This is a genomic window from Mesorhizobium sp. WSM4850 (assembly GCF_055811735.1).
Window position 1 is genome coordinate 3,470 of the sequence record NZ_JBVVPV010000017.1, and the last position, 55,405, is coordinate 58,874.

The window sequence follows — 55,405 nt, forward strand, 5'->3', positions numbered from 1 at the left end:
AACCGGCGCGCAAGCCCGAGCCGGAAATATTGGAACGCAAGACGCCGAACGCGCCGAAGGACGCGCCCGGCAAGCAGGACCAGCCGAGCGCGCGAGTAGAGCCGGCCACGCAGGAGATCCGGCCACCGGGCCCTCGGATCTCCGAGCCGGCCCAGCGCGCCTTACCACCAAAGGATGAACCGGCGCGCAAGCCCGAGCCGGAAATATTGGAACGCAAGACGCCGAACGCGCCGAAGGACGCGCCCGGCAAGCAGCACCAGCCGAGCGCGCGAGTGGAGCCGCCCACGCAGGAGATGAAGAACAAGCCGGTTCTGCCCGGCGTGACAATCGAGGGCGACCGCGGTCCCTTGCTTGCCCGGGAAGTGCCTGGCGGCGGCGGCCCGACCGGAACCGGCAAGGGGGGCGGCGGTGGCGGCGGCGGCGCATTCCACAAGCGTCTCGGCCCAGTCGATCTCTCGGCAAGCCTCACAGCCGGCCTTCGCGCGGTCAAGAAGAACCTCATTGCGGTGATGATCTTCACGATCGCGACCAACGTGCTGGTGCTTGCGATACCTGTCTACCTCTTCCAGATTTCGGATCGCGTGCTGACGAGCCGCTCGGTCGACACCCTGGTGATGCTGACGATCGTGATCGTCGGCGCAGTCATCCTGCAGTCGGTTTTTGACGCCATCCGGCGCTTCATCCTCATGCGCACAGCGGTCGAGGTCGCCGCCCAACTGGGCGGACCAATCCTCAGCGCAGCCGCCAGGGCTTCACTGCACAGCAACGGGCGCGAATATCAGACGCTGGGGGATCTTCAGCAGCTGCGTACGTTTCTGGTGTCCGGCACGTTGCTGTCTCTTCTCGATGCGCCGATGGCCCCGTTGTTCATGCTGGCGATATTCCTGATCCACCCCGACCTCGGCTTCATTGTCGTGGCGACGGCGCTGCTGCTGCTGGCCATCACGCTCGCCAACCAGCGCGCAACCGCCAAGCCGTTCGGCGAGGCCAACACAAGCCAAACCAAAGCCAACCTCCACGTCGATTCGATGTCGCGCAACTCGCAGATCATCAACGCGCTGGCGATGATCCCCGAAGCCGTGTGGATCTGGGGCAAGGATACCGGCAACTCGCTCAAATGGCAGGTCATAGCCCAGGACCGAAACATAGCCTTTGCTTCCCTTTCCAAGGGCGTCCGGCTGCTGACCCAGGTCATAATGCTCGGCTGGGGCGCCTATCTGGCCATCGAAGGCTCGGTCACGGGCGGCATGGTCATCGCCGCGTCGATCGTTGCCGGTCGCGCACTTGGCCCGATCGAGGGTGCGATTGAAGGGTGGAACCAGGTTGTGCAGTCACGCGCGGCCTTTGGCCGCATCAGTGCGCTGCTGAAGGAATCCCCGCTGAACTTCGAACGCCTGAAGCTGCCGCGTCCGGAAGGGCGCCTCGATGTCGAGCGGCTGCTGTTCGTGCCGCAAGGAACCAAACGTGTCGTGCTCAATGGCATCGGCTTTGGCCTGGAGGCCGGAGACTCGCTGGCGATCATCGGCAATTCGGGCGCCGGAAAAACGACCCTGGGCAAAATGCTCGTCGGCTCGATCCTTCCAACTTCGGGAAGCGTGCGGCTCGACCTGATGGACCTGCGGAACTGGGATCAGCGGCAATTTGGTGAAAGCATCGGCTACCTTCCCCAGGACGTGCAGCTTTTCCCGGGGTCGATCAAGGCGAACATCGCCAGAATGCGCGAAGACGTCGACGATGGCGCAATTTACGAAGCCGCCAAGCTGGCCGACGTTCACGAACTGATCGCCTCGCTCCCGCATGGCTACGAGACCTTTGTCGCCGCCGATGGCGCGCCGCTTTCTGGCGGGCAGAAGCAGCGTATCGCTCTGGCGCGCGCCTTTTTCGGCAGCCCGAAATTGGTGGTCCTCGACGAGCCGAATTCGAACCTCGACACCGCTGGCGAGTTGGCTTTGTCGCGCGCTCTACAGCAAGCCAAAGAGCAAAAGATCACGATGGTGACGATCACGCAGCGGCCTGCTTTGCTGCAGACCGTGGATAAGATCCTGGTGCTCGTCAACGGCACCGTGGCTCTTTTCGGGATGCGTCAGGACGTGCTCCAGGCTTTGGCGGCGCGCGGCATGAGCCTCGATGGCGGCCATTTTGCCAATATTCAGGTCAAATGAGAGAGAGCGGCCGTGAAGGAAATAGCCAAGATCGAAGACGTTCAATGGTATGGCGCCGTTCCGCGTTCCATTTGGAAGCAGACGACCGCTGGATTGCTGCTGATGGCCGTCACCTTCGGCGGATTTGGCACCTGGGCATTCACGGCACCGCTCGCAGCCGCGATCGTCGCGCAAGGAAGCTTCGTGGCCACTGGGCAGAACAAGATCATCCAGCACCTCGAAGGGGGTATCATCAAGCAGCTTCTGGTTAGCGAAGGCGACCATGTCGTAACCAATCAGCCTTTGGTGCTGCTCGACGAAACGGCCGCGCGGGCAAAGGAACGGCAGTTGTTCTTCCGCCAGGCGCGCCTTGAAGCGATCGTGGCGCGCTTGACCGCCGAGGTGCACGGGGCGGAGACTATACAGTTCCCGGCCACAATAACCGAAAATCGCGACGACCCGGAAATTGCTTCGATCGTGCATAGCCAGCGTCTCAACTTCGAGGGCTCGCGCACCAAAATGAGCAGCGAGATCCGATTGCTCGACCAGAACATCGGCGCCCTGAAGTTCCGGGCGGGCGGTTATGAGCAGTTGCTGAAAGCGGTCACGATACAGCTCGGTCTACTACGCGAGGAGTATACCGGCAAGAAGACCCTGCTCGACCAAGGATTGATCCGCGCGACCGAGATCAAGGCGATTCAGCGCGCCATAGCAGATGCCGAAGGGCAGATGGGGCGGCTCTCAGCCGAGATATCCGAGACCGGCGCCCAGGTCATCAAGCACGAACAGGAGATGCGGCAGACAGAAAACGCCTACCGCCAGGCGGCGCTCGACGAACTCGAGGGCGTTGAAACCGAACTGGACAGCATCCGCGAACAGTCCCGCGAGGCGCAAAACGTGCTGCGCCGAGCGACGATCAATGCGCCGGTTTCGGGCACTGTCGTGCGGTTATTCTACCACACCTCCGGCGGAGTGATCGAGAGCGGCAAGAGCATCATGGAGATCTTGCCGGCGAATGTGCCGCTTATCATAGAAGCGCAGGTGCCTCGCACCGAGATCGACAATGTGAAGGTCGGACAAAAGGCGACGGTACGGCTGGTCGCGCTCAACGCGCGCACGACGCCGGTTCTGAACGGTGAAGTCTACTACGTCTCGGCCGACTCGCTCCCCGACGCCTCCGGCCCGACCGAAAAGGAGGTTTATCTGGCGCGCGTCAACCTGCCAGTCAGTGAACTGGCTCGCGTGCCTGGATTTGTTCCGACGCCAGGCATGCCCGCCGAAATTCTCATCCAGACGGCGGAGCGGACCTTTTTCAGCTACCTGTCCAAGCCGATCAAGGACAGCATGGCCAGGGCATTTAATGAGCGCTGATCGTAGAGGCGGGGGGTAATATGCAGATCGACGTCTTGACACGCCCGGAAGAACTGAACGGGCTTCGCAACAACTGGGACGACCTCTACGCCAGGGATCCCGACGCGCATTTCTTCGTCTCGTGGGACTTTCTTTCCCACTATCTTCGACGCTTCGACGGTGAATGGTTCATTTTGGCGGCGCGCAAGGGGCCGCCGGGCACTCCCTATGTCGCGCTTCTGCCACTCCGGCTGCGCACCAGCATGAGGAAAAAAACCGGCGAAATCTACCATGAAGTGTATATGGGGGGAAACCTTGCAGCCGATTATACCGGCATCCTCTGCGCGCCGGAATACGCCTACCGGGCAATCGCGGTTTTCGCGAAGCATCTGAAGACGATGCATTGGGCCAGCCTGCATCTGGAAAACCTGCGGATGTCGGAGCGCAGGACAGGCTGGCTGATGGAGCAGCTTTCCGACAATCGGCTGACGATGCGTCGGATGCGGCGCGTCAACCAGGTTGACAATGTTGACAACTGCATATGCCCGGCGATCGACCTCCCGTCCTCATGGGAAGATTATCTTCTGCACAATCTCAGCGCCAACACCCGCCAGAAGATGCGGAGATTTCTCCGGAAGCTGGAGAACTCTGACGAGTTTCGCATAACGCATGCCGACGCCTCTACCATCGAGCGCGATATCGACATCCTGCTCGAGTTCTGGCGCATCAAGTGGACGCCGCGGAAGGGGAATCTGGTTTCCGGGCTGGTCAAGAGCAACCGACTGCTGTTCAGGCAAGCTTTCGAACGGGGCACGCTGTTCCTGCCTGTGCTTTGGCACGGCGACCGGCCCTTGAGCGCTTTCGCGATCTTCCTCGATCCGGTCAAGAAGAGCATGCTGTTCCACATGGTCGGCCGCGACGAGACGGCCGACATGCTGCCGTCGGGACTGGTCCTGCACGGTTATTGCATCCGCCGCGCGATCGAGAACGGTTTCCGGACATACGATTTCCTGCGCGGCAACGAACCTTACAAATATTCCTTCGGCACCCACGACACCGTCATCAACTGCACTCTTGTGCGAACCAAAACCGGCCGGAATCTTGGCGACCGGCTGGACAGGCGATCCTTGGTCGGCGCGTTGCAGGAGGCGGCCGGCCTCCACAAGAAGGGTTGGATCATCCAGGCTGAGAACGTCTATCGCCAGATCCTGAACACCGAGCCGAACCATGATCAGGCTCTGTACGGACTCGGTCACGTTCTGGGTGCGAAGGGCGATCACCGTCAGGCTGCGGAATGCTTCGGCGCGCTTGCAGCGATGTCGCCGCAAGCTGTAAACGCCTGGCTTTGTCTGGGCATTGCGCAGCAGTCGCTAAACGACCACTCCGCAGCCATCGAGTCGTTTGGGCGAGCCACGGACCTCAATCCAGGCCTCATCCTGGCGCGTTATGCCCTGGGCCGCAGCCATCTCGCCCTGCAGCGAACGGATGAGGCGGCCCAGGCTTTCACGCTGGTCCTAGAGAATGAATCGCCCGCGCCCGCGGAAACCGCCCTGCGCGCCAAAGCCCGGCGGCAATTGCAGCAGTTGAGGACAGCCAAGGCGCCCTACATTCTAAAGAAACCTGAGCGCGAGAAGCCCGTCATCCAGCCGTCATTGCCGCTGGGGCTGACCACTCTGCTCACGGTTGCGCGGCCGGCAGCCGCGAGCCGCTCCCCCTCTTCCGTTGCTTGACGAGGGCGTCGTTGCCTGCCTGCCGCTGCAAGTCGCTCAAACGACTCGTGCTGCCTCGTCATGAAACCGATTGAGGCCAGCGCTGTAGCGCAGCGCGGCCAACGTCGGTAAGCGCATAGACGCCGCGCTCGGCCCTGGCGAACCAGCCATAGACATTGTGAAGCAGGATATTGGCGGCGCGTGGCGAAATGGTTTTCAGATCGCGCGGGCGTTTTGGGCCGTCGACCATGGCAGCGGCGCAGGCCAGCGCGTCCTGCCGGTAAGCGGTCATGACCGGCGTACGCGAGCCGCCGCCGACTACAGGGTCGCCGCACCGGCGCCGATGCTCGTCCACCAGGCGCGACCGTCGCCTCGGGTCTCGCCGGGGCGGCAAGGCGGCCGGACTGAGCAGCAATTCGACGTTGCCGGCGGAGCCAACCCCGAGAAGGCCGAAGCCGAGCCGCCGGCACAGCGCACGGAACCGGCGATCGTGCTCGCGGCCCTTGCCTCGACTTGACATCCTCGCCGCGAGCCAGACCTCATCGCATGACGCAGCACGGTCAACACCTTGAAGAATGAGTTCGAGGTTGAACTGCAGCTTCAATTCGCAGATGACGAGCACGGGCGGCTCGCCGTCACGCAGTCCAACGACGTCGCAGCCGCCAACCTCGCCTTTGACAGTGAAGTCCAGACTCTCAAGAAACCGCTTCACCGGCATGTAAAGAGACGTTTCCTGCATGCCGCAGGCATAGCCGATTCGTGGCTGGTTGGCACAGCATCACCGACAGGCGTTGCCACCGAGGGCAAGCTATGCATCAAGCAATTTGCTGGGACTTGCCCGCTCGGCGTCAAGCCCTCAGCCCCCTCGCCTCGCCTCCGCGCTTGCGCGGAACCATCATATCCCTGGTCAGCAGGCGGCTCACCCGGCAGAATGCCATGAACGCCCGGCAAGCCTCCTCGGTCTCGATCAGGTCGACGGTGGCGCCGAAGCAGGCGTTGAACGCAGCCTGATAGACTGGGCCCTGGCGGCGAACCGGCCAGCCTTGCAGGAAATCCAGCGCCTGTTCGACGCTGTATATTTCCTCGACTGGCAGGCCAGCCGCGGTCGTGATGCGCACCGGCACCTCGAATTGCAATCTGTCCATTCCTGTCTCGCCAGAACGCGGTCCCGCGGCAACGCCGCTCGTCGCAAAAAGTTGCTTTGACCGGCTTTCCGCTCAGGCCCACATCTTGTTCAGAAATATGTCGTCAGTGCGGACGAACGGCCCGGCATGGGGCCGGACACGCACAAGATGAAGCCGCAAAGCGTGAATATCGCCGGCTTGAGCCCAATCGCCGGCAGTTCGTCCTTGAACCTGGCGCCGTCCGGTGCCAAATCTGAGGGACTTTTCTCGCGGGCTCAACAGAGGCCCTTTCACCCGGCAAGACGGACACAATGGTCACCTATCTCGAAGCCGCCACGGCACCGCTCAGAAACACCGGCCAGATCCGCCTCTATGGCGAAGAAGGCTTTGCCGGCATGCGCAAGGCCTGCGATCTCACCGCGCGCTGCCTCGACGAACTGGTGTCGATCGTCGCGCCGGGCGTCACCACCGAAACCATCGACCGCTTCGTCTTCGAGTTTGGCATGGATCACGGCGCATTGCCGGCGACGCTCAACTATCGCGGCTACACCAAGTCGTCCTGCACCTCGATCAACCACGTCGTCTGCCATGGCATCCCCGACAGCAAGCCGTTGAAGGACGGCGACATCGTCAACATCGATGTCACTTACATCCTCGATGGCTGGCATGGCGATTCCTCGCGCATGTATCCGGTGGGCACGATCAAGCGCGCCGCCGAGCGCCTGCTCGAGGTCACGCATGAATGCCTGATGCGCGGCATCGCCGCGATCAGGCCCGGCGCCCGCACCGGCGCCATCGGCGCCGCCATCCAGACCTATGCCGAAGCCGAGCGCTGCTCGGTGGTGCGCGATTTCTGCGGCCACGGCGTCGGCCAGCTCTTTCACGATGCGCCGAACATCCTGCACTATGGCAGCGCCAGCGAGGGCGTCGAGATGCGGCCGGGCATGATCTTCACCGTCGAACCGATGATCAATCTCGGGCGGCCGCACGTAAAAGTGCTGTCGGATGGCTGGACGGCGGTGACACGCGACCGCTCGCTGTCGGCGCAGTACGAGCACACGATCGGCGTCACCGAGACCGGATGCGAGATTTTCACGCTGTCGCCAAAAAACCTCGACCGCCCCGGCCTGCCAGCATAGTGTTTGCGCGAGGGCCGGATCTTTCCGGTCAAGAAAATGCGGGCGGCCTATGGGAAAGACCAGCGACGATGACGAACGGATCTTCTTTCCCGAAACACCGATAAAACCGCTCGCGAAAGCCAATTCGGTCGATAAGTCGCCCGAAAAGCCGCACTATCTCGGCCATCGCGACCGCTTGCGCCAACGGTTTGCGGCCGGTTCCGACGCCCTCCCCGACTACGAATTGCTGGAGCTCTTGCTGTTTCGCCTGATCCCCCGCGCCGACACCAAGCCCGTCGCCAAGGCATTGCTGGCACGCTTCGGCACGCTGGCCGAGGTGCTTGGCGCGCCGGTCGCGCGGCTTGAGGAGGTCAGCGGTATCGGTCCGGCAGTGGCACTCGATCTGAAGATCGTTGCCGCGGCCGCCCAACGCGCGGCACGCAGCGAGATAAAAGGCCGCGAGGTCCTGTCGTCCTGGACGCAGGTTCTCGGATACTGCCGGTCGGTCATGGCTTTCGAGGAGCGCGAGCAGTTCCGCATTCTGTTTCTCGACAAGAAGAACGCGCTGATCGCCGACGAGGTGCAGCAGGTCGGCACCGTCGACCACACGCCGGTCTATCCGCGCGAAGTGGTCAAGCGCGCGCTCGAACTCTCCGCCACCGCGATCATTCTGGCGCACAACCATCCGTCAGGCGACCCGACGCCGTCGCGCGCCGACATCGAGATGACCAAGCTGGTCATCGAGACGGCCAAACCGCTCGGCATCGCCGTCCACGATCACATCATCATCGGCAAGAAGGGTCATGCCAGCATGAAGGGCCTGCTGCTGATCTGACGCCCTGTTTGGACAAGCATCGGCCCCAAAAGCGCCCTGTCTCGTGTCATGACACGCCAGGCAGCGACGGGCGTGCCGCGACAGCGCGACCTCCGACCGCGACGGCGAGCGCGACGACAATCAGTATTGCCGCGACCGCAAACGTGATCCGCATACCGGTGGCGACGGCGTCGGGCCGCGCCGTTGCGATGTCGATAGCCTCTGACGCGAATGCGAACACGGCGCCCATGACGGATGCGCCGGTGATGAGCCCGAGATTGCGCGACAAATTGAGCAAGCCGGAAATGACGCCCCGCTGGTCCGGGCGGATATCCGACATGACAGCGGTGTTGTTTGCCGTTTGAAACAGCGCATAGCCAGATGTGATGACGGCGATCGGGGCGATGTAGCCAGGGATGCCCGATATTGCCGGCATCACGGATAGAATGAAGCAACCGGCGGCTATCGCGATAAGCCCAATGACGGTCATGCGCCCAGCGCCAAAACAGTCGGCTATGCGACCAGCCGGCACACCTGTCAGCGCGGCGACAAGCGGACCGACCGACATGACGATGCCAACAACAGCGGCGTCGAGCCCGAGCGCACGAGACAGATAGAACGGTCCGACCACCAGTGTCGCCATCATCACCGTCGCCACGAGCGCGCTCGTGGCGAGGCTCGCGCTCAACGTCGTATTGCCGAAAGCGGCCAATCGGATCAAAGGCGACGCCACTCTCGCCTCGACAAGCACAAACAAACCGGCCGCGAAGACTGCAGCCACGAATAGAGCCAGGTTGAGCTGACCAAAACTGCCACGCCCGATCGTCATCGCGAGCGCATAGGCGCCAAGCGTCAGGGCAAGCAGCAGCGTGCCGACAACGTCGAAGCCGGCCCGATCTGTCTTCGGCTCCCGGCGATCAGCCGGCAGATAGCGGTAGGCGAGACAAAATGCCAGCAAGCCCAGTGGCACGTTGACGAGGAAGATCGCCCGCCAACCGGCTCCGGCAATCAGCAGACCGCCGAGCGAGGGACCGAGAGCGGTGCCGATCGCCGACATCGTTCCGAGCAGCCCCATCGCGCTGCCGGTCCTTGCCTTCGGCACCGTCTCACCGACAAAAGCCATGGTCAGGGTCATCATGATGGCCGCCGCCAAGCCCTGGGCCGCCCGGGCTGCAATCAGCAGCCAGAGCGTCGGCGCGACGCCACACAGGACCGAGGCCACCGTAAACAGGAACAGCCCGGCCAGCAACAGCCGCCGGCGACCGGTGATGTCACCTAGTCGCCCGACGCTGACGATCAGGGTGGTGATGGCGAGGAGGTAAGCCAGCACGATCCACTGGACCTCCTGGAACGAGGCGTCGAACGCCTGCGTCAACGTCGGCAAGGCGACATTGGCGATGCTGATGCCGAGCGAGGACAGCAACATCGATAGCGAAAGGCCGGCGAGCGCCCACCGAACCGCAGGTGCCCGTTCTGGATTTTCGGCGACTGCCCGTCCTGCATCGATTGGCTTCAACATGAACTCCGTTTTCTGGCGCGACTCCCGAAACGGAGCTGGCAGACAGGTAGTCCTTTGCTTGAGATGGCGGAAGGCGCATCATTTGCACGTAATCATTGCGTTTGACGCCATGTCAGATCGTGCCGGCCATGCTAAGATCATCATATGTCGCATCCCGACCTCAATCTGCTTGTCACGCTTGACGTGTTGTTGACGGAAGGCAGCGTGGCGCGCGCCGCCAGAAGGCTGCGGCTGAGCCCGTCGGCGATGAGCCGGGCGCTGGCGCGATTACGAGAGACGACGGGCGATCCGCTGCTGGTCAGGGCCGGACGCGGCCTCGTTCCGACGCCTCGGGCCCTCGAGCTCCGCGAGCGCGTCGGTTGGCTTGTGCAGGACGCCGAAGCCGTTTTGCGCCCTGTTGAGATGCTCGACCTGAAACGGCTTGTGCGGACCTTCACGCTCAGAAACCAGGACGGCTTTGTCGAGAATTTCGGGCCGGATCTCATTGCGCGCGTCGGCGAACAGGCACCGGGCGTGCGGCTGCGTTTTGTGCTGAAGCCGGACAAGGACAGCACGCCTCTGCGCGACGGCAGCGTAGACCTGGAGACCGGCGTTGTCGGAAAGGCCACGGGACCGGAGATTCGCGCGCAAGCGCTGTTCCGTGATCGTTTCGTTGGCGTCGTGCGAATGGGACATCCATTGTGCGAGGTGATGATGACCCCTGCCCGCTACGCAGCCGGACGGCACATCCTCATCTCCCGTCGCGGGCTCGACAGGGGACCGATCGACGATGCCCTTGCGCCGTTAGGGTTGAAACGGGAGGTCGTGACGGTCGTCGGCGGCTTTTCGGAAGCTCTGGCTCTGGCGCGTGCCTCAGACCTGATCGCCAGCGTTCCCGAACGCTATACGGGAAACCTGCGCGATGGAATGTTCTGTTTCCCTCTGCCGGTTCCCCTGCCGGAAATCTCGGTCTCACTTTTGTGGCACCCGCGGCTGGATGCCGATCAGGCGCACCGCTGGCTGCGCGGCTGCGTTCGAGACGTTTGCGCCGGAATAACCCGCTGGATCTCTTAAAGCGCAGCGGTCAAGGCGAGCGTTGCTGATCCGATCGCGGCAACTCGGCGTTGCAGCTGCGGCGATTCCGGCCGACCGCCTCGCTGAACCCGGTTAGGTCGAAATCGGCCTTGCCTCGCCCCGACAGCAGCCCGAACCGTCAGGACAGCAGGAGCCGGTCTGCTCAAAAACCAATCGCCTGATCCCGTCGGCACCATCCCGAACCAGCCTCAGCCCACGCGAGGGGGCGGCCTTTCACGATCCGGCAGAACGCCGTGTTGTTCGGTGGGCCAGCAGGTTTTTTCTTCGCCGCAGCCGTCTTCTTCTTGGGTTCTTCCACATCATCGCCATTGCGTTTTCGGCTGACGGGAAGACCGCACTAGAATTTCGACCGGAAATCGAGCTATGATGCATTTGGCATTTCCTGGGACGGCTTCGCGCCCTTGGAATGCCGGGAGGAACGGGATATGGCCATAGCGCTTGTACTCGTTTTGGTAGTTGTGGGCTCAGTGTTGTTCCACTTCCTGAGCCCATGGTGGTGGACGCCGATTGCCTCTAACTGGGACTATATCGACAACACCATCATCATCACCTTCTGGATCACCGGCGTCGTCTTCGCCGCCGTCGTCCTATTCATGGCTTATTGCGTCTTCCGCTTCCGTCATCGGGAAGGCAATCAGGCGGCATACGAACCCGAGAACAAGCGGCTCGAATGGTGGCTGACGATCGTCACCGCAATCGGCGTCACCGCCATGCTGGTTCCCGGCCTGTTCGTCTGGAACCAGTTCGTCAGCGTCCCAAGCGACGCAACAGTGGTCGAAGTCGTCGGCCAGCAATGGCAATGGAGTTTTCGCTTGCCCGGCAAGGACGGCAAGCTCGGCACGTCCGACACCCGCAACGTCAGCCCTGAAAATCCCCTCGGCGTGAACGCCAGTGACGCCAACGGCCAGGACGATGTCGTCGTCGAAGCCGCCGATCTGCATCTGCCGGTCGGCAAGCCGGTCAAGATGCTGCTCCGCTCGATCGACGTGCTGCACGATTTCTACGTGCCGGAATTCCGCGCCAAGATGGACATGATCCCCGGCTCGGTCACCTATTTCTGGTTCACCCCGACCAAGACCGGAACTTTCCAGGTCCTGTGTGCCGAACTTTGTGGCCAGGGGCACCCGTTGATGAATGGCGTGGTCATGGTCGACACGCCGGAAGACTATCTGGCGTGGCTCGGCGAACAGCAGACTTTTGCGCAATTGTCGGCCCCCCAGCAGGTGGGCTCGGCAGATTAGACGCCGGCAAAGACGGCGATTTGGATTGAAATTGCGGCAGGGCTCGAAACTGTCGAACCTGGCCGAAAAGGACACGGAGGTGTTCCTATATGGTCGATGTCACACCTGCAGATGCGGTACCGCCAGCCGAAGTCGCGGAGATGGAACTCTATCATCCGCACAGTTGGTGGACGAAATACGTCTTTTCGCAGGACGCCAAGGTCATCGCCATCCAGTATTCGGCGACGGCGACGGCAATCGGCATGGTGGCGCTGGTGCTGTCTTGGATGATGCGGCTGCAGCTCGGCTTCCCCGGCACGTTCGACTTCATCACCCCGGAAGCCTACTATCAGTTCATCACCATGCACGGCATGATCATGGTGATCTACCTGCTCACGGCGCTCTTCCTGGGCGGCTTCGGCAACTACCTGATCCCGCTGATGGTCGGCGCGCGCGACATGGTCTTTCCCTATGTCAACATGCTGAGCTACTGGATCTACCTGCTCGCCGTGCTGGTTTTGGTCTCGAGCTTCTTTGCGCCCGGCGGACCGACCGGCGCCGGCTGGACGCTCTACCCGCCGCAGGCGATCATGACCGGCACACCAGGCGGCCAGGACTGGGGCATCATCCTGATGCTCGTCTCGCTGATCCTGTTCATCATCGGCTTCACCATGGGCGGCTTGAACTACGTCGTGACGGTGCTGCAGGCCCGCACGCGCGGCATGACGCTGATGCGCCTGCCGCTGACCGTCTGGGGTATCTTCACCGCGACAGTCATGGCGCTGCTCGCCTTCCCGGCGCTGTTTGTCGCCTGCGTGATGATGCTGTTCGACCGTGCGCTCGGCACCAGCTTCTTCATGCCGGCCATCGTCGAGATGGGCGAACAACTGCAGCACGGCGGCGGCAGCCCGATCCTGTTCCAGCATCTGTTCTGGTTCTTCGGCCACCCCGAGGTCTACATCGTGGCGCTGCCGGCCTTCGGCATCGTGTCCGACCTGATCAGCACCCATGCGCGCAAGAACATCTTCGGCTACCGGATGATGGTCTGGGCCATCGTCGGCATCGGCGCGCTGAGCTTCGTGGTCTGGGCGCACCACATGTATGTCAGCGGCATGCATCCCTATTTCGGCTTCTTCTTCGCCACCACGACACTGATCATTGCCGTCCCGACCGCGATCAAGGTCTACAATTGGGTGCTGACACTGTGGCGCGGCGACATCCACCTCACCGTGCCGATGCTTTTTGCGCTGGCCTTCATCGTCACCTTCGTCAATGGCGGGCTGACCGGACTGTTTCTCGGCAACGTCGTCGTCGACGTTCCGCTGTCGGACACGATGTTCGTCGTTGCCCATTTCCATATGGTCATGGGCGTCGCCCCGATCCTGGTGATCTTCGGGGCGATCTATCACTGGTACCCGAAGGTCACTGGCCGGATGCTGAACGAGGCCATGGGCCAGTTCCATTTCTGGGTCACCTTCCTCGGTGCCTATCTGATTTTCTTTCCCATGCACTACATCGGCCTGATGGGCGTGCCGCGCCGCTACCACGAACTGACCAACACGGCGGTGATGACCGAGTCGGCCCACGATCTGAACGCGTTCATCAGCATCATGGCGTTCCTCGTCGGCTTTGCCCAAATCGTGTTCCTGTTCAATCTGATCTGGAGCATCCGCCACGGCCGCGAGGCCGGCGGCAATCCGTGGCGCGCCACGACGCTCGAATGGCAGACGTCGGAAACACCGCCCCCCCATGGCAATTTCGGCAAGGAACTGCCGATCGTCTATCGCTGGGCCTATGACTACAGCGTTCCGGGCGCCAAGGAGGATTTTATCCCGCAAAACGTGCCGGGCTCCTTCGGATCCTCCAGGGAGCCGGCATGAGCGTCATTCTGGTCTTCCTCCTCGTCATCGTCGGCTTTGCCGGATGGTGGCTTTCCCATCAGCGGCTGATGGCCAAGCCATGGCTCGAGCAAGGTGTGATCGGGGATATTATCGGCCCGGAAGGATCAGCGCTGCCGACCGCCAAGATCGGCCTCGGCGTCTTCCTTGCCGTCGTCGGCTGCCTGTTTGCGCTTTTCACCAGCGCCTACTTCATGCGCATGGCGCTGTCGGACTGGCAGGCGCTGCCGCTGCCGCGCGTGCTCTGGTTCAACACCGGCGTGCTGGTCCTGAGCAGCATCGCGCTTCAATGCGCCTCGGTCGCTGCGCGCCGGGGCGAGATCGACGCGGTCAGACTCGGCCTCGTCACGGCTGGGCTCACCGCGCTTGCCTTCCTGGTTGGACAGCTTGTGGCTTGGCGGGAACTGACCGCCGACGGCTACTTGCTAACCGCCAATCCGGCCAACAGTTTTTTCTACCTGATAACCGGGATGCATGGGCTGCACATACTGGGCGGGCTGGTGGGCCTGGGCAGAACAACTGCCGGCGCCTGGAACGGAGCACGGCCGGAGCGGCTTCGCCTCAGTGTCGAACTGTGCGCCATGTACTGGCATTTCCTGCTTTTCGTCTGGCTCGCCATTTTTGCACTTCTGGCCGGCTGGGCCGCGACTTTTATCGAGATTTGCCGACAGCTGCTGACCTAGGAGGGCCGGACGGATGGCAGACACGACAGTGACGCATACCGGCCAAGCACAGGCGCGGCCAGCTGGTTTGCAAGGCGTCGCCGCCGATTGGTCCTCGGATCAGCGCGCGTTCAAGAACGTGTCCTGGGGCAAGGCCATGATGTGGATCTTCCTGCTCAGTGACACCTTCGTCTTCGGCTGCTTCCTGCTCTCCTACATGACCGCGCGCATGTCCACCCGAGTGCCGTGGCCCAATCCGAGCGAGGTCTTTGCCCTTCATATCGGCGGCTCGAATATTCCACTGATCCTTATCGCGATCATGACCTTCGTGCTGATCTCGAGCAGCGGAACGATGGCCATGGCGGTGAATTTCGGCTACCGCCACGACCGCCGCAAGACGGCGATCCTGATGCTTCTGACCGCAGCACTCGGCGCGACCTTCGTCGGCATGCAGGCCTTCGAATGGACCAAGCTGATCTCCGAGGGGGTACGGCCCTGGGGCAATCCGTGGGGTGCGGCGCAGTTCGGGTCATCCTTCTTCATGATCACCGGCTTTCACGGCACCCATGTGACGTTCGGGGTGATCTTCCTGATCATCGTGGCGCGAAAGGTCTGGCGCGGAGATTACGAAACCGGGCGGCCCGGGTTCTTCACCAGTCGCAGGGGCAGCTACGAGCACGTCGAGATCATGGGGCTCTACTGGCATTTCGTCGACCTGGTCTGGGTGTTCATTTTCGCATTCTTCTATCTTTGGTGAGAGGCAGACATGGCTTTGGTGAGAGGCAGATATGGCTGAAGCAACCGCAAACGGTCTGGGGCAACATACGCTGCACGGAACCCAAGCGCATGATGCGGCAGCAGCAGGCATCGCCCCTGCGGAGGTTCATCAGGAGCACCCGATCAAGCTCTATCTGGTGGTCTGGGTATGGCTGTTCATCCTCAGCGCCTGCTCCTATCTGGTCGATTATGTCGGCCTCCAGGGCTATCTCAGATGGTCGCTGATCCTGATCTTCATGATGCTCAAGGCCGGGCTGATCGTCGCGGTCTTCATGCACATGGCTTGGGAGCGGCTGGCGCTGACCTATGCGATCATATTGCCGCCGATCCTGGTGCTGGTGTTCGTGGCAATGATGGTCTTCGAATCGGAGTACACGCTTATCACCCGGACGCTGTTTTTTGGGACCGAGCCCTGACGCGCAATCCGGGTCGGGCAGCATTTCCCGTCGAGGACCGGAGGGGCTGTTCACGGCCCGCTCCGCCTTGCCTTGAAACGGTCGACTGCTGGCCCATTTTTGTCACCACCGGAAAACGACAGAAGGAGAACGATTTTCGTCGTTTCTCCGTCGCGAACTCCAGGAAGGGAGGCTCAAGATGACGATCGCAAACAGATTGAAGGACTTTATCGACGAGAAAGGAATTTCCTACGATACCGTCGAGCACCACCGCACGTCGACAAGCAGGCAGTCCGCCTTAGCGGCGCATGTGCCCGGCAGCATAATGGCCAAATCGGTGGTGGTTCACCACGACGGTGGCTATGCGCTGGCCGTGGTGCCCAGTACGCACAGGATCGAGCTCGGCACATTGCAGGACGTCATGCACCAGCGTATCGGGCTCGCCTCCGAGGACGAGGTGGTTTCGCTCTTCGAGGATTGCGACACCGGCGCCATCCCGCCGATCGGCGCGGCCTACGATGTGCCGGTGATTGTCGATGAAAGCCTCGGCAATGCCGGCGATATATATTTCGAGGGTGGCGACCACAGGACGCTCGTGCATGTCAGCGGCAAGGATTTCCGCAACCTGACCAGCGACGCACAGCAAGCCCGCTTTAGCTACCCGGCTTACTAAACGCTCTTGCCAACCTGCCGCAGCGGCCTCTCGCTGGTGCGGCAGGGCAGAATTCTTTCTTTCAGTCCGCCGGTCTGGTGGAGGCCGGCGATTCCACGACTTTCCGATAGACGTGCCAGGTGGCGTGACCGAGGATCGGCAGCACCACCGCCAGCCCGGCGAACACCGGCAGCGAGCCTATGATCAGGGCGACGGCGACGATCAGGCCCCAGACAGCCATCACGATCGGGTTCGCCAGGACCACCCGCACCGAGGTATGGATAGCTTCGTAGGCGCCGACGTCGCGGTCGAGCAACAACGGGAACGCGACGACCGTGGTGCACAACACGACCGCGGCGAAGACGAAGCCGATCGCGTGGCCAACGATAATCAGCGTCCAGCCGCGTCCGGTGGCGAATATTTCACTGATGAAGCTGGACAGTGATTCCGGCGGAGCCGAACCGAACACCTGCTGATAAAATATCTGCGCGGTCAACAGCCAGGCGATGAAGATCGCAAGCAGCATGATCCCGACCGCCGCGATGGCCGGCAGCGCTGGAGAGTTCCTGACCTCGAAAGCGTGGCTCCATGAGGCGTCGAGCCCGGCCTCTCTCCGCCGGCTGATTTCATATAGGCCGAGCGCCGCGAATGGACCGATCAGCGCAAAACCAGATACTAGCGGAAACAACAGCGGCAACGCGTTGTTGCCCGACGTCCAGACAGCGAGCACGACGCCGACAAGCGGATAAATCAGGCAGAGGAAAACGATGTGCGACGGTTTGACCATGAAATCATCGACGCCACGCTTGAGCGCGTCGAAAAGGTCGGAAACGCCTATCTTTCGAATTCTGGTGTGCTCCAGCGTCTCGCTGGCGCCTGCAATCACGTGAAAACTTGCCATGACCATTTCCTCCAGACCAGGTCCGGTAAAGGTCGCGATTTCACGGTGCTGTCGTTCAGCGTGACTGGCCACGCAAAACCGCGACCTGCACCATGATCAACATACGCTCTTGCATGGCATTTGTCGCCGCCCTTTGTCTGCGGGGACGGCTCCGGTGATCCCGCTAGCTCTAACGGCCTTTCTTCGCTAGTCTCAAAGCTGGGTTGAAGGGTGAAGGTCATGGATGGAAAGACCGTTCTTATACTCGGCCTTGGCATAGTTATTCTGCTGGTGCTGGGATTCTGCGCAGTGCCAACGTGAGGTTTGGGCAGGTTCGGGCGCACCTCGTTCAGCAATCGCCGATTTTCAACCCGGCAAACAATCCGAGAACATCAGGATTCAATGCAGCCACGAGGCAGGTCATGCCGTCAATTTCCGGCTGAGATGACGACACGCATTGCAACGGTATCGGCAAGCAGCACGGCAAAGATCGCGAAAAGATAGAATATCGAATAGGCAAATAGCGCCTTTGCGCGTTTCATCTCCCACCCTTCAGCCCACCTTTTGTCGACCAGAAGCTTCCAGGCATGCCAGATGAAACCCGCGCCCAATGCGGTCGAAACAATCCCGTACAATCCGCTCGCGAATCCGAAAGCCCAAGGGAGCACGCCGATTGGTGCCAGGATCAGCGAATAGACGAAGATTTGCTTTCTGGTCGAAGCCTGGCCGGCCACATTCGGCATCATGGGAATGCCGGCCGCGGCATAGTCGCCGATCTTGAACAGCGCGAGCGCCCAGAAATGCGGCGGCGTCCAGAGGAAAATGATCAGAAACAGGACGAGACTTTCAACCCCGACGGCGCCGGTGGCGGCCGCCCACCCGATGACCGGAGGAAGCGCACCCGCGGCGCCGCCTATGACGATGTTCTGCGGCGTCGAGCGTTTCAGCCACATCGTGTAGATGACGACGTAGAAGAAGATGGTGAAGGCCAGCAGCGATGCGGCGAGCCACCCCACCAGCACGCCGAGCGTCATGATCGCAAGTACGGAAAGCACCAGGCCGAAGCCGAGCGCTTCGCCTGGCGTGACCCGACCTGACGGGACCGGCCGCTTTGACGTGCGCGACATCAACGCGTCAATATCGGCATCGTACCACATGTTGAGTGCCCCGGCCGCTCCCGCTCCAACCGCAATTGCACCGATTGCAATCACGGCGATGACCGGATTCATCGCCCCGGGCGCCACCATCAGGCCGACGAAAGCGGTAAAAACAGCAAGCGCCATGACGCGTGGTTTCAGAAGCGCGAAGAAATCACTGACCGTCGCTTCAGAGATCTGGATACCGGTATCCTTGAAGCCGCTTTCCCTGGCCGACATTTCAGGCAACCACCGATGGGGGCAGGCAATTTGGCCGGCCCATCGGCCGGCGGAAGAACCGGGTTACTTCCTGGTGGAAGAACCGGGTCATTTGGAGAATTGCTTCAGGTAGGCGATGACGTTGGCGAGATCCTCGTCCTTCTTGAGACCGGGAAACGCCATCTTCCCACCTTTGATCATGGCCTTGGGATCGCGAAGATAATTCGTCAGCGTGGCGTCGTCCCATTTGACGCCGGATGCGCCCGCCTCGGTCATGGCTTTGGAATACTTGAACCCCGGATGCGTGCCGGCCGTCCGGCCGATCACGCCGCTCAACGACGGACCGATCTTGTTTTTGTCCTCGTCGACGACGTGGCAGGCCTTGCATTTGGCGAAGACCTTCTCACCCGCGGCGGCATCCTGTGCCTGAGATTGGTTTGTGATGAACGTCGCAACGGAAGCGACGGCGAAAAACGCGATTGCACGCATGGCATTCCTCCCCGATCGCCAAATCTGCCTTGGACGATCTGCGCCTGCCGACACTTCGCCAGCATGCGCCCCTTGCACGACAGAGCGGAATATCCGCGTCTCCCGCATGGAATTGCGGCATCTACTTACCACAGAATCCGGCCGGCAGATAGATTGCCCCGAAGCGATTAGGAAGCTCGATCGGCGTCGAGGGCGATCGGAACGCATACCGTGTAAAGGCGTTAGACCAGCTACGGTTCAGCGTCCACGAGATCAAAGATCAGAGAAGTGTCCATGAACGACAGGAGCGTCCTGGAGGTGCGCCACGGCACCCGCACGATCGATGGCGAGACGGTGTTTTACAGAGAAGCAGGTCCTGAAACCGCGCCGGTGTTGCTGCTTCCGCATGGCTATCCCTGCTCATCCTTCCAGTATCGCCGGCTGATGCCGGCGCTCGCCGATCGGTGGCGGACGGTCGCGCCGGATTTCCCCGGCTTTGGCTACAGTGGAACCCCCGATCCGGCACGGTTCGGTTTTGATTTCGACGCCTATGCAACTTTCCTGGAGCGGTTTACCGACGCGCTGGAGCTCGGCAGCTACGCCCTATGGCTGCACGATTACGGCTCGCAGATCGGCCTGCGCCACGCTATAGCGCACCCATCGCGGATCAGGGCCCTGATCATCCAGAATGGCGATATCTACGCGGATGCTCTTGGCCCGAAATACGAAACGATCCGGCGTTTCTGGCGGGATCCTTCACCAGCAAACCGTGCACCGCTCGAACAGGCGGTGAGCGAAGACGGCTTTCGCTCCGAGTTTGTAGGCGAAGTCGATGACGACGTCGCTCGACGTGTCCCGCCCGATATGTGGAAGTTGCATTGGCCGCTAATGAATACGGCTGTGCGCCGTGCGCTCTCAGTCGGACTGATGGAGAAGCTCAAGGCTAATCTCGACTGGTTCGCTCGTTACCAGGAATACCTGCGCGAGCAGCGGCCGCCGGCAATGATCCTTTGGGGGCCGAGGGACGAATACATGCCCGAGCCGGCGGCGCGCGCCTATCTGCGCGATCTCCCCGAGGCCGAGCTGCATTTGCTGAATGACGCAGGGCACTGGCTGCTGGAGACCCATTTCGAGGTCGCCCTGCCGTTGGTGCGACGGTTTCTTGGCAAGGTCCTGCATTAATCCCCGCGCAGAGGAGCATTTCATGACCGACAACGCCACAATTGCCCGGATCTGGCGGGGAAGGACACGCCGCGATCTGGCAGACGCCTACGAGCCATATCTGCGCCGCGAAGGCATTCCGCCGCTTCAGGAGAAGGCACTTGGCGTGCAGTCGTTTCGCGAAGATCGCGAAGAAGAAACAGAGTTCGTGACGATCTCGTACTGGCCTGACGTCGAAGCCATGGCGAGCTTCACCGGCGGCGACCCGCACAAGATCCACCACCTGCCGCGTGACGAAGAGTTTCTCATTGAACTACCCAAGCGAGTGACGGTGATGCGGATCCTCGTCAATCAATTGCCTCGCGACTAGGGCAGCGGCGGCCTTGCGACGTCGGCAGCAACGAAAAGGCCGCCCCGTGGGCGGCCTTTCACATCCAGCAGAATGCCGTGTTATTCGGCGTCCTTGGCAGCTTTCTTCTTCGGCGCGGCCTTCTTCTTGGGCTCGTCCGCATCGTCGGCCTTCTTGGCGTCGGCCGTTTTCGCAGCGGCTTTCTTCGCCGGCTTTGCCTTGGCCGTCTCGGTGTCCTCGTCGTCGGCCATCAACTCTTCCTTGCTGACCTTGACGTCGGTGACGGAGATCTGGCTGAGCAGATGGTCGACCACCTTCTCCTCGAACATCGGCGCGCGCAGCGTGTTTAATGCTTCGGGATTGCTGCGGTAGAATTCGAAGGCTTCCTGCTGCTGGTTGGCCGGATAGCGGCGCACCTGCTCGAGCAGACCGCGCTGCAGTTCCTCGTCCGAGACGGTGACGCCGGCCCTCTCGCCGATCTCGGCGAGAACCAGGCCGAGACGCACACGACGCTCGGCAAGCCGCATATACTCGGCGCGTGCCTCTTCTTCCGTCGTCTCCTCGTCGGCGAAGGTGCGGCCGGCGGCTTCCAGATCACGGTTGACCTGGTTCCAGATGTTGTTGAACTCGGCCTCGACGAGCTTCGACGGCGCCTCGAACGAGTAGGCGGCATCGAGCTGGTCGAGCAGCTGGCGCTTGATCTTCTGGCGCGTCATCGAACCGAACTGGTTCTCGATCTGGCCGCGCACCACTTCACGCAGGCGCTCCAGCGACTCCAGGCCGAGATTTTTGGCCATCTCGTCGTTGATTTCCAACGCACCGGGCTTGGATACTTCCTTGACGGTGACATCGAAGGTGGCTTCCTTGCCGGCCAGATGCGCCGCCTGGTAGTTTTCCGGGAACGTGACCGTGACCTGCGTCTCGTCACCGGCCTTGCTGCCGACGAGCTGGTCCTCGAAGCCGGGAATGAATTCCTTGGAGCCGAGCACCAGCGGCTGATCCGTGCCGGCGCCGCCGCTGAAGGCTTCGCCATCGATCTTGCCGACGTAGTCGATCGTCACGCGGTCGCCTTCGGCGGCCTCGCCGGCCTTCGGCTCGTAGGTGCGCGCCGATTCGGCGACACGCTGGACCTGCTCGTCGATTTCGGAATCCGGCACGTCGAACACCTGACGCGTCACCTTGATCTCGGAGAAATCCTTGATCTCGATCGGCGGAATGATCTCGTAGTTCAGGCGGAACTCGAAGTCGGCACCGCCGGCAAGGATCTTCTCGGCTTCCTTCTCGTCCTCGGTCATGATCACTTCGGGCTGCATGGCAGCCTTTTCGCCGCGCCCGGTAATGATCGAACGGGTCGAATCGTTGAGGATCTCGTTGACCACTTCGGCCATGAACGACTTGCCGTAGACCTTGCGCAGGTGCTGCACCGGCACCTTGCCGGGGCGGAAGCCGTTGATGCGGACCTTGTTCCTGGCATCGGAAAGCCGCGCCATCAGCTTGGCTTCCATATCACCGGCCGGCACGGTGATCTTGATCTCGCGCTTGAGACCGGAGTTGAGCGTTTCGGTGACCTGCATCATAGAACCTTTGTTTCCACCAATGAGCAGCCAAACGGCTCCTGCCGTTTACAGCCTGCCGGTATTATCTTGCCGGGAATGGCTTTTGGTGCGGGACTTGGCGATCTGTCCGCCCAATGCGGCTCAAATCCTTCAGAAATACGCTCCAAAATGTGAATAAGTCCTTGTTTTCCTACTTCTTATCACATTCTGCAGAAGCGGATCGTCGCATCCCGTCACATTCGACACGCCTTTTGTCACAGGCCCGGCTAATTTTCAACCATCTTCGCATCTACAGCGCCGCGCGTCCTCTTGGACGCACAAAGGACGCTGTAGGACCTTCATTTTGGCGCGTGATCCTTTCCGAAAATCGCTTTTCCGATTTCGGGATCATGCGCCGGCGAACGGCCCTTATTTTGACCGCGACATTGACAGAATGATGACTACATGGGATTGCCGGGCGACGCGGATGTGGCGGAATTGGTAGACGCCCTGGATTTAGGTTCCAGTGCCGAAAGGCGTGGGGGTTCGAGTCCCTTCATCCGCACCAAGTTTTTCACCTGAAAGCCTGGAACGCTGGCGTCTCTAGGTGGCGCGTTGTTCGGCAGAGCATCAATTGGCCCTTCTGAAAGCAGACCTGCTCAAGATGGCTGCCGGGAACCAGCCTCGGCGAGCCACGTTGCTAGGTCATGGACCTTCACAAAAGGATCGTGCAATGGCGAAAGACCTACCCCGCGAGGAAGAGCAACGCGGCACCGGAAAGGTCCTCATGTGGGGCGCCGCGATCATCGCTATGCTTTTTGTCGCCCTAATGGCCGTGTTCATCCTCGGGCCGTTCTGGTCGTAGCCACCATTGGCATTGCGAAACTCCAGGCCGCCTACTCCTCGAAGACCTGGCAGGTGAACCATTCGGTCAAAGTCGCAAGTTCAGGTCCCAGCACGCGATCGTCGCCGACCGGCGGCACGATGCTTCTTATATCCGCGACGAACGACTGAAGCGCCGGAGGAGCCACGCGCTCGGTGACATGCAATGCCTGCGAGGCGATCACCGCCAGCATCGCCATCGCGGCATCGAGACAGCGGCCGGAGCGTGCTTCCTTCGTCCAGGCGAGGAACACCGTCGTGGCGACATCGTCCTGTCCGGCACCGGCCGATTCCGTTCCCGGGATGAAGGTGCGCTGCGCCGAAAGTTTCGCCTGCTCCAGATAACCCGTGATCGCCATCGGCACATAGCCGACATTGCCGTGGCCGTCGCTGTCGCTCCAGTCCCGCCCTGTCAAAAGCAGATCGGGCAGGAGCGAGACCTTGCCGTTCAAAAGCTTCGAGGCGTGGCGGTCGCACAAGAGGCAGATGTCGGCCCATATCGCCGCCAGATCGTCCAGGGCGGGTGTTGCCATGGCATTGTGATAGCCGCCCGTGCTGATGCAGCGCCCGAGCGGATACCCGTCGTCAGGCGGGATGTAGACCGGATTGTCCGATACCGAAGCGAGCGACACGGTGGCCGCCCGCTCCGCCGGTGCCAGCGCGCGATGCGCGTGCCCGAGGATGCGAGGGACGATGCGGTAGCTGACCGGTGCCTGGTAATTGCGGCGCCCGGTGCCGGCGCCGGCAAGGAACTCCCTCAATCCCCTCAGGGCCGCCGCTTCGTGTTCATCGCCCCAAAGCGCATCGAGCGCCGGGTCGTAATGTTCGAGCGGCGCGCGAAACGCCTCGATCGAAAGCGCAAAGACTTTTTCGGCAAGGCGAATGCGGCGGCGAGCCGCCAAGGCCGCGTCGGCCACGAGTGCGGCAGCGCAAGGCGAACCGTTGATCAGCGAGCCTCGTTCCTTGACTTCCAGGTCGAAGCGCGTCGAAAGCTCCGCAAACAGCGGATAGAGCGCGAGGATTTCACCGGCACCGCCCTGACCGGAGGATGGCACCATGGGCATGGGTCCGCCGTCCAGCATCGCGGCGACGGCGAGCGCCATGCGCGGTGTCGTCGCGGCATTTCCCTCGAGGAAATTCGCCAGCCGGGCGAGCACGATCGCCCGTACCACGCGGTCTGGCAAAGGCTCGCCGAATGATGTTGCGGCTGCGAACGCCTTGATGCGCGCATGGCGACCCCGCTCGCTAAGTTCGAGCCGCCTGCTTGCCAGTTCTCCCATAGCGGTGGTTACGCCATAGATGACCGGAACAGGGTCGGTTTCAATGAGACGCAGGAACGACGCGCGACACTCTGCGATGCGCTGCAAGGCCTTGCCGCTGATTTGTACCGTGTCTTTTTTCCAGGCGACGCGGAAAACGGAGCTGAGATTTATGTCTTCTCGTGTCGTCAGGATAGTTGTCATGTTTGATGCTGTCCGAGCGGCCACGCTTTCCCAATTCTAATCCGGGCCAATTCTAATAAAGTGGTTCCTCGAACAGCGTCTTGTCGCCGTCCATCAGCGCCTTGATCTGCGCGGCGCCATCGGCTGCGATTGCGACGCGGACGCCGAACGGCCGCACCCGCATGTCGTTCTGGATCGCCATCCCCTCGCCTTCCGGCAGGTAGAAGCGTTCGATGCCGTAATCCGGCGCGATGGTGGTGGCTGCGCTGAGATCCCACCCCACGGCCACATGCCCGACAATATCGGCTTCGTCGGATGCTGCCGGCGCCGGCGCTTGCCCGAACCAGGCCGTGGTCGCCTCCCAATAGCCGTCGGCGCCCTGCTTCAGCCTGACGACGATCGGCGTATCGTCGCTCGTCAGCTTACCGGTCGGAATGTTGGCGATCAGCTTCACCGGCAGGCGCGAAATATCATAGCTGAGTATAATGTAGTCGCCGCGCAGCAGATCGCGCGGATCGATCGGTTCGACCCTCAGCAGCACCTGCTTGCCGTCGCGCAGGATCGCCGCCCGGCCGGCGATGATCCACATCAGGAAGCCGATCTGGACGAGTGCCAGCACCAGCGTGAAATGATCAGTTTTTTGCCGGTCATCATGCCGCTGCTCCTTCTGCGCTCGGGAGCCTCATGCGCTTCTCCACGCGGAGGATGACAAGGGCAAGCAGGCCAAGAAGCACAGCGGCTGCAAGGAAGAAGCCTGCCGTGTCGAGCATCGACTGCAGCATCACCACATAGATGATGGCGAGTTCGAAGGCGAAGCCGGCATAGGCAACCCAGCGCAAGCCCCTGCTCTCGCGGCCGCCCAGCACGATTGCCGCGACAATGCCGGCAAGCGCAATGGCCGAGGCAATGCCAAAGCCGCTGTTATTGCTTTCACTGGCCAGTTCGAACTGGATCATCGCCAGGCCGGTGAGAAACCCGATCAGCGCGTGCAAGGGCAGACGGCCGCCAAGCTGCAATATCCGGTCGACGGGCTCGGCAGCGAAGATCGCAGCCGCGAAAAGCAGCGCCGACACGACAATGAGCGGGACGGCGACCTGCAGCGTTTCGTATTCCGTAAACAACAGCACGAGATAGAAGATGACCGACAGGATGATCAGATGCCGCGCCGCCTGGCTGCGGGTCCAGAACGAAATGGCGAACAACATGATCGCCATGGCGACGAAGAGGTGCGGAAATTCCGTGCGCCTGAAATAATCGAACCCTCTCAGGAACAGCCACGCGTCGGCAATGCCGACAGAAGCGACGGTCAGCGGGTTCGAGCGCAGCGCAACTGCCGCCAAGGCGGTGCCCGCGCCCCAGGTGATCAAGGCCGACGCTTCATCGCCGGACAAATGGTACATCTGGCCGACCAGCGCGATCGATCCGCCAAATGCCGCTGCGGCGACGATCCAGAATGCCTCGCCGATTGCAGCATGGTCGCGTGTCTTCAGCACGGCGCCGCCGACATAGCCGGCGAAGATGATGGCGAAGAGCGCTGCCACCCGCGCCAGCCGCGGAATGGCTTCCCAGTTGGCGGCGACGAAGATCAGGACGGCCGCACCAAAAAGCAACGCCGCCATCATCGCCAGAATCGAGCCGAAGCTCAGTGATTTGCGCTCATTGGCCTCGACGTCGCGCGTCAGCGCGTCGGCCGTCGAGGCGTCGATCAGTCCGGCCTGCAGCCATCGTGCGATATCGGCCGTGACTCGCGACGAATAGCTCGCCATGCCTTTTCTCCTCCAGCTTGGTCGTTTCTTCAGCCGACCCGGACAAACCGTTGACGCTACGGCATTTTCCGATTCGGGCCTATCTATGTCGAAGACGAGAATTGCCGGTGATTGTGCATTGCACAATTTGCATTGCTGCCATGCACCAATAGCGCTTTTAAATCGATATGACCCGACCTACCTTCTGGGCGTACACAAAGACGGAATGATCCGAAGAAAGACGAAACGAGAATACCATGAACCTGATCCGCAACTACCGCAACTGGCGCCGCTACCGGGACACCGTTTCCGAGCTGAGCCGCCTGAGCAACCGCGAACTGACCGACCTCGGCATCAGCCGCAGCGACATCCACTACGTCGCCCGCAAGGCGGTCTAATCCTCTTCGGACCGCAAATGGTCCGAACCAGTTTGACTTGAAAAGAGAACGACAATGAACCTGATCCGCAACTATCGCAACTGGCGCGTTTATCGCTCGACGGTTACCGAGCTGGGTCGCCTTTCGAACCGCCAGCTGCATGATCTCGGCATCGTCCGCGAAGAGATCAAGAGCATCGCCCGCAAGGCGATCTAGTCAGAATTTCGCCAGGGTCGACCTCCTCCCCGACCCTGACGGATACGGTCAGCCTTCACCTCCTCCCGAGGGTTGACCACAAAAACGGCGCCCGCCGCACCTCCTCCCGCGGCGGGCGCTGTTTCCCCAGGGCGAAGCGATTTCGTCCCTAGGGCGAAACAAATTTCGTCCAAAAGGGTTTCGCCCCCTTTCATCAGGCGAAAGGAATTTCGTCAAAGCCGACCTCCTCCCCGGCGATGGCGAATACGGTCGATCTTCACCTCCTCCCGAGGATCGACCAGCAAAACGACACCCGCCGGATCCTCCCCCGGCGGGTGTTGTTGTTTTTCAGGGTCGACGCACTCTGGGAATTCGTTCTGGCGGGGAAGTCCCTGTCGTCAGTCGAGCGCACCGCTTTCCAGCACGCCCCGCTTCTTCCACTGGCTCAGCGGAAAAATGTCCGGTGCGCCACCCATCGGCGCATACCAGGAATCCACCACCCACTCGGTGCCCCTGCGGTCGCTGATCACCGCCGTCCAATGGGGATAGCGCCCGTCGACAAACAAGCCTCGCGAGGCCTTGTCCTCGACCTTGTGGAACCTGAGCAATTTTCGTTCGGCAAGATAGGCCAGCAGCGCATGTGTATTGGTCGATTCGTCGACACAATCCATCTGGCCCCTGATGCGCGATGCGCCGAATTCCGACTGCGGCAGATCGCGAATGCCGGTGGCCCGGAAAATGCGCTGCTCGAAATAGCGAACAGCCTTCGAAATGGCGGCACGCTCTGCTTGGGGCGAACCGGCGCCGGCGCGCAGGATAGAGCGGAAACGCGCGCCGTCACCGGGGCCAAGCGCCAGCATCGTGCGATAGTTGCAGCTGTAGCCGTGGCAGATGGGGATCCGCTTGGAAGCCGTCGCGGCCAGTTCGCCGGCGGCCGCTGATCCGCCCACGGCGATCACGACTGTCAGAAATGTCGCTCTGGCAACGATCCCAAGCATCCCGTCCATTCTCCTACAGTAGACGATTGCAGCGCTTGGCGGCAACAACGCGGCCGACACGGCCGGCTCGTGTAATTGCAATCGCAGCTACAAAGGATTATTTCGGCGCTCATGAACAAGAATCCCATTCACGTCATCGGCGGTGGCCTGGCCGGTTCTGAAGCCGCCTGGCAGGCGGCCGAAGCCGGCGTTCCCGTCGTGCTGCATGAAATGCGTCCCATCCGCGGCACCGATGCGCACAAGACGGATGGATTGGCCGAACTCGTCTGTTCCAATTCCTTCCGCTCCGACGATGCGCAGACCAACGCCGTCGGCCTGCTGCACGCCGAAATGCGGCTGGCCGGTTCGCTGATCATGAGCGCCGGCGACGCGCACCAGGTGCCGGCCGGCGGTGCGCTGGCTGTCGACCGCGACGGGTTTTCCGGAGCGGTGACAAAAAAGCTCGAAGCGCACCCGCTCATCACCATCCAGCGCGAGGAAGTGCCAGGCCTGCCGCCGGCGGATTGGGACCAGGCGATCATCGCCACCGGCCCGCTGACCGCACCAGGGCTCGCCCAATCGATCGCGGAAGTGACCGGGGCCGATGCGCTCGCCTTCTTCGACGCCATCGCGCCGATCGTCCATTTCGACACGATCAACATGGACATCTGCTGGTTCCAGTCGCGCTACGACAAGGTCGGACCTGGCGGCACCGGCAAGGATTACATCAACTGTCCGATGGACAAGGAGCAATATCTTGCCTTCGTGCAGGCGCTTGTCGACGGCCAAAAGACCGAATTCAAGCAATGGGAAGGCACGCCCTATTTCGACGGCTGCCTGCCGATCGAGATCATGGCCGAGCGCGGCGTCGAGACGCTGCGCCATGGGCCGATGAAGCCGATGGGGCTGACCAATGCGCACAATCCGTCGGTAAAGGCCTATGCCGTCGTGCAGCTTCGCCAGGACAATGCGCTGGGCACGCTCTACAACATGGTCGGCTTCCAGACCAAGCTGAAGCACGCCGAACAGGTGCGCGTGTTCCGCACCATCCCGGGCCTCGAAAACGCCGAGTTTGCCCGCCTCGGCGGCCTGCACCGCAACACCTATATCAATTCGCCGACGTTGCTTGACCAATCGCTTCGGTTGAAATCACGACCTGGCCTGCGCTTCGCCGGCCAGATCACCGGCTGCGAGGGCTATGTCGAAAGTGCCGCCATCGGCCTGCTTGCCGGGCGCTTTGCCGCCGCCGAGCGGTTGGGCCACGCGCCGGCGCTGCCGCCGATGACCACAGCCTTTGGCGCGCTGCTCAACCATATTACCGGCGGTCACATCGTTTCCGACGACGAGCCAGGAAAGCGCTCATTCCAGCCGATGAACATCAATTTCGGCTTGTTCCCTCCGGTGGAAGCGCCGAAAGCCGAGGGAAAACGCCTGCGCGGCAAGGACAAGACCGTCGCCAAGCGGCGTGCGGTGACATCGCGCGCGCTGGCCGCCTGCCGCGAATGGCTGGGGCTGCCTTCCCAGGCGGAAGCGGCGGAGTAGCCCGCCTGTCTGTTCTTGTCGATCGGTCGACAGGAGAGTAGGATAATATCCTACTATAGGGAGCAATTCCATGGAACCCGCAGAGAAACTGTCCGTCACTGTCACGCCCGCCATGGCGCGCATGATCCGCGAAAAGGTCGAGGATGGCACCTTTGGATCGGCGAGCGAGGTCATCCGTGCAGCCCTTCGCGCCTTCCAGCGCGAGGAGGAAGAGCATGCCGAGCGCATGGCCTCGATCAGGGCGCGCGTGAAGGCATCGATCGAGGATACAAGGCCGGTCTATTCAGGAGAAGAGGTTCGCGCTCACCTTCGGGGATTCGTCGCCCGACTTTCGAGCCGTTCTGATGATTCAACGGCTTGAAGTCGAGTATCGAGAAACCGCCAGGAATGATCTGGCAGACATTTTCAGGAGCATCGTAGAGGCTGGCGGAAGTCCGGAAGTTGCGCTGAAATTCGTCTTGCGTATCGAAGACCGCTGCCAGAGCATCGGCAATGCGCCTCGGGGTGGCCGGTCGCGCGATGACATTGCGCCGGGATTGCGAACAGTGCCGTTCGAGCACTCTGCCATCATCGCTTGCGTTGTCGATGACGATGTCGTCCGCATCGTCAACATCTTCTATGGCGGTCGCGACTATGAGGCGCTGATGCGCGATGGCGGATCGAGCGACCCATCGTGACAGACGTCTACGGCTGCCGTGATAGTTCCGGCTTTCCGGATTCCTTCATCCTTGGCAGCCTTCAGGCGTCCGGCCAGCCTCGCGTCGCGCGGCGCAACAACAGAAAATGCCGGCGCCAGGCCGAGAGCCGCGCCACCTCGTTCAGAGGTGACTGACGAGAACTTTCCATCTTGCCGAGATAGGCGCGCGACAAGGCCAGCGGCAAAAATGCTGGTCTGAGCGAATCCGGCAACGACGCTGCGCCCTGCTCGAATGCTGCAAGATGTTCTTGCGCCAACGCCATCATCGCGGCGACGGCGCGTTTTGCTCCAGGCCCGTCATCGCCCGCAACGAACTCCTCGGAAGACGATCCTGCCGCGGCCAGAATGTCGGCCGGGACAAAGCATTGCCCACGCTTGCGATGCAATGGCAGCAGCAGCAAAAGGCCGGTCATCGCTTGTGCGCAACCTGCCCTGCCCGCAAGTTCGGCGAAACGCGGCGCTTCGACGGGATCGAGCACCATCGCTGCAAGCTGGATGAGCGCCGCTGCTGTCTCGCCGCAATAGCCTTCCAGATCGGTGCGCGACGGCATGGGGTCGTCATAGAGATCGAAAATACGGGCTTCGAGCATGTTCTCGAAGGCGGGCTTCGGCAGGTGATGGGCGGAAATCGTCGCCTTCAACCCGTCGGCGACGGGATGGCCTGTGCCTACCCCGGCGTCCTCGGCGGCGATGACATCGCGCCACCATTGCAGTCGCACCTCGCCGGGCAGTGCCTCGCGGATACGGTCGCGAATGCCTGATATCTCGGCATTGAAGGCATAGAGCGAAAATAGCGCGTCACGCTTGTCCTCGGGCGCATAGAGCGCGCAAACATAGCGATCATGGTCGGCGGCGCGCACCGTTTCCATGACGATTTTGGCGTTTTCGCTCACGTCACTCGACGGCAATCAGCGCGGCGGCCACCGCACGGTTTTCCGCCAGAAGAACATTGTAGGTCCGCACGGCAGCACCAGTCGACATCGGATCGGCCGCAATGCCCGCCGTCTTCAGCGCAGCACGCAGCGCCGCCGGCAACGGCCTGAGATCCTTGCCGGCGCCGACCAGCAGGATCTCGACCTGGTCAGCCTCGTTGAGCAGCTTGGCGAAATCCGCCCCCGTCAGTGCCAGGGGATCAGCCGGCTCCCACCCATAGATGCCCGACGGCAGGCACAGGAGCGAGCCGCGATGCGACATGTCGGCGAAACGAAACCCGCCATTGCCATAGGCCTCGATCGGCGCACGGCCGGGGAAATGCGCTTCACGGATGACAATGCCTTTGGTCATCCCGTTGGCCGCCCTTCAGGTTGCTATGGCTTTGCCGCCGCTCACCGGCTTCCCCACGTCGGCCGTCGCGGTCTCCGGCCGCAGCTTGAACAGGATGAGCAATGGCGCGGCGATGAAGATCGACGAATAGGTTCCGAAGACGACGCCGAACAGCATCGCCAGCGTGAACGAGCGGATCACCTCGCCGCCGAACAGCACAAGCGCCAGCAGCGCGAGCATCGTCGTCACCGAGGTCAGCGTCGTTCGCGACAGCGTCTCGTTGATGGCGTTGTTCAACAATTGCGGCAGCGGCATCCTCTTGTATTTTCGCAAATCTTCGCGAACACGGTCATAGACGACGATCGTGTCATTGAGCGAGTAGCCGATGATGGTGAGTATCGCCGCAAGCGACGATTGGTTGAATTCGAGACCGGTGATGACGAAGAAGCCGATGGTCATGACCACATCGTGGACCGTGGCGATGATGGCGCCGACCGCGAACTGCCATTCGAAGCGGAACCAGACATAGACCAGGATTCCGAGCAGCGCGATCAGCATGGCGATGGTGCCTTGCTTGGCGAGTTCGCCGGAAACCGTCGGTCCCACCACCTCGACGCGGCGGAAATCGTAATGGTCCTGCAACTCGCCACGCACCTTGTCGATGACGGTCTGTTCGGCGTTCTCGCCGCCCTCCTGCGTGCCGACGCGGATCAAGACGTCGTTCGGGTCGCCGAACTGCTGCACCTGCACTTCGCCGATGTTGAGTTCCGAAAGCCTGCCGCGGATGTCGGCAATATCGGCGGTGCCATCCTTGGCCTGGACCTCGATCAGCGACCCTCCCTTGAAGTCGATGCCGTAATTGATGTCGACGGTCATGAACAGCACGACCGCCAGGATCGACAGCACGCTGGACAGCGCGAATGTCCAGCGGCGGATGCCCATGAACGGAATTCGCGTGCCCGGCGGGACGAAGGTCACCGGCGCGCGCGGCAATTCCTTCGGGCGGGCGCGGCGAAGCCAGATCGACACCAGCAGGCGGGTGAAGGTGAAGGCGGTGAAGACGGTGGTCAGAATGCCGATGGCGAAGGTTACGGCAAAGCCCTTCACCGGGCCGGTCCCGAGCCAGAACAGCACCACGGTCGCGATCAGCGAGGTGACGTTCGAATCGACGATGGTCGCCAGCGCTTTGGAAAAGCCCGTGTCGATCGCCTGGATTACCGAGCGGCCGTTTCGTCGCTCCTCGCGGATGCGCTCGTAGATGAGAACGTTTGAATCGACCGCCATGCCGATGGTCAGCACGATACCGGCGATGCCGGGCAATGTCAGTGTCGCGCCAAGCAATGACAACAACCCGATGATCATCGCGACATGCACCGCCAGCGCGATGTTGGCAATAAACCCGAGAAAGCCATAGGCCACGAACATGAACACGACGACGAGGATGGAGCCGATCACGCCGGCGACCTTGCCGGCGTGAATGGAATCCTCGCCAAGCCCTGGGCCTACCGTGCGCTCTTCGATCACCGTCAGCGTCGCCGGCAGCGCGCCGGCACGCAACAGCACGGCGAGATCGTTGGCGCTCTCGGCGGTGAAATTGCCTGAGATCTGGCCGCTGCCGCCAAGGATCGGTTCGCGGATCTGCGGCGCCGAAATCACCTGATTGTCGAGGATGATGGCAAACAGCTTGCCGACATTCTGCGAGGTGGCCTGGCCGAAACGCGCCGCCCCTTTGGAATCGAAGGTGAACGAAACCACCGGCTCATTGGTCTGGGAATTGTACGTCGCCTGCGCATCGACGAGATTCTCGCCAGAAACGATGACGCGGTTCTCGATCAGATAGGGAACCGGCGGATCATCCTGCGAATACAACACCGAGGATCCGGCCGGTGGACGACCGTTGAGCGCGTCCTGCACCGGCATCGACTGGTCGACCATCTGGAAGGTCAGCTTGGCGGTCTGGCCTAGAATGTCCTTCAGCCGTTGCGGATCCTGCAGGCCCGGCACCTGCACCAGAATGCGGTCGTCGCCTTGGCGTTGCACGATCGGCTCGGTGGTGCCGAGTTCGTTGACGCGGCGCTCGACGACTTCGAGCGACTGCGCCAGCGCCGTCGACGTGCGATATTTGATGCCGGCATCGGTGAAGGCGAATTTGAGCAGACCGGACTCGGTATCATCCAGCGACATTTCCTGGACGGAGCCGCCGCTGAACAGGCCGGCGGCCACCGGATCGGTCAATGTCTTCAGCGCCGTCTTGGCGGCTTCGACCTGACCAGGATCGGTGATGCGGACCTGAACGGCCCGGCCTGATCCGGCAAGGCCGGTATAACCGATCTTGGCATCGCGCAGCCGCGTCCTGATTTCGTCGCGCGTCGTCTCCAGCCGATCCTTGATCAGATCGTTCGGATCCATCCTGAGCAGGATATGCGAGCCGCCCTGCAGATCGAGGCCGAGCGTCATCTGGCGCTTCGGAACCCAGTCGGGAAGCTTGGCGAGCGTGCTTGCCGAAAAAAGATTGGGCGCAGCCAGGATCACTGTGGCGGCCACGGCCAGCCAGATCAGGATCATCTTGAAGCGCGAAAAATAGAGCATATGGCGTCGTCCGTCACGGCATTCGGGCGGATCGTTCCGCCTGGAATTGGGTTATTTCTAGGCGCTCTGGTTCGCCACTGGCTCGCCGTGGTCCGCACAAAGGTTGATGTCGAGCACAAGGCAGTTCACTTTGATGCTGCCATCGGGCTTTCTTCAACTATTGTCAATCTTGCCGGCATGGGACCAGCGCGCAATGGCATCACGAGATCGTTGGCGCCCCGTGATACCGGCGGCCAGCCAGATCAGGTTCGTCCTGAAGCGCGAAAATTCAGCAAATGGCGTTTGTCGGTCTGGGTGTATCCGCAGATCGTTCGCCGACAATCGGTTTATTTCTTGGCGTTCTGGTTCGCCACTGGCTCGCCCTTGACGCGCACATCGGCAATCGTCGAGCGCAGCGCCGTTACCTTGGTGCCACCGCCGAGATCGATCTCGAGCTCGTTGTCATCGATGACCTTGGTCACCTTGCCGACGAAACCGCCGCCAGTGACGACCGTATCGCCGCGGCGCACCGCCGCCAGCATCTCGCCGCGCTTCTTCAACTGCGTGCGCTGCGGCCGGATGATCAGAAAATACATGATCACGAAAATCAGGACAAACGGCAAAATGCTGATGAACATATCCGGGGAGGTGCCGACGCCTTGGGCATATGCCGGTGTCACGAACATCGAAGTACTCCTGAATTTTGAAAAACAGCCGCCAAACGGGTAATTTGGCGGCCCCGTGAAATTTGGCCGGAATATAGTCGGTAAAGTTGCCAATGCAACTGCGGCCGAGCATTTCAGCTGCTTTTCCGGCTGGTTGAGCCGTGTTAGAGCATGGTCCCGAATGATGGAGCGCGGTTCTCGAAAAAGATCGTGCCCTAACAAAAGGTTGGAGCCGGTTCCGAAACCGCCGGAATCAATAGGTTCCGTTGCTTCGTGAATGCAAAAACAAAAGACAAGAATGACCGACAGCACCATCGAAGCCCTGAACAGGAAGCTCGACCGCCTGATCGAGGCGGTCGCCCGCCTCGCCCCGCCTCCGGTGCCGGAAACCGATCTCGGCGGGGCCGACTGCTTCGTCTGGCAGGCTGATCCCGGCTATCTGGAGCCGGTGCGCAAGGTCAACCGCGTCGACATCGGTTTGATCCGCGGCGTCGACCGCGTCCGCGACATACTGGTCGACAACACCGAGCGTTTCGCGTCCGGTTACGCAGCCAACAACGTGCTGTTGTGGGGCGCACGCGGCATGGGAAAATCCTCGCTGGTCAAGGCCGTGCACGCGGCGGTCAACGCATCAGCAAAGCTGGACCTGCCACTCAAGCTCATCGAGATCCACCGCGAGGACATCGACACGCTGCCGAAGCTGATGGCGCTGCTGAAGGCAGCGCCTTACCGTTTTATCCTGTTTTGCGACGACATCTCATTCGACCACGACGACACGTCCTACAAGTCGCTGAAGGCGGCGCTCGAAGGCGGAGTCGAGGGCCGCCCGGCCAATGTGATCTTCTACGCCACGTCGAACCGGCGCCACCTTTTGCCGCGCGACATGATCGACAATGAGCGCTCGACCGCCATCAACCCGTCGGAAGCGGTCGAGGAAAAAGTCTCGCTCTCCGACCGTTTCGGCCTCTGGCTCGGCTTCCACAAATGCTCGCAGGACGAGTATCTCGACATGATCGACGGATATGTCCGCCATCACCGACTTGCCATCGATCCCGAGACGCTGCGCGCCGAGGCGCTGGAATGGGCGACGACGCGCGGCAGCCGTTCGGGCCGCGTCGCCTGGCAGTACACCCAGGATCTGGCAGGCCGGCTCGGCAAGTCGCTCCAGGATTAGACCATGATCCCGAACCGTGGAGCCCGGTTTTTGACAAGATCATGGTCCGGAAAAGCCCCTGAAAAAGCCCGCCCCTTGCGGAGCGGGCTGAGCCGGCGGGCCGGACTGGAGGTCAGGCGGCTCGCAATCGCTTTTCTTGTTCTATTCAAGATAGGTCGAAGGATCGACTTTCTTTATTCAAGATAGGTCGAAGGATCGACCGGCGCCGAATTCTTGCGCACTTCGAAATGCAGTTTCGGCGAGTCGGTGGTGCCGCTCATGCCGGACTGCGCGATTTCCTGGCCGCGCTTGACCTTCTGGCCGCGCTGGACCTCGATCGAACGGGCGTGGCCATAGACTGTGACCAACCCGTTCTCGTGGCGCACCAGCACCGTATTGCCGAACTCCTTGAGGCCATCGCCGGCATAGATGACGACGCCGTTCTCGGCCGCCTTGACTGGCGTTCCTTCCGGCACGGCGATGTCGACACCGTCCTTGCCGCCGCCGAAACTGGAGATCACGCGGCCGCGCACCGGCCAGCGCATCTTGCCGATACCGGTGGCGTTCGGCGCGACCGCGTCGTCGTCCTCGGCCTGCTGGATGACCTTTTCCTTCTTCGGCGGCGTGTAGGCGGCGAGCGTTTCCGACGGCGTCGTCTTCGCCGCAGGCGGGGTGGTGGCAGTTGTTACCGGATCGACCTTTGCCGGCTTGGCGTTGGCAACTGTCGCGGTTCCGCCGGCCGGCACCTTCAATGTCTGGCCGATCTTGAGCAGACCGTCCTGCATGCCGTTCGCCTGCTTCAACGCAACCACGCCGACGCCGGTCTTCCTGGCGATGGCCGACAGCGTATCACCCTGCTGGACGGTGTAGGAGCCACCGGCACCAGCCGCCTTGGGTGCACCGTCCTTCGGCTGGCTTGCCGCGGCCGATGCATCCACCTGCGCGGCGGACTTGCCCTCCTTGAGCTTGGGCTGCTGCGGGAGCACGGCGACCATCTCCGGTGCCTTGGCCGGCACATCGTGCTTGGTGTCGTTCGCAGGCTTGGCGTCGGCAAGCTTCGGCGCCGGTTTCTTGCCCGAATAGGCATAGGCCGGGATGACGATCTTCTGGCCGGTCTTCAGCCCGTTGGTCGCGCTTAGCCCATTGACCTTCATCAGGGCGTCGGCGGGCACGCCGTAGCGCCGCGACAGGCCGGAAATGGTCTCGCCGTCCTTGACGATGATCTCGGTGGCACGCGGCTCGCCGCCCGCAGTCGCCATGCGCGGAGCATCGGGCTGTGACTCTTTGAACGGCTTTGCCACGGTTCCGGTCGCAGTCCGGTCGACCCGGGGAGCGGCTGGCGCCGAAGCGGTGCGAGCCGGACTGGCGGCGGGCGCCGACGCGGTAGCCGGCTGCGCCTGGTCGACCGGCGGCAATTGTTGCGTCGTGACCGGTTCGAGGCTTGAACGGCTTACCGACTGGGTGTGGCTGCCGTCGGGCGGCGCGGCCGAAACCGCGGCGGCATCGCCGGGATAGGGCTGGGCGGCGTCCTGCTTGTCGATGATGGCGCGCTGGTTGTTTGTCGACGACGTGAAGACATCGTCGACGCTGTTGAACCGCGAGACCTGGGAACTGCATCCCGCCGTAGTGCCCGCAACCATCAGGACGGCGATACCCCGCGCCAGGTTGCGTCCGTTTGCCTTCAAAATACTGAATTGCATCGCATTTACCCGCAGATACCCGGTACAGACTGACCGTGATTAAAGCGCGTTAATGTTACCGGCCGGTTAAACCTCTAGAATCAGACGCAAATTTTCTTAAAATATTTAAAGCTGCTTGGACGGGCGTGGTCCAGCTCAGGTAAGCCGGAGACGGACCAGACAGGTAAGTTGCGGGCAACACCTGAATATCGACGGATCCTAGATGACGGCGGCTACGCTGCGCAGGATCGGCTGCAGGCGTACCAGACCGATGTCCTCGCGTTCGAAGCGGCTGCCGACCTTGGTCAGTTTGGCCAGCACCTGCTCGCCCTCCTCGGGTCCGATCGGGGCGATGACGATGCCGCCGCTCGACAGTTGATCGAGCAGGAAGCGCGGCAGGCTGTCGAAGGCCGCCCATGCGACGATACGGTCGAACGGCGCTTCATTGGCCAGTCCGTTGGAGCCGTCCGCCTGGCGCACGATGACATTGCCGATGCCGAGCGCCTCGAAGCGCTGTTTGGCCTGGTCGACCAGCGTCTTGTAGCGATCGATGGTGACGACGCGCGCGGCGAGCCGCGACATCACCGCCGCCGTGTAGCCCGACCCGGTGCCGATCTCGAGCACCCGGTTGCCGGGCTCGATGGCAAGTGCTGCGATCACCGCGGCTTGCAGATCGGCGCCCTCGATCGCCTCGCCGCATTCGATCGGCAGCATGCGGTCCGACCAGGCGATCGGATGGAACTGTGCGGAAAGGAAGCCGCGCCGCGGCGTCGCCTCAAAGGCGGCGATCAGCGCCTTCGGCACCACGCCCTTGCCACGCAGGCGGAGCAGGAAAGCGGCGAAGCCTTCGCGGTCATCGCCCGTCGGACCATGGTTCAGGTTCATGCGAGCGCCTTGGTCAGTTGATCACGGATCTCATGCGCTGTGAGATCGAGCTGCAGCGGCGTCACCGACACCAGCCGGTTGCGCATGGCATGGAGATCAGTGCCTTGCTTGCCCTCGACCGGCTCGCGGCCGAAGCGCAGCCAATAATAAGGAAGCCCGCGGCCGTCGCGGCGCTCGTCGAGCCACAGGCTGTGGACGAGCTTGCCTTGCGAGGTGACCACCGTGCCGGCGATCTCTTCGGGAAGGCAATTCGGAAAATTGACGTTGAGCAGCACGCCATCCGGCAGCGGCATGGCGACCAGTTTTTTGAGCAGCGCCGGCGCCAGCGCCTCGGTGGTCTCGTAAGGGACAAGGCGATCCTCGCCGACATAGGAATAAGCCTGGCTGAGCGCGATCGAGCGCACGCCGAGCAATGCGCCTTCCATGGCGCCGGCAACGGTGCCCGAATAGGTGACGTCGTCGGCGATGTTGGCGCCGGAATTGACCCCGGACAGGATCAGGTCTGGTGCTGCGGGCAGGATTTTTTTTACGCCCATGATGACGCAGTCGGTCGGCGTGCCGCGCACGGCAAAGTGCTTTTCGCCGATCTTTCTCAGGCGCAGCGGCTCCGAGATCGACAGCGAATGCGCATAGCCGGACTGATCCTGCTCCGGCGCCACCACCCAGACATCGTCCGACAGCGTGCGGGAGATGCGTTCGAGCGATGCAAGGCCCTCGGCATGGATGCCGTCATCATTGGTCAGGAGGATACGCATTATCTCGATTCGATCTTTTCCAGACCGCCCATGTAAGGCCGAAGCGCTTCAGGAATGGTTACGCTGCCATCCTCATTCTGGTAGTTTTCGATGACGGCAATAAGGGCGCGGCCGACGGCAGTGCCGGAACCGTTCAGCGTGTGGACGAAGCGGTTGCCCTTGCCGTCCTTGTCCTTGTAGCGGGCATCCATGCGCCGCGCCTGGAAATCGCCACAGACCGAGCAGGACGAAATCTCGCGATAGGCGTTCTGGCCCGGCAGCCAGACCTCGATGTCATAGGTCTTGCGCGCGCCAAAGCCCATGTCGCCGGTGCACAGTGTCACGGTGCGGAATGGCAGGCTGAGCCGCTTCAGCACTTCCTCAGCGCATTCGGTCATCCGCTCGTGCTCGGCAAGCGAGGTGTCCTGGTCGGTGATCGACACCAGTTCGACCTTGTAGAACTGGTGCTGGCGCAGCATGCCACGCGTGTCACGCCCGGCCGAGCCCGCTTCCGAGCGGAAGCACGAGGTCAGCGCGGTATAGCGCAGCGGCAGTCTTTCATGCGGCGTGATGTCTTCGCGCACGAGATTGGTCAGCGGCACTTCGGCGGTGGGAATGAGGCCAAGCCTGCCGTCCCCACGCGGCGCGAAGAACAGATCCTCCTCGAACTTCGGCAGTTGCCCGGTGCCGAAAAGCGCTTCGTCGCGCACCATCAGCGGCGGCTGGACCTCCTCGTAGCCATGCTCGGTCGTATGCAGGTCCAGCATGAACTGGCCGAGCGCGCGTTCCATCCGTGCCAGTCCGCCCTTGAGCACCGTGAACCGCGAACCGGACAGTTTCGCCGCCCGCTCAAAATCCATCATGCCGAGCGCTTCGCCGATCTCGAAATGCTCCTTCACCCAGTTCGGGCGGGCCGGCACCTTGCCGACGGTGCGCTTGACGACGTTGTCGTGCTCGTCCTTGCCGACCGGCACGTCGTCGAGCGGCACGTTGGGCAGCACCGCCAATGCGTCGTTCAGCGCCTTGTCGAGCTCGCGTTCGCGCGCCTCGCCGTTCTGGATGAAGGCCTTGATCTCGCCGACCTCGGCCTTGAGTCTTTCGGCAAGGGCGGCGTCGCCCGAGCGCATGGCGTTGCCGATTTCTCTCGAGGCGGCGTTGCGGCGCTCCTGCCTGGTCTGCAACTCGGTCAGATGTTCGCGCCGCGCCTCGTCCCTGGCGATCAGATCATCGACCGTGGACTGCGCCTCCGCAGCCGGCCACGAGCGCTTCTGGAGCGCCTCGACAAGGGCCTTCGGATGGTCGCGAATCCATTTGATGTCAAGCATGGTCTGTTCGTCCTCAAGTAGGCTAGAGGGGGCGTAAACCGCATCCTTGACCGATGCAAGATGTGAAGATCGAGTTCCCTCGCGCCCCGCGCTGTCCCGCAAACCTGAAGATTACGGCGATGCCGCTAGGTCGACGACGCGTCCGCCGGCTTTTCGGCCGCCGCTTCCGCAGCCTCCCGTTTCTCGCGCGCCAGACGTTCCCGTTCCTTGCTGCGCTCGATCAGCCGGGCCGACCAGATCGAGACCTCGTAGAGAAGGATCGTGGGAACGGCCAGGCCGATCTGGCTTATCGGGTCGGGCGGCGTCAGAATAGCCGCGACGACGAAGGCGATGACGATTGCCCATTTGCGCTTTTCGACCAGCGCCTCGGACGACAGCATGCCCACCCGCGTCATCAGGCTGGTCACCACCGGCAACTGGAACACCAGACCGAAGGAGAAGATCAGCGTCATGATCAGGCTGAGATATTCCGACACTTTCGGCAGCAGCGAAATCTGCACCTGGTCGTCGGTGCCGGCCTGCTGCATGGCGAGGAAGAACCACATCACCATCGGCGTGAAGAAGAAATAGACCAGCGACGCGCCCATCAGGAACAGGATCGGCGAAGCGATCAGGAACGGCAGGAAGGCGTTGCGTTCATTCTTGTAGAGGCCGGGCGCGATGAATTTGTAGATCTGGGTGGCGATCAGCGGAAAGGCGATCACCATGCCGCCGAACATCGCCAGCTTGACCTGGGTGAAGAAGAATTCCTGCGGCGCCGTGTAGATCAGCTCGACCTTGTGCGGGTCGAGCCCTGCCCATTGCGTCGCCCATTTGAACGGGATGACCAGCAGGTTGAACAACTGCTTGGCGAAGAAGAAGCAGAACAGGAAGGCGACGAAGAACCCGCCGATCGACCACATCAGCCGCCGGCGCAACTCGATCAGATGCTCCATCAGCGGAGCCGCCGACTTGTCGATCTCGTCCTTTTCCGAAATGCTCACTTGGCGGCTCCCGCCGTCTTTTTGGCGGCTGCGGCCGGCTTCTTCACCGTTGCCGGTGCGGGCTTCGGCTCGGCCTTTTTAGCCGCGGTCTTTGTCACAGCAGGTTTTGCCGCTGGCTTCGCTGCGGCCTTGGAGGCCGGCATCGCTTTCGCTGGCGCGGCACCCGTCTTCGCCGCCGAGGCGTTTGGCGATGCGGCCGGCGCCGCCGTCGCGACAGGCGGTGTCACCGAACCATCGGTCATCGCCGGAAAGGTCGGCGCCGCCGGCGCCGCTTCCGGGGCATCGACGCCCGGCAGCACCGTCGCGCCATTGTTCAGCTCGGTATCCTGCGGCGTCGAAGCAGCCGGCGCGACCGGGTCTGCGGCCGGCTTCGGCTTCATCACCGCGTCGACGCCTGAACGGACGTCGGCCGCCGCCTGCTCGAACGGGTTGAGCTGTTTCCTGATCTCGGCGGCCGGGTTGAGGCTTCTGAGTGAATCGACCGACTTCTTGACGTCGTCAAGCTCGGCCTCCTTCAGCGCATCGTTGAACTGTTTCTGGAAGTCGGCGGCCATGCCGCGCATCTTCGCCGTCGTGCGGCCAAAAGTGCGCAGCATCTTGGGCAAATCCTTGGGCCCGACGACCACGATCATGACGATCGCGATCACCAGCATCTCGGTCCAGCCGATGTCGAACATGGCGATACGTTCCGACTAAAGTTTTGGGCTCAGCTCTTGCTGGCCTTTTCCTTCGCTGCCGAAACGGTTTCGTCGGCACGGTGCTCGACGGTGCGCTTGTCCTCGGCAACCTCGTCGTCGGCGATGCCCTTCTTGAAGCTCTTGATACCCTTGGCCATGTCACCCATCAGCTCGGGAATCTTGCCGCGACCGAACACCAGCAGCACGATCACCAGCACGATCAGCCAATGCCAAATCGAAAATGAACCCATAACAATCTCTCTCGAAAGTTTTCTCTGACGATGATCTATGCGCTTTCGCGCCGGGATTCAAACACAACCGCGACAGAGTTTATAAATGAGTGGCCGAAGTCACGCAGTTTCGGCGCCTCAGCCCGCTACCTATCGGCGCAGCCGCTAAATACCATCGCTTTCGGCACGTCGTTTGCGGTCAATCTTCCTCGACGCGCGGCGTCAACAGGCCGAGTTCCTCAAGGTCGATGTCGGTCAGCGGATCCTCGTCATCGGTCAGCACGTCCGGGTCGGCCGGCGGCATCGGAATGGAAAAATTCGACGGCATGCGGCCCGAAAGCAGCCCGGCACCCTTCAATTCCTCCATGCCGGGAAGATCGCGGATCTCCTCCAACGCGAAATGGTCGAGGAAGATGTCGGTGGTGCCGTAGGTGACGGGACGGCCGGGCGTGCGGCGCCGGCCGCGCATCTTCACCCATTCGGTCTCCATCAGCGTGTCCAAGGTGCCCTTCGAGGTCTCGACGCCTCTGATATCCTCGATCTCGGCGCGCGTCACCGGCTGGTGGTAGGCGATGATCGCCAGCACTTCGAGCGCCGCACGGGACAGCTTCTTCTGCTGCACCGTGTCGCGGCTCATCAGGAAAGCGAGATCGCCGGCGGTGCGGAACGCCCAGGCATCGCCGACGCGCACCAGATTGACGCCGCGCCGCGCATAAATCTGCTGCAGCTCAGCCATCGCCGCGGCAATATTGATGCCGTCGGGCAGGCGCCCGGCAAGCTGCCTTTCGCTGACCGGTTCGGCGCTGGCGAAAACGATCGCCTCGGCCATGCGCACGGCCTCTGCCATATGCAGCCGCTCGCCGGGATTCTGGGACAAGTTCTGGGCCTGACTTTCTGCCGGCATCTCGGCGAGCACGCCGTCTTCGGTCTCGTCGTCGACCTTGAACGGAATGACCGAAGCGTTGGTGCGCTCGCTCATGATGCCACCTCAACTGCCCTGATGCCTTGCGCACGACCGCGCAGATAGAGCGGCGCGAACACGTCGTCCTGCCGCATTTCCATTTTGCCTTCGCGCACCAGTTCCAGCGTCGCCGCAAACGAACTGGCAATCGCGGTGCGCCGCTCGTCCGGGTCGGTCAGATATTCGACCAGGAAACGGTCCAGCGCCGTCCAGTCGGCAAGCGTGCCGATCAGCCTGTTCAGGATGTCGCGCGCATCCTTGAGCGACCACACGCCGCGCCTGGCGATCGTCACATTGGTGATCGCCTGCTTCTGGCGTTGCGCCGCATAGGCGGTCAGCAGATCGTAGAGCGAGGCCGAATAGGCGTTGCGTTTCTCGACGATGACCATTTCCGGCATGCCGCGGGCGAACACGTCGCGTCCGAGCCGGTTGCGGTTGACCAGACGCGCCGCCGCGTCGCGCATCGCTTCCAGCCGCTTCAACCGGAATTGCAGCACCGCCGCCAGTTCCTCGCCGCTTTCACCGTCGTCGCCGGGTTGCTTGGGGATCAAGAGCTTCGACTTGAGAAACGCCAGCCACGCCGCCATCACCAGATAGTCGGCGGCAAGCTCCAGCCTGAGCGCCCTCACCTTTTCGACGAAGGCCAGATATTGCTCGGCAAGCGCCAGGATCGAGATGCGCGACAAATCGACCTTCTGGTTGCGGGCAAGATGCAGCAGAAGATCGAGCGGGCCCTCGAAACCGTCGACATCGACGACCAGCGCGGGATCGCCGGTCAGCCGCGAATCGTCGTTCTCGGCCCAAAGACGGTCCATCGGTGCGGCCTTGCCGGCCTTGCTGTCCAACGTTTCCGCCACTTCCTGTCGCGTCCTTTGCTTTTATCTTCTTGTTTGACCGTGATCGGTTCCGAAAAACCGGCTCACCCTTTTCGGCATCATGATCTAGGCCACCGCATCGAAATAGGTGGCGAATTCGGCGCGTATCTCGGCTTCATCAGCCCGATCGCGGTTCTTGATATAGGTCAGCGCCCGTTGCGCGCGTTGCAGCGACGTGCCTTCAAGCCCCGTTGTGCGCGACGCAATGCCGACCATCTCCTCGAAAACGCCGTTGCAGTGAAGGACCAGATCGCAGCCCGCCGCAAGGATCGCCGCCGCCTTTGTCGGGAAATCCCCAGAAAGTGCCTTCATCGACGTGTCGTCGCTCATCAGCAGCCCGTCGAAACCGATTTCGCCGCGGATGATCTCGTCGATGACCTTGCCGGAGGTGGTGGCCGGGTTCTTCGGGTCGATCGCGCTGTAGACGACATGCGCCGTCATCGCCATCGGCAAATGATTGAGCTCCCTGAACGGGGCGAAATCATGCCGCTGCAAGTCGCTCATCGAGGCATCGACGGTCGGCAGTTCGAAATGCGTGTCGGCAAAGGCCCGTCCATGCCCGGGAATATGCTTCATCACCGGCAGCACGCCTCCCGACATCAGGCCCTCCGCCGCGGCGCGGCCCAGTTCGATGACGGCACGAGGCTCCTTGCCATAGGCGCGCGCGCCGATGACGTCGCTGGCGCCCTCGATCGGCACGTCGAGCACCGGCAGGCAATCAGCCGTGATGCCGTAGCGCAGCAGGTCGAAAGCATGCAGCCGCGCCATCAGCCATGCTGCGCGGTTGCCGGCATCATGGTCGTTGCGCCACAAGGCGCCGAGCGCGCCACCGGCCGGATAATTCGGTGCCAGCGGCGGCCGCAGGCGCTGCACACGGCCGCCTTCCTGGTCGATGAACACCGGGGCGTCCGGGCGCTCGACACAATCGCGCATCGCGGCGACCAGATCGCGGATCTGCTCGGCCTCGCCGATGTTGCGGGCAAACAGGATGAATCCCCACGGGCATTCGCTGCGATAGAAACTGATTTCGTCGCGTGTGAGTGATTTCCCGGCGCAGCCAAGGATCATGGATTTTGATTCGGTCATGGGCGGGAGTTTAGAGCTTCACGCAGACAAAGGGAATCGCATCGAGCCACATCGCTCGAGCCGGAATCCTTCCACACGAGGAACTCCTTCCACCATAGAAAAACGGCGCGGTCTGTGACCGCGCCGGTTCTTTCGGCCCAAGGGCGGGAGATTTGAAAATGGTTAGCGCGACACGAAACAGTTGCCCCCGGCAGCCTTGTAGTTGGTGCACAGGCTGATCGCATCGTTGCGCGACTTCGCCGGGACGCGAACGCGATAGAACGTTCCCTTGCCGGCGATCTCGGCCTTGACGATGTTGGCCGTGTGGCCGGAAAGCACGCTGCCATAGCGACGCTGCAGATCCTGATAGGTCGACTGGGCGCTTTCGACGGTCGGCTGCGAGGCGATCTGCATCGACCACGAGCCACCGCCGGTCGAGGCCGCCGCCGGACTGATGGACGCAACCTGGTCGGGCTTGACCTCACCGACGACGTCGACCGGCTGGTCGGACGGACGCTGCGGCGCCACCGGAACCGTGGCCGGCGTGTTGGCAGGCTGGTTGGTTTGAGCTTCAGCCTCAGCCGTGGGCACGGCGGCCAGATTGACTGCTTCCGGCGCGGCGGTTTCGGCCCGGTCGCCGGCCGCTGGCTCGCCCACCGGGTCGCCGCCCAACAGGTCGCCACTTGCCTGGTCGGCAACAGACGCTACGGTACCGGTCTGCGCCGCTTCGCCGGCCTGACCCGCTGGGGCGACAAGCTGCGGCGCCGGATCGACAGGCTCGACGGCAGCCACCTGCGATACCGCAGGCGCCGGATCCTCGCGCGCAACCAGTGAACCATCAGATTTGACCACCATGGTTCTCACCTTGCGTGGCGCAACGGCGACGACATCCGGCTCGATGCCCTGCTCGGCCTCTTGCAGAACCTGGGCGATACGATCCTCGGACTTGGGTGCTGGCGCGGCGGCGTCGGCATTCCCGGCCGCTTGCGTGCCGCCGGCCGCTTGCGTGCCGCCGGCCGCATCGGCGGCTTCAGCCGTGTCGATGTCGTCGGGCGAAAGATCGACCACACGACTCTGCGGCGGTTCCCTGGCCGCCACGTCCACCGGCTCTTCGGTATTGGTGACCAGTTTTTCCTGGACCGGTTCGGCAGGCCTCGCGCCCCCCTTGGCCACGGCGTCGTAAACCTTGTTGTCCTGGTTCGGCACGACGGTGCCGCCCGGGTTTTCCGGCCTGACCTTGATCGGTGCGTTGTCCGCCTTGACGATGACCGGCGCATCGGTGCCGCCGTTGCCGCCGAAAGACAGCGCGAAGGCGCCGAGACCGCCGGCGATCGCCACGGCGCCGACGACTGCGGCGACCAGGAGGCCGCGGCTCCGGGGCCTCGCGGCATGCTGCTCGGCCAGGCCTGGAACCGACATGGCCTCATCCAGTTCGGGGTCGTAGTCGAGTTCGTCCAGGGCAAAATCGTTGGCTTGCGCTTGCGAAACCGGCCGACCGCTGGGCAAGTCGCCCAGATCAAAGCCGCTGGCGGCATCGGCGTAAGACGCACTGACGGGCGCTGCTGCCAGTCTCGCCGCATAGGTCCGCGTTTCAACGCGGTCGGGCTCATGGCCTGACTGGAACCCGGCCGCTGACTGGAACCCTGCCCCCGGCTGGGGTCCGGCCCCCGGCTTGAATCCGGTATTGTAGGATTCGTCGTCATAGACCGCGCTGCGCGCCGGCCCGGCAGCGACGTCCACGGCATTCATTTCCGAGAGAAGGTTGGCGAACTCGGTATCGAGATCGTCATAGGCAGGCGCCGGCGGTTCGTCTTCATTGGAGTCGAGTTCCGGAATATCGAGGTCGTCCGCCAGCGCCACGACGCGCTCGGGCACATCGACCGTCTCGACATCGGGCATCTCGTCATATGCAGAGGCTTGTTCGCTTTGCGCTGGCGCAGGTGCCGCATTGGCGGCATCGTCTTCGGCCGGCTCATCCTGATAGGCCGGCTCATCCTGATAGGAGGGTGCCGCAGCGGTTGGCGGTGTCGTTGTTTCTGTGGTCGCCGAAGCCGTCGGCTGGGCTGCAAAGGCGGGTTGCGGCTGTGCCACCGGCGTTACGCGGCTCCACGAACGGGCCGGCGCAGGCGCGGCGGAGGGTGCCGTCATCCAGCTGAGCGAATCATTCGGATCCTGCTGTGGAGCGGCGGCCGCAACGTCATCGCCATGATCCAGACCGATGTCCTTGGCGAAGGCGGCGTGCAATGCATCGTCGTCGAAATCGATATCAGCCGGTCCGGCAGCTTCTTCAGCGCCGAAATCATGGCCCTCGAGCCCGTCGAGGAGAACGGTGTCGAGATCGGCGTCGGCGGCCTGGACCGCGTCTTCATTCGACTGCTCCGAAAGGTCTTGCTCGTCAAGGCTCCCGGCCAGTTCGTCGGTGGGATCCACTGGTTCGTCGGCGGCTTCTCCAGCCGCGGCTACAGGTTGCTGAACCATGGCGGCCGCGGACCCTGCCACCGGGGCAGCCCGTGCGCTCATGGTGCCCAACAGCGCGTTCAATTCGTCTTCGAGGCTCCGCTCCTCAGCGATGGCGGCTGACGCCGTCGGTTCGGCTGCAACGCCGGGGGCCTGAGTAGCCGGCGCCTCGGCTTCATCGGCAAGCGTGTCGTCGAAGCTCAATTCAAGATCGTCGTCGAACGCATGTTCCGGGGTCGCGGTGGAAGGCTCGTCGTCCTTGGCGTCGATAGAATCCGGCTCGTCAATTTCTGGCTCGTCGACTTCGACCGGCTCAGCCGTGCGAATGTCGAAATCCATGTCGACGTCATCCATGTCGACGTCGGGCATGGTGTCGTGGTCGGCAAAGTCCTCGTCGGACTCATCCGAAACGGCCCGAATGGGCGCAGCAGGAGCTTCAACAGCGGCCTCGATCGGCTCATGCTCGTCGAGCGTCAGCTCGTCTTCTAGCGAGCTTGCGACGGCGTTGTCGAATTCATCGTCGAACGCGGGTTCGGCGCCCGGCGCGGCGATGTCTGCGGCTTCGGCGGCCTGCTCCACCGGCACGTGCTCGTCGAGCGTCAGTTCGTCTTCGAGCGAGCTTGCGACGGCGTTGTCGAATTCATCGTCGAAGGCGGGGTCAGCGGCCGGCGCGGAGATGTCGGCGGCGGTATTCTGTTCGTCCGTCGCATCGTCGTCCAGCCGGAAATCCTGTTCGAGCGACGCAGAGAGTTCGTCGTTTACCGGCAAATCGTCTTCGAACGGCGACACGTCTTCGAGCGAACTGGCGATCGCATGGTTAAAATCGTCGTCGAACACCGCTTCAACAGCCGGCGCGGATACTCCGGCAACACCGGAACCCAGGTCGGCGGCGGCAACGGCATGGGCAGTTTCGTCCGCCGTGTCGTCGTCCAGCCGGAAATCCTGTTCGAGCGACGCGGCAAGCTCGTCGTTCCCAAGCTCGTCGTTTCCAAGCCTGTCGTCCACCGGCAAATCGTCTTCGAATAGCGACACGTCTTCGAGCGAACTGGCGAGCGCTTCGTCGAAATCGTCGTCGAAAGCAGCTTCAGCAGCCGAGGGAGTTCCGGCAACGCCAGAGCGCACATCGTCGGCAGCAATGGCAACGGCGGTTTCGTCTACCGCATCGTCGTCGAGCAGGAGATCCTGTTCGAGCGACGCGACAAGCTCGTCGTCGATTGGGTCAGTAGCAGCCGCGTCGAAAGCCGGCTCGCGAAGCTCGGCTGCGCCGTCATTGGCGTCGCCGCCGAATTCGCCCATCAACTCCTTCTCGAGGTCGATGCCGAAATCGCCGTCGTCCGCTGGCTGACTTGCTGCAGCCGCCGTCGACTGGGCCTGCGGCTTGACCGGCTCGCGCGGGTCGAAGCCCATGATCCTGGTCAGTTCCGCGAACGGATCATCGCTGGCGATATCGTTTTGGGCGGCTGCTTTCAGCTGGGTTCTGTCTGCCATTATTGTTCCCGAACTCGCACTCATTCGGACGCCGTGGACGTCGCGCAGGGTTGGCCCTTACCAGCGCAATGTGGGCAAAAGGTGACAGGTTTTTTAGTCAAACCTAACGCATTTCGGTGGGCGCATCGGCTCCGATCAGCGTCAGGCCGGACGTCAAAACGTCCGATACAGCCTGCACCAGCCCTAGTCTGGCATGGGTCAATTGTCGGTCGTTAACCTTAACAAAACGTAAGTCGGGATTTTCGGTGCCGCGGTTCCAATGTCCGTGGAAGCTGGAGGCGAGATCGTAGAGGTAGAATGCCAGCCGGTGCGGCTCGAGCGCAAGTGCCGCGGATTCGATCAGCCGCGGATATTCGGCAAGCTTCCTGATCAGGCCGATCTCGCCTTCGTCGGTCAGCGAAGCGGTGGCGGCGGCCAGCCGATTGCGGTCGAAATTGGCCTCGCCCAGCTGTTCGCTCGCCTGCCGGAACACCGAATGGCAGCGCGCCGAGGCGTACTGGACGTAGAACACCGGATTGTCCTTCGACTGCTCGGTCACTTTGGCGAAGTCGAAATCGAGCGGCGCATCGTTCTTGCGGTAGAGCATCATGAAGCGGATCGGGTCGCGACCGACCTCCTCCACCACTTCGCGCAGCGTTACGAAATCGCCCGACCGCTTCGACATGCGCACCGGCTCGCCCTCGCGAAAAAGCTTTACCAACTGACAAAGCAGCACGGTGAGCTTCACCTCGTCGCCGGAAATCGCCCGGGCGAGCGCTTCCAGGCGCTTCACATAACCGCCATGATCGGCGCCAAGCACATAGATCAGCTCGACGAAACCGCGATCGACCTTGTCCTTCAGATAGGCGACGTCCGCGGCAAAATAGGTGAAGGTGCCGTCCGACTTGACCAGCGCCCGGTCCATGTCGTCGCCGACCGCTGTCGAGCGGAACAGCGTCTGCTCGCGATCCTCCCAGTCGTCCGGCTTCTCGCCCTTGGGCGGCGGCAGCTTGCCCTTGTAGATATGGCCCTTGAGGGTCAGGTCGTTGATCGCCGAGCGGATTTTCCGGGCGTTGTCGGCGTGCAGGGTGCGCTCCGAGAAAAAGACGTCGTGATGCACATTGAGCAGCGCCAGATCCTCACGGATCATTGCCATCATCGCGTCGATCGTCCTGTCCTTGACAATGGCAAGCGCTTCTTCGTCCGGCATCTGCAGCAAGGAACGGCCAAATTCGCTCGCCAAAGCCTGACCGACCGGCACGAGATAGTCGCCCGGATAGAGCCCGGCAGGAATCTCGCCGATGTCGTCGCCGAGCGCCTCGCGGTAACGCAGCATGACCGAGCGGCCGAGCACGTCGATCTGCGAACCGGCGTCGTTGATGACATATTCCTTGATCACGTCATAACCGGCGAAGGCCATCAGATTGGCGAGCGCATCACCCACCACCGCGCCGCGGCAATGGCCGACATGCATCGGTCCGGTCGGGTTGGCCGAGACATATTCGACATTGGCCTTCTTGCCGCCGCCAACGGTCGAGCGGCCGTAGTTGCGGCCTTCGCCGAGCAGCGCAGTCAGATGCACCTGCCAGAACGCGTCCTTGAGCCTGAGATTGACGAAGCCCGGACCGGCAACGTCTGCAGCGGCGATGTCCGGGTCGGCGCGCAGCGCTTGCGCCAGCCTTTCAGCCAGTGCGCGCGGCGGCTGGCCGGTCGGCTTGGCCAGCACCATTGCCGCATTGGTCGCCAGGTCGCCATGGCTGGCGTCGCGTGGCGGCTCGACGGCGACGCGCGACAAGTCCAGCGAACCGCCGTCTTTGTCTTTCAAATCAAGCGCTTCGACGGCCTTTATAATTCGCGCGTTGAAATCGGCGAAGATGTTCATTGGTGTGGCCCTGGCTCTGGCGGCTTTGCGGGAATCCGGTCTATTGGCCGGCAAAATCGAGCCCCGCCTAGCTTAATTCAGGCGTATGGTCAAACAAACGGCGGTGTTCCTTCAAAGCGTAGGTATCCGTCATGCCCGCCAGGAAATCGGCGACGCTGCGCGCCTTGATGCGATCATCAGCCCGGTCGAGCCCTTCGCGCCAGCCATCGGGCATGGCGCGCGGATCGGCGAAATAGACCTCGAACAGGTCGTTGACGATCTGCTCGGCCTGGTTGCGCACGCGCACGACTTCGCTGTGTCGATAGAGATGCTTGTAGAGAAAGGCTTTCAATTCCTCTTCGAAAGCCGCCATTTCGGCTGAAAAGGTCACCATCGTCTCGCCTGCCGCCCTCACCGCGTCGGCGCTGTCCGGCTTGATGCGGGCCAGATTGGCGGTGGTGGAGACGATGACATCCTCGACCATCATCGTGATCTGCCGGCGCATCAGTTCGTGCCCTGTCCTCACATCGTCCAGCGCCGGATAGCGCTGACGCACGCCGTCGAGGATCGAGCCGGGCAGCGAGACATTTTCCAGCATGTCGAGCTTCAGAAGGCCCGACCTTAGGCCGTCGTCGATGTCATGGCTGTTGTAAGCGATGTCGTCGGCGATCGCCGCGCACTGCGCCTCGATGCCGGCGAAGCGGTCAAGTTCGAGGTCGTGCAATTCCGAATAGTCGCGGATCGCTTGCGGCACCGGCCCCTTCAGCCCGTTTCCGCTGGCGTCGGTCAGCGGTCCGTTGTGCTTGACCAGCCCCTCCAGCGTCTCCCAGGTGAGGTTCAGCCCGTCGAATTCGGCATAGCGGCTCTCCAGCCGCGTCACCACGCGCAGCGACTGTGCATTGTGGTCGAAGCCGCCCCAGGCCGCCATCTTCTTGTTCAGCGCATCCTCGCCGGTATGGCCGAAGGGCGTGTGGCCGAAATCGTGCACCAGCGCCACCGCCTCTGCCAGGTCCTCGTCGCCGCGCAGCGCCCGCGCCAGGGCGCGCGCGATCTGCGCCACCTCGATCGAATGCGTCAGCCGGGTGCGGTAATGGTCGCCCTCATGCGCGACGAACACCTGCGTCTTGTGCTTCAGCCGGCGGAAGGCCGTCGAATGGATGATGCGGTCGCGGTCGCGCTGGAACGGCGTCCGGGTCGGGCTCTCCACCTCGTCGAACAGCCGCCCGCGCGACTTTGCCGGATCGCAGGCATAGGCCGCGCGTGGCCGATAGCCGAATCCGATGTCGCCCAACTCATTTGTCATCGCCCCAACCGATTTCCATAACCCCAACCAATTTCCATAGCCCCAATCAATTTTCCATAGCCTACGACGCAGTTGACTTGCCCCCTCGCGCTTCATACCTATCATGTGAAACCGAAAGCAAGGTGACGCCCATGGGCGCTGATGCCAAGACCGCCATGAAAGTCGAGATGACCGACGCCGCCGCCAGGTGGATTGCCAAGATTGTGTCTGGCGAAGTCGGCAAGACGGCGCTGCGTGTTTCGGTCGAGGGCGGTGGCTGTTCCGGCTTTTCCTACAAGTTCGACCTGGTCAACACCCGCAACGATGACGACGTCGCCATTGAGAAGGACGGCGCCACCGTGCTGATCGATGACCTCTCGCTGGTCTATATGGGCGGCTCGGTGATCGATTTCGTCGACGATCTGATGGGCCAGTCGTTCCAGATCAGGAACCCGAATGCGGTCGCCTCGTGCGGCTGCGGCACCAGCTTCAGTATTTAGAGAATGCCTACCATTAGCGCGGTCCGTCAGGTCGCGCTTTCAGCCGGGCGCGATCTCGATGCAACGCTGGCGTTCTGGCAAGACGTGCTTGGCATGGCCGTGCACGTGCGCTTCGATCCGCCTGGCATCGCCTTCATCATGGCCGGCGATGTGCGGCTGCTGTTCACCGATGGCCTGCCGGCCGGCACCGTCTATCTCGACATTTCGGGCCTTGACGATTTCCACGCCTCGGCAAAAGCCGCCGGTGTCCCCTTCACTGCGCCGCCGATGCTCGTCCACCGCGATACCGAGGGCCTGTTCGGGCCGGCGGGGGAAAGCGAATGGATGGCCTTCCTAAAGGATCCGGCAGGCAATACGATCGGCCTCGTCGAACGCCATCCGCCCGAGCAGCAATGAGGCCGTCATGAAAATCGTCACCTGGAACATCAATGGCGTTCGGGCCCGTATCGGCAATTTGACCCACTGGCTGACGGAAAGCGCACCCGATATTGCCTGCCTGCAGGAGATCAAGACGGTCGACGAGCAGTTTCCGCGGGCCGAGATCGAGGCGCTTGGCTACAACGTCGAAATCTATGGCCAAAAGGGATTCAACGGCGTCGCCATCCTGTCGAAGCTGCGCTTCGACGAGGTCATCAGGGGCCTGCCGGGCGACGATGCCGACGATCAGGCGCGTTTCATCGAGGGCGTGTTCTCGACCGACAAGGGCGCGTTGCGCGTTGCCTCGCTGTATTTGCCGAACGGCAACCCGATCGATGACGAGAAGAAGTTCTCCTACAAGCTATCCTGGATGGCGCGGCTGGAGCGCTGGGCCGAGGAAAGGCTCGCGCTCGAAGAGGCGCTGGTGCTGGCCGGCGACTACAATGTCATCCCAGAACCGATCGATGCGAAGTTCCCGGAGAACTGGCTCGGCGATGCGCTGTTCCAGCCGCAGACCAGGCAGGCGTTCCGCCGGCTGAAGAACCTCGGCTTCACCGAAGCCGTGCGCGCGGTCAGCGACTCGCCGAACATTTTTACGTTCTGGGACTATCAGGCCGGCGCCTGGCAGAAGAACAACGGCATCCGCATCGATCACTTGCTGCTCTCGCCCGAGGCCGCCAATCGCTTTTCCTCGGCCTCGATCGAAAAGCATGTGCGCGCCTGGGAAAAACCCTCGGATCACGTGCCGGTGGCCATCGAACTGGGTTTTGCGCCAATCTGATCGTTTCGCGGCCCGAACCGCCGGATTCCCGGTGGATGGACCGTCATATCGCCATAATCGGGGTTTCCGCTGCAATCAGGGTTCGGCCGGGGTTCAGGATGACGATCAGGTTTGCGATTTGCCCATGTGCCGCCGCGCTCGCCCTCGCGGCAACGTCGGCGTTTGCCAATCCTGCATGCCTGGCCAACGGAACATCATTCCAGATCGGCCAGGTCGCCTGCCTGACGCTTTCCGGCCGGAGCCATCTCGCCCGCTGCGACATGGTGCTCAACAACACGTCATGGACAAGGATCCGCGACGATTGTCCTAAAACCAAGCTGGCGCCGCCGGCCACGCCGATTTCAACGCCGGAGTCCGGTCCCGTTCCGACGCAACCGACCGAGAATTGATCTCGATTTTTTCTTTTCGAGATCCCCACTCTTCCTGACTATTGACCCAGTCTTTCCCAACTGTTGGCTTCGTGACTGGCTTCGCGACTACCGGTCGCCGCCACCCTTGGTGAGGATGTCGTCGGCCAGCGAAATCGCGGTGCGGCGGTCGGCCTCGCCCGCGGCGGCAAATGCCTCTTCCTGCATGCCGCGTATCCACGGCTGGTCGGAAGGCGCGGCTCGTTCAAGCGCCGCGGTCATCATCGCCAGCCCCCGAACGATCTTGCCGCTCTGGAAGAGCAGATGGCCGAGCGTCGCCTGCGCGCCGGCATGGCCCTTTTCCGCAGCGAGTTGGAACCAGCGTCCGGCCTGCTTGATGCTCGCCTTGACGCCGCCCTTGCCATTCAGGAAGATCTGGCCCATCTCGAACTGGGCATTCGGGTTGCGGTAATTGGCGGCGGCGCGCATGTAGTACTCTTGGGCCGCCACCTCGTTCTCTTTGATCGGGCTGCCGGGGATGCCCTTCCTCAGATAGTCGCCGAGCGCCACGAGCGCGTCCGAGACATAGCTCTCTTCCGGCGAACCGGGCTCGACGTCCTGGTCGACGATCTCGCTGAAGAACTTGAACGCCGCGTAGTCGTCGCGCTCGACGCCGTCACCCTCGGCATACATGCGCGCAAGCTTCCAGGTGGCGCCGATCTGGCCGTTTTCGGCCGCGTATTTATAAGCCTCAGCAGCCTGCTCCTTGCGGCCGTTCTTGTAGGCGGAGAAGCCGAACTGGAACACCGCCCACGGGCTCGACTGCGGCTTCACGCCGGTCTTGTCGTCGAACACCTTGTCATCGAAGGCCATGGCCTGGCCTGCGGCGCCCAAGGTCGCGCCAAAAGTGGCGATCGCGACCAGTGCCGAAAAGACAGACAGCCTCAGCAACTCAGATATCCGCATAACAATGTGTTTCTCTCGCACCACCGGGATGGGTGACCGCCCCGTCGCGGGCAGGCCCTACCGTTTGTGCATATTTCCAGATCGCGCCCGACTGATAGTCGGTCGCGCGCGCCTTCCATGCCTGTGCCCTGGTCGCCAGTTCGGTGTCGGACAGCGCCACCTCGATGGTGCCGTTCACCGCGTCGATCGAGATCAAGTCGCCATCC

General features: G+C 62.3%; 54 protein-coding genes, 1 tRNA gene and 1 pseudogene (1 of these 56 only partly in view). 26 read left to right on the forward strand and 30 right to left on the reverse strand.

The window, feature by feature from the left end; all coding sequences use genetic code 11:
* Positions 1-26: 26 nt before the first annotated feature.
* Genes AC0L2Z_RS17610 through AC0L2Z_RS17620 form a run of 3 tightly spaced genes read left to right on the forward strand, consistent with a single transcriptional unit; the run spans position 27 to position 5,221 of the window.
* Positions 27-2,162: a type I secretion system permease/ATPase gene (locus AC0L2Z_RS17610; protein WP_473628939.1), complete on the forward strand. Its 2,136-nt coding sequence runs from the start codon at positions 27-29 to the stop codon at positions 2,160-2,162.
* Between the two features lie 12 nt (positions 2,163-2,174).
* On the forward strand, positions 2,175-3,512 hold the full coding sequence (locus AC0L2Z_RS17615) for an HlyD family type I secretion periplasmic adaptor subunit (RefSeq protein ID WP_473628886.1): 1,338 nt from the start codon (positions 2,175-2,177) through the stop codon (positions 3,510-3,512).
* A gap of 20 nt (positions 3,513-3,532) precedes the next feature.
* Positions 3,533-5,221: a GNAT family N-acetyltransferase gene (locus AC0L2Z_RS17620; RefSeq protein WP_473628887.1), complete on the forward strand. Its 1,689-nt coding sequence runs from the start codon at positions 3,533-3,535 to the stop codon at positions 5,219-5,221.
* A 58-nt stretch (positions 5,222-5,279) separates the two neighbouring features.
* Here the strand turns inward: AC0L2Z_RS17620 and AC0L2Z_RS17625 are convergent, their stop codons facing one another.
* Both AC0L2Z_RS17625 and AC0L2Z_RS17630 read right to left on the reverse strand, forming a co-directional pair.
* Positions 5,280-5,939, reverse strand: coding sequence for a DUF2161 domain-containing phosphodiesterase (locus AC0L2Z_RS17625; protein ID WP_473628888.1), 660 nt, complete (start codon positions 5,937-5,939; stop codon positions 5,280-5,282).
* Positions 5,940-6,048: 109 nt separating this feature from the next.
* Complete coding sequence (locus tag AC0L2Z_RS17630; RefSeq protein WP_128169947.1) at positions 6,049-6,345, reverse strand: DUF982 domain-containing protein; 297 nt, start codon at positions 6,343-6,345, stop codon at positions 6,049-6,051.
* A 290-nt stretch (positions 6,346-6,635) separates the two neighbouring features.
* Between AC0L2Z_RS17630 and map the strand changes: the two genes are divergently transcribed.
* Together map and radC are read left to right on the forward strand one after the other, a co-directional pair.
* A complete protein-coding gene (gene map / locus AC0L2Z_RS17635) occupies positions 6,636-7,463 on the forward strand; it encodes a type I methionyl aminopeptidase (RefSeq protein WP_027156242.1) in 828 nt (275 codons plus the stop codon).
* A gap of 49 nt (positions 7,464-7,512) precedes the next feature.
* Complete coding sequence (gene radC, locus AC0L2Z_RS17640; RefSeq protein ID WP_023802539.1) at positions 7,513-8,277, forward strand: RadC family protein; 765 nt, start codon at positions 7,513-7,515, stop codon at positions 8,275-8,277.
* A 46-nt stretch (positions 8,278-8,323) separates the two neighbouring features.
* Here radC and AC0L2Z_RS17645 read toward each other — a convergent pair whose 3' ends face one another.
* Positions 8,324-9,772 (reverse strand): MFS transporter, encoded by a 1,449-nt coding sequence (locus tag AC0L2Z_RS17645; RefSeq protein ID WP_473628940.1) that lies wholly within the window; start codon positions 9,770-9,772, stop codon positions 8,324-8,326.
* 147 nt (positions 9,773-9,919) lie between these two features.
* Here AC0L2Z_RS17645 and AC0L2Z_RS17650 point away from each other — a divergent pair, with 147 nt between their 5' ends.
* The 7 genes from AC0L2Z_RS17650 (at position 9,920) to AC0L2Z_RS17680 (ending at position 16,474) form a co-directional block, all read left to right on the forward strand.
* A complete protein-coding gene (locus AC0L2Z_RS17650; RefSeq protein WP_287229341.1) occupies positions 9,920-10,828 on the forward strand; it encodes a LysR family transcriptional regulator in 909 nt (302 codons plus the stop codon).
* A gap of 446 nt (positions 10,829-11,274) precedes the next feature.
* Positions 11,275-12,090, forward strand: coding sequence for a cytochrome c oxidase subunit II (gene coxB, locus AC0L2Z_RS17655; protein WP_128169951.1), 816 nt, complete (start codon positions 11,275-11,277; stop codon positions 12,088-12,090).
* A gap of 89 nt (positions 12,091-12,179) precedes the next feature.
* Entirely contained in the window at positions 12,180-13,949 is a 1,770-nt protein-coding gene (gene ctaD, locus AC0L2Z_RS17660; RefSeq protein WP_128169952.1) for a cytochrome c oxidase subunit I, read from the forward strand.
* Entirely contained in the window at positions 13,946-14,650 is a 705-nt protein-coding gene (locus tag AC0L2Z_RS17665; RefSeq protein WP_128169953.1) for a cytochrome c oxidase subunit 3, read from the forward strand. The genes ctaD and AC0L2Z_RS17665 overlap by 4 nt, the downstream gene beginning before the upstream one ends.
* 13 nt (positions 14,651-14,663) lie before the next feature.
* Positions 14,664-15,386 (forward strand): heme-copper oxidase subunit III family protein, encoded by a 723-nt coding sequence (locus AC0L2Z_RS17670; RefSeq protein WP_128169954.1) that lies wholly within the window; start codon positions 14,664-14,666, stop codon positions 15,384-15,386.
* A gap of 31 nt (positions 15,387-15,417) precedes the next feature.
* Positions 15,418-15,822: a cytochrome C oxidase subunit IV family protein gene (locus tag AC0L2Z_RS17675; RefSeq protein WP_287058173.1), complete on the forward strand. Its 405-nt coding sequence runs from the start codon at positions 15,418-15,420 to the stop codon at positions 15,820-15,822.
* A 178-nt stretch (positions 15,823-16,000) separates the two neighbouring features.
* Positions 16,001-16,474: an aminoacyl-tRNA deacylase gene (locus AC0L2Z_RS17680; protein WP_023802548.1), complete on the forward strand. Its 474-nt coding sequence runs from the start codon at positions 16,001-16,003 to the stop codon at positions 16,472-16,474.
* A 61-nt stretch (positions 16,475-16,535) separates the two neighbouring features.
* On the opposite strand, the gene AC0L2Z_RS17685 is transcribed toward AC0L2Z_RS17680, so the two are convergent.
* The 3 genes from AC0L2Z_RS17685 to AC0L2Z_RS17695 all read right to left on the reverse strand — a co-directional run bounded on the left by AC0L2Z_RS17685 (position 16,536) and on the right by AC0L2Z_RS17695 (position 19,177).
* On the reverse strand, positions 16,536-17,354 hold the full coding sequence (locus AC0L2Z_RS17685) for a DUF2189 domain-containing protein (RefSeq protein ID WP_077381723.1): 819 nt from the start codon (positions 17,352-17,354) through the stop codon (positions 16,536-16,538).
* Positions 17,355-17,761: 407 nt separating this feature from the next.
* On the reverse strand, positions 17,762-18,709 hold the full coding sequence (locus AC0L2Z_RS17690) for a heme o synthase (RefSeq protein ID WP_128169957.1): 948 nt from the start codon (positions 18,707-18,709) through the stop codon (positions 17,762-17,764).
* 87 nt (positions 18,710-18,796) lie between these two features.
* Entirely contained in the window at positions 18,797-19,177 is a 381-nt protein-coding gene (locus tag AC0L2Z_RS17695) for a c-type cytochrome (protein ID WP_128169958.1), read from the reverse strand.
* 273 nt (positions 19,178-19,450) lie between these two features.
* Here AC0L2Z_RS17695 and AC0L2Z_RS17700 point away from each other — a divergent pair, with 273 nt between their 5' ends.
* Complete coding sequence (locus AC0L2Z_RS17700; RefSeq protein WP_128169959.1) at positions 19,451-20,338, forward strand: alpha/beta fold hydrolase; 888 nt, start codon at positions 19,451-19,453, stop codon at positions 20,336-20,338.
* A 22-nt stretch (positions 20,339-20,360) separates the two neighbouring features.
* Positions 20,361-20,687, forward strand: a complete 327-nt coding sequence (locus AC0L2Z_RS17705; protein WP_128176536.1) for an antibiotic biosynthesis monooxygenase family protein — start codon at positions 20,361-20,363, stop codon at positions 20,685-20,687.
* Positions 20,688-20,767: 80 nt separating this feature from the next.
* Here the strand turns inward: AC0L2Z_RS17705 and tig are convergent, their stop codons facing one another.
* Positions 20,768-22,240, reverse strand: coding sequence for a trigger factor (gene tig, locus AC0L2Z_RS17710; RefSeq protein ID WP_128169982.1), 1,473 nt, complete (start codon positions 22,238-22,240; stop codon positions 20,768-20,770).
* Positions 22,241-22,684: 444 nt separating this feature from the next.
* Here tig and AC0L2Z_RS17715 point away from each other — a divergent pair.
* Both AC0L2Z_RS17715 and AC0L2Z_RS17720 read left to right on the forward strand, forming a co-directional pair.
* A tRNA-Leu gene (locus AC0L2Z_RS17715) sits at positions 22,685-22,769 on the forward strand.
* 165 nt (positions 22,770-22,934) lie between these two features.
* A complete protein-coding gene (locus AC0L2Z_RS17720; RefSeq protein WP_287176100.1) occupies positions 22,935-23,066 on the forward strand; it encodes a hypothetical protein in 132 nt (43 codons plus the stop codon).
* Between the two features lie 31 nt (positions 23,067-23,097).
* Here AC0L2Z_RS17720 and AC0L2Z_RS17725 read toward each other — a convergent pair whose 3' ends face one another.
* From AC0L2Z_RS17725 to AC0L2Z_RS17735, 3 genes and pseudogenes are all read right to left on the reverse strand, one after another.
* On the reverse strand, positions 23,098-24,546 hold the full coding sequence (locus tag AC0L2Z_RS17725; RefSeq protein ID WP_128176534.1) for an aromatic amino acid lyase: 1,449 nt from the start codon (positions 24,544-24,546) through the stop codon (positions 23,098-23,100).
* A gap of 52 nt (positions 24,547-24,598) precedes the next feature.
* Positions 24,599-25,179, reverse strand: a pseudogene (locus tag AC0L2Z_RS17730) (GDYXXLXY domain-containing protein).
* Positions 25,176-26,291, reverse strand: a complete 1,116-nt coding sequence (locus AC0L2Z_RS17735) for a DUF2157 domain-containing protein (protein ID WP_473628889.1) — start codon at positions 26,289-26,291, stop codon at positions 25,176-25,178. The pseudogene AC0L2Z_RS17730 and the gene AC0L2Z_RS17735 overlap by 4 nt, the downstream one beginning before the upstream one ends.
* 236 nt (positions 26,292-26,527) lie before the next feature.
* Here AC0L2Z_RS17735 and AC0L2Z_RS17740 point away from each other — a divergent pair, with 236 nt between their 5' ends.
* Together AC0L2Z_RS17740 and AC0L2Z_RS17745 are read left to right on the forward strand one after the other, a co-directional pair.
* Positions 26,528-26,668: a DUF1127 domain-containing protein gene (locus AC0L2Z_RS17740; RefSeq protein WP_006335194.1), complete on the forward strand. Its 141-nt coding sequence runs from the start codon at positions 26,528-26,530 to the stop codon at positions 26,666-26,668.
* Between the two features lie 54 nt (positions 26,669-26,722).
* On the forward strand, positions 26,723-26,863 hold the full coding sequence (locus AC0L2Z_RS17745) for a DUF1127 domain-containing protein (protein ID WP_023802557.1): 141 nt from the start codon (positions 26,723-26,725) through the stop codon (positions 26,861-26,863).
* Positions 26,864-27,240: 377 nt separating this feature from the next.
* Here AC0L2Z_RS17745 and AC0L2Z_RS17750 read toward each other — a convergent pair whose 3' ends face one another.
* Positions 27,241-27,840, reverse strand: a complete 600-nt coding sequence (locus tag AC0L2Z_RS17750) for a hypothetical protein (protein WP_473531096.1) — start codon at positions 27,838-27,840, stop codon at positions 27,241-27,243.
* 111 nt (positions 27,841-27,951) lie between these two features.
* Between AC0L2Z_RS17750 and trmFO the strand changes: the two genes are divergently transcribed.
* The 3 genes from trmFO to AC0L2Z_RS17765 all read left to right on the forward strand — a co-directional run bounded on the left by trmFO (position 27,952) and on the right by AC0L2Z_RS17765 (position 30,038).
* Positions 27,952-29,361, forward strand: coding sequence for a methylenetetrahydrofolate--tRNA-(uracil(54)-C(5))-methyltransferase (FADH(2)-oxidizing) TrmFO (gene trmFO / locus AC0L2Z_RS17755; RefSeq protein WP_473628890.1), 1,410 nt, complete (start codon positions 27,952-27,954; stop codon positions 29,359-29,361).
* Positions 29,362-29,431: 70 nt separating this feature from the next.
* The gene (locus tag AC0L2Z_RS17760; RefSeq protein ID WP_473628891.1) at positions 29,432-29,722 is read left to right on the forward strand and encodes a type II toxin-antitoxin system ParD family antitoxin; all 291 of its coding nucleotides are present in this window, start codon (positions 29,432-29,434) and stop codon (positions 29,720-29,722) included.
* Entirely contained in the window at positions 29,706-30,038 is a 333-nt protein-coding gene (locus tag AC0L2Z_RS17765; protein WP_473628892.1) for a type II toxin-antitoxin system RelE/ParE family toxin, read from the forward strand. Before AC0L2Z_RS17760 ends, AC0L2Z_RS17765 begins: the two co-directional genes overlap by 17 nt.
* A 61-nt stretch (positions 30,039-30,099) precedes the next feature.
* Here the strand turns inward: AC0L2Z_RS17765 and AC0L2Z_RS17770 are convergent, their stop codons facing one another.
* From AC0L2Z_RS17770 to yajC, 4 genes are all read right to left on the reverse strand, one after another.
* Positions 30,100-30,951: a phytoene/squalene synthase family protein gene (locus AC0L2Z_RS17770; protein ID WP_473531100.1), complete on the reverse strand. Its 852-nt coding sequence runs from the start codon at positions 30,949-30,951 to the stop codon at positions 30,100-30,102.
* 1 nt (position 30,952) lies between these two features.
* A complete protein-coding gene (locus AC0L2Z_RS17775) occupies positions 30,953-31,342 on the reverse strand; it encodes an Mth938-like domain-containing protein (protein WP_128176520.1) in 390 nt (129 codons plus the stop codon).
* A 15-nt stretch (positions 31,343-31,357) separates the two neighbouring features.
* Entirely contained in the window at positions 31,358-33,910 is a 2,553-nt protein-coding gene (secDF, locus tag AC0L2Z_RS17780) for a protein translocase subunit SecDF (RefSeq protein WP_473628893.1), read from the reverse strand.
* A 326-nt stretch (positions 33,911-34,236) separates the two neighbouring features.
* Positions 34,237-34,575: a preprotein translocase subunit YajC gene (yajC, locus tag AC0L2Z_RS17785; RefSeq protein ID WP_023802565.1), complete on the reverse strand. Its 339-nt coding sequence runs from the start codon at positions 34,573-34,575 to the stop codon at positions 34,237-34,239.
* Between the two features lie 277 nt (positions 34,576-34,852).
* Between yajC and AC0L2Z_RS17790 the strand changes: the two genes are divergently transcribed.
* On the forward strand, positions 34,853-35,728 hold the full coding sequence (locus AC0L2Z_RS17790; protein WP_473628894.1) for an ATP-binding protein: 876 nt from the start codon (positions 34,853-34,855) through the stop codon (positions 35,726-35,728).
* 173 nt (positions 35,729-35,901) lie between these two features.
* On the opposite strand, the gene AC0L2Z_RS17795 is transcribed toward AC0L2Z_RS17790, so the two are convergent.
* From AC0L2Z_RS17795 to AC0L2Z_RS17855, 13 genes are all read right to left on the reverse strand, one after another.
* Entirely contained in the window at positions 35,902-37,407 is a 1,506-nt protein-coding gene (locus AC0L2Z_RS17795; protein ID WP_473628895.1) for a peptidoglycan DD-metalloendopeptidase family protein, read from the reverse strand.
* Positions 37,408-37,605: 198 nt separating this feature from the next.
* Positions 37,606-38,271, reverse strand: a complete 666-nt coding sequence (locus AC0L2Z_RS17800) for a protein-L-isoaspartate(D-aspartate) O-methyltransferase (protein WP_473628896.1) — start codon at positions 38,269-38,271, stop codon at positions 37,606-37,608.
* On the reverse strand, positions 38,268-39,026 hold the full coding sequence (surE, locus tag AC0L2Z_RS17805; RefSeq protein ID WP_473628897.1) for a 5'/3'-nucleotidase SurE: 759 nt from the start codon (positions 39,024-39,026) through the stop codon (positions 38,268-38,270). The genes AC0L2Z_RS17800 and surE overlap by 4 nt, the downstream gene beginning before the upstream one ends.
* Positions 39,026-40,330 carry a serine--tRNA ligase gene (gene serS, locus AC0L2Z_RS17810; protein ID WP_287176109.1) on the reverse strand — a complete coding sequence of 435 codons (1,305 nt, stop codon included), beginning with the start codon at positions 40,328-40,330 and terminating at the stop codon, positions 39,026-39,028. The genes surE and serS overlap by 1 nt, the downstream gene beginning before the upstream one ends.
* Positions 40,331-40,455: 125 nt before the next feature.
* Entirely contained in the window at positions 40,456-41,265 is an 810-nt protein-coding gene (tatC, locus tag AC0L2Z_RS17815) for a twin-arginine translocase subunit TatC (RefSeq protein ID WP_051407946.1), read from the reverse strand.
* 44 nt (positions 41,266-41,309) lie between these two features.
* Complete coding sequence (gene tatB / locus AC0L2Z_RS17820; RefSeq protein WP_473531102.1) at positions 41,310-41,990, reverse strand: Sec-independent protein translocase protein TatB; 681 nt, start codon at positions 41,988-41,990, stop codon at positions 41,310-41,312.
* A 29-nt stretch (positions 41,991-42,019) separates the two neighbouring features.
* Positions 42,020-42,241 (reverse strand): twin-arginine translocase TatA/TatE family subunit, encoded by a 222-nt coding sequence (locus tag AC0L2Z_RS17825; protein WP_023802572.1) that lies wholly within the window; start codon positions 42,239-42,241, stop codon positions 42,020-42,022.
* Positions 42,242-42,419: 178 nt separating this feature from the next.
* A complete protein-coding gene (gene scpB, locus AC0L2Z_RS17830) occupies positions 42,420-43,199 on the reverse strand; it encodes an SMC-Scp complex subunit ScpB (RefSeq protein WP_473531103.1) in 780 nt (259 codons plus the stop codon).
* A complete protein-coding gene (locus tag AC0L2Z_RS17835; protein WP_023802574.1) occupies positions 43,196-43,996 on the reverse strand; it encodes a segregation and condensation protein A in 801 nt (266 codons plus the stop codon). The genes scpB and AC0L2Z_RS17835 overlap by 4 nt, the downstream gene beginning before the upstream one ends.
* A 126-nt stretch (positions 43,997-44,122) precedes the next feature.
* Positions 44,123-45,142 (reverse strand): beta-N-acetylhexosaminidase, encoded by a 1,020-nt coding sequence (nagZ, locus tag AC0L2Z_RS17840; RefSeq protein WP_236388649.1) that lies wholly within the window; start codon positions 45,140-45,142, stop codon positions 44,123-44,125.
* Positions 45,143-45,304: 162 nt separating this feature from the next.
* Positions 45,305-49,066, reverse strand: coding sequence for an SPOR domain-containing protein (locus AC0L2Z_RS17845; protein ID WP_473628898.1), 3,762 nt, complete (start codon positions 49,064-49,066; stop codon positions 45,305-45,307).
* A gap of 103 nt (positions 49,067-49,169) precedes the next feature.
* A complete protein-coding gene (gene argS / locus AC0L2Z_RS17850; protein ID WP_473531105.1) occupies positions 49,170-50,927 on the reverse strand; it encodes an arginine--tRNA ligase in 1,758 nt (585 codons plus the stop codon).
* 67 nt (positions 50,928-50,994) lie between these two features.
* Complete coding sequence (locus AC0L2Z_RS17855; protein ID WP_287177634.1) at positions 50,995-52,209, reverse strand: deoxyguanosinetriphosphate triphosphohydrolase; 1,215 nt, start codon at positions 52,207-52,209, stop codon at positions 50,995-50,997.
* Between the two features lie 131 nt (positions 52,210-52,340).
* Between AC0L2Z_RS17855 and erpA the strand changes: the two genes are divergently transcribed.
* The 4 genes from erpA to AC0L2Z_RS17875 all read left to right on the forward strand — a co-directional run bounded on the left by erpA (position 52,341) and on the right by AC0L2Z_RS17875 (position 54,275).
* The gene (gene erpA / locus AC0L2Z_RS17860) at positions 52,341-52,688 is read left to right on the forward strand and encodes an iron-sulfur cluster insertion protein ErpA (protein WP_473628899.1); all 348 of its coding nucleotides are present in this window, start codon (positions 52,341-52,343) and stop codon (positions 52,686-52,688) included.
* 3 nt (positions 52,689-52,691) lie between these two features.
* Positions 52,692-53,084: a VOC family protein gene (locus AC0L2Z_RS17865; RefSeq protein ID WP_023802579.1), complete on the forward strand. Its 393-nt coding sequence runs from the start codon at positions 52,692-52,694 to the stop codon at positions 53,082-53,084.
* 7 nt (positions 53,085-53,091) lie between these two features.
* Positions 53,092-53,886 carry an exodeoxyribonuclease III gene (xth, locus tag AC0L2Z_RS17870; protein ID WP_473628900.1) on the forward strand — a complete coding sequence of 265 codons (795 nt, stop codon included), beginning with the start codon at positions 53,092-53,094 and terminating at the stop codon, positions 53,884-53,886.
* A gap of 98 nt (positions 53,887-53,984) precedes the next feature.
* On the forward strand, positions 53,985-54,275 hold the full coding sequence (locus tag AC0L2Z_RS17875; protein ID WP_287077202.1) for a hypothetical protein: 291 nt from the start codon (positions 53,985-53,987) through the stop codon (positions 54,273-54,275).
* Positions 54,276-54,362: 87 nt separating this feature from the next.
* Here AC0L2Z_RS17875 and AC0L2Z_RS17880 read toward each other — a convergent pair whose 3' ends face one another.
* On the reverse strand, positions 54,363-55,199 hold the full coding sequence (locus AC0L2Z_RS17880; RefSeq protein WP_023802582.1) for a tetratricopeptide repeat protein: 837 nt from the start codon (positions 55,197-55,199) through the stop codon (positions 54,363-54,365).
* On the reverse strand, positions 55,186-55,405 hold the end of the coding sequence (gene ilvD, locus AC0L2Z_RS17885; protein WP_473628901.1) for a dihydroxy-acid dehydratase. The gene runs 1,505 nt beyond the window's last position; only the last 220 of its 1,725 coding nucleotides appear in the window; the start codon falls outside the window, past its right edge; the stop codon is at positions 55,186-55,188. The genes AC0L2Z_RS17880 and ilvD overlap by 14 nt, the downstream gene beginning before the upstream one ends.

What these genes read in the sequence shown, in the direction of transcription:
- AC0L2Z_RS17620 (WP_473628887.1), top strand. Translation starts at nt 3,533, where the DNA reads ATGCAGATCGACGTCTTGACACGCCCGGAAGAACTGAACGGGCTTCGC.
- AC0L2Z_RS17625 (WP_473628888.1), bottom strand. Translation starts at nt 5,939, where the DNA reads ATGCAGGAAACGTCTCTTTACATGCCGGTGAAGCGGTTTCTTGAGAGT.
- AC0L2Z_RS17630 (WP_128169947.1), bottom strand. Translation starts at nt 6,345, where the DNA reads ATGGACAGATTGCAATTCGAGGTGCCGGTGCGCATCACGACCGCGGCT.
- map (WP_027156242.1), top strand. Translation starts at nt 6,636, where the DNA reads ATGGTCACCTATCTCGAAGCCGCCACGGCACCGCTCAGAAACACCGGC.
- radC (WP_023802539.1), top strand. Translation starts at nt 7,513, where the DNA reads ATGGGAAAGACCAGCGACGATGACGAACGGATCTTCTTTCCCGAAACA.
- AC0L2Z_RS17650 (WP_287229341.1), top strand. Translation starts at nt 9,920, where the DNA reads ATGTCGCATCCCGACCTCAATCTGCTTGTCACGCTTGACGTGTTGTTG.
- coxB (WP_128169951.1), top strand. Translation starts at nt 11,275, where the DNA reads ATGGCCATAGCGCTTGTACTCGTTTTGGTAGTTGTGGGCTCAGTGTTG.
- ctaD (WP_128169952.1), top strand. Translation starts at nt 12,180, where the DNA reads ATGGTCGATGTCACACCTGCAGATGCGGTACCGCCAGCCGAAGTCGCG.
- AC0L2Z_RS17665 (WP_128169953.1), top strand. Translation starts at nt 13,946, where the DNA reads ATGAGCGTCATTCTGGTCTTCCTCCTCGTCATCGTCGGCTTTGCCGGA.
- AC0L2Z_RS17670 (WP_128169954.1), top strand. Translation starts at nt 14,664, where the DNA reads ATGGCAGACACGACAGTGACGCATACCGGCCAAGCACAGGCGCGGCCA.
- AC0L2Z_RS17675 (WP_287058173.1), top strand. Translation starts at nt 15,418, where the DNA reads ATGGCTGAAGCAACCGCAAACGGTCTGGGGCAACATACGCTGCACGGA.
- AC0L2Z_RS17680 (WP_023802548.1), top strand. Translation starts at nt 16,001, where the DNA reads ATGACGATCGCAAACAGATTGAAGGACTTTATCGACGAGAAAGGAATT.
- AC0L2Z_RS17685 (WP_077381723.1), bottom strand. Translation starts at nt 17,354, where the DNA reads ATGGCAAGTTTTCACGTGATTGCAGGCGCCAGCGAGACGCTGGAGCAC.
- AC0L2Z_RS17690 (WP_128169957.1), bottom strand. Translation starts at nt 18,709, where the DNA reads ATGTCGGCCAGGGAAAGCGGCTTCAAGGATACCGGTATCCAGATCTCT.
- AC0L2Z_RS17695 (WP_128169958.1), bottom strand. Translation starts at nt 19,177, where the DNA reads ATGCGTGCAATCGCGTTTTTCGCCGTCGCTTCCGTTGCGACGTTCATC.
- AC0L2Z_RS17700 (WP_128169959.1), top strand. Translation starts at nt 19,451, where the DNA reads ATGAACGACAGGAGCGTCCTGGAGGTGCGCCACGGCACCCGCACGATC.
- AC0L2Z_RS17705 (WP_128176536.1), top strand. Translation starts at nt 20,361, where the DNA reads ATGACCGACAACGCCACAATTGCCCGGATCTGGCGGGGAAGGACACGC.
- tig (WP_128169982.1), bottom strand. Translation starts at nt 22,240, where the DNA reads ATGCAGGTCACCGAAACGCTCAACTCCGGTCTCAAGCGCGAGATCAAG.
- AC0L2Z_RS17720 (WP_287176100.1), top strand. Translation starts at nt 22,935, where the DNA reads ATGGCGAAAGACCTACCCCGCGAGGAAGAGCAACGCGGCACCGGAAAG.
- AC0L2Z_RS17725 (WP_128176534.1), bottom strand. Translation starts at nt 24,546, where the DNA reads ATGACAACTATCCTGACGACACGAGAAGACATAAATCTCAGCTCCGTT.
- AC0L2Z_RS17735 (WP_473628889.1), bottom strand. Translation starts at nt 26,291, where the DNA reads ATGGCGAGCTATTCGTCGCGAGTCACGGCCGATATCGCACGATGGCTG.
- AC0L2Z_RS17740 (WP_006335194.1), top strand. Translation starts at nt 26,528, where the DNA reads ATGAACCTGATCCGCAACTACCGCAACTGGCGCCGCTACCGGGACACC.
- AC0L2Z_RS17745 (WP_023802557.1), top strand. Translation starts at nt 26,723, where the DNA reads ATGAACCTGATCCGCAACTATCGCAACTGGCGCGTTTATCGCTCGACG.
- AC0L2Z_RS17750 (WP_473531096.1), bottom strand. Translation starts at nt 27,840, where the DNA reads ATGCTTGGGATCGTTGCCAGAGCGACATTTCTGACAGTCGTGATCGCC.
- trmFO (WP_473628890.1), top strand. Translation starts at nt 27,952, where the DNA reads ATGAACAAGAATCCCATTCACGTCATCGGCGGTGGCCTGGCCGGTTCT.
- AC0L2Z_RS17760 (WP_473628891.1), top strand. Translation starts at nt 29,432, where the DNA reads ATGGAACCCGCAGAGAAACTGTCCGTCACTGTCACGCCCGCCATGGCG.
- AC0L2Z_RS17765 (WP_473628892.1), top strand. Translation starts at nt 29,706, where the DNA reads ATGATTCAACGGCTTGAAGTCGAGTATCGAGAAACCGCCAGGAATGAT.
- AC0L2Z_RS17775 (WP_128176520.1), bottom strand. Translation starts at nt 31,342, where the DNA reads ATGACCAAAGGCATTGTCATCCGTGAAGCGCATTTCCCCGGCCGTGCG.
- secDF (WP_473628893.1), bottom strand. Translation starts at nt 33,910, where the DNA reads ATGCTCTATTTTTCGCGCTTCAAGATGATCCTGATCTGGCTGGCCGTG.
- yajC (WP_023802565.1), bottom strand. Translation starts at nt 34,575, where the DNA reads ATGTTCGTGACACCGGCATATGCCCAAGGCGTCGGCACCTCCCCGGAT.
- AC0L2Z_RS17790 (WP_473628894.1), top strand. Translation starts at nt 34,853, where the DNA reads ATGACCGACAGCACCATCGAAGCCCTGAACAGGAAGCTCGACCGCCTG.
- AC0L2Z_RS17795 (WP_473628895.1), bottom strand. Translation starts at nt 37,407, where the DNA reads ATGCAATTCAGTATTTTGAAGGCAAACGGACGCAACCTGGCGCGGGGT.
- AC0L2Z_RS17800 (WP_473628896.1), bottom strand. Translation starts at nt 38,271, where the DNA reads ATGAACCTGAACCATGGTCCGACGGGCGATGACCGCGAAGGCTTCGCC.
- surE (WP_473628897.1), bottom strand. Translation starts at nt 39,026, where the DNA reads ATGCGTATCCTCCTGACCAATGATGACGGCATCCATGCCGAGGGCCTT.
- serS (WP_287176109.1), bottom strand. Translation starts at nt 40,330, where the DNA reads ATGCTTGACATCAAATGGATTCGCGACCATCCGAAGGCCCTTGTCGAG.
- tatC (WP_051407946.1), bottom strand. Translation starts at nt 41,265, where the DNA reads ATGGAGCATCTGATCGAGTTGCGCCGGCGGCTGATGTGGTCGATCGGC.
- tatB (WP_473531102.1), bottom strand. Translation starts at nt 41,990, where the DNA reads ATGTTCGACATCGGCTGGACCGAGATGCTGGTGATCGCGATCGTCATG.
- AC0L2Z_RS17825 (WP_023802572.1), bottom strand. Translation starts at nt 42,241, where the DNA reads ATGGGTTCATTTTCGATTTGGCATTGGCTGATCGTGCTGGTGATCGTG.
- scpB (WP_473531103.1), bottom strand. Translation starts at nt 43,199, where the DNA reads ATGAGCGAGCGCACCAACGCTTCGGTCATTCCGTTCAAGGTCGACGAC.
- AC0L2Z_RS17835 (WP_023802574.1), bottom strand. Translation starts at nt 43,996, where the DNA reads ATGGACCGTCTTTGGGCCGAGAACGACGATTCGCGGCTGACCGGCGAT.
- nagZ (WP_236388649.1), bottom strand. Translation starts at nt 45,142, where the DNA reads ATGACCGAATCAAAATCCATGATCCTTGGCTGCGCCGGGAAATCACTC.
- AC0L2Z_RS17845 (WP_473628898.1), bottom strand. Translation starts at nt 49,066, where the DNA reads ATGGCAGACAGAACCCAGCTGAAAGCAGCCGCCCAAAACGATATCGCC.
- argS (WP_473531105.1), bottom strand. Translation starts at nt 50,927, where the DNA reads ATGAACATCTTCGCCGATTTCAACGCGCGAATTATAAAGGCCGTCGAA.
- AC0L2Z_RS17855 (WP_287177634.1), bottom strand. Translation starts at nt 52,209, where the DNA reads ATGACAAATGAGTTGGGCGACATCGGATTCGGCTATCGGCCACGCGCG.
- erpA (WP_473628899.1), top strand. Translation starts at nt 52,341, where the DNA reads ATGGGCGCTGATGCCAAGACCGCCATGAAAGTCGAGATGACCGACGCC.
- AC0L2Z_RS17865 (WP_023802579.1), top strand. Translation starts at nt 52,692, where the DNA reads ATGCCTACCATTAGCGCGGTCCGTCAGGTCGCGCTTTCAGCCGGGCGC.
- xth (WP_473628900.1), top strand. Translation starts at nt 53,092, where the DNA reads ATGAAAATCGTCACCTGGAACATCAATGGCGTTCGGGCCCGTATCGGC.
- AC0L2Z_RS17875 (WP_287077202.1), top strand. Translation starts at nt 53,985, where the DNA reads ATGACGATCAGGTTTGCGATTTGCCCATGTGCCGCCGCGCTCGCCCTC.
- AC0L2Z_RS17880 (WP_023802582.1), bottom strand. Translation starts at nt 55,199, where the DNA reads ATGCGGATATCTGAGTTGCTGAGGCTGTCTGTCTTTTCGGCACTGGTC.